Genomic DNA, 57,671 nt, shown 5'->3' with positions numbered 1-57,671 from the left:
CGTTCCCGCTTCTTTGGTCGAATAGAACGGCTCGCCGATCTGCCGCAGCTGCTCCTGCGAAATGCCGCAGCCTTGATCGGCGACGCGGACCAAGGCAAGTCCCTGCTCCGTGGCCTCCATACTTACATCAATCGTCCCTCCTCGTGGCATCGCCTCGAATGCATTTTTCAAAAAGTTGACGAACACCTGCTTGATTTGATTCGGATCGCAGCGGATCGGCAGCGGATCGCCCGTTGGGAAAAAGCGGATCTCAATGTTAAGCAGCACTGCCTGCGCGCCGGTCAGTGTCACGACCTCTTGAACGAGCACGGCGAGGTCGGCGATTTTCATTTGAATGGCTTGCGGCTTGGCCAGCATCAGCAGTTCGCTGATGATCACCTCGATCCGCTCCAGCTCTTCCTTCATAATCGGCAAATAGTGCGAATAGCTATGCTCCGATCGGCCCATCAGCTGAACGAAGCCCTTGAGCGCCGTCAGCGGATTGCGGATTTCGTGAGCGACCCCTGCGGCAAGCTGCCCGGCAATAGTCAGCTTTTCAGACTTGAGCAGCAGCTCGTCCTTTCGCTTCTGCTCTGTAATATCCTTGGCGATCATGTAGCAGCCGACCTGCTTGCGGTTGACGTAGATCGGGGCCGGCGTCGCGAGCAGACAGGCCAGATGTCCCGACTTGCGGACGATCTTCATTTCCATACCGGACAAAGCGCCTTCGTGCATGATGTTATGAAGCTGCGTCTGCGTCCCTTCTTCTTCGGGCGCCAGCAAATCGGCAAAAGGCATACCGATCAGCTCCAGCGCGGAATAACCGGTAATGGATTCGGCCGCAGGGTTGGCCGACGTGATGATCCCGCTCTTATTAAGCGAGACGATCGCGTCCAAATTATATTTTTTGAGCGACGTATACCGGTCTACGCTTTCTTCAAGCATTTGCAGCATCAGCTTCTGGTCCGTAATATCCTGAATCGTCCCGTTGATCCGAGACGGTCTTCCTTTCGAGGTCAATGTCGTAATACTTTGAATCCGGATGAACTTGACCGTCCCGTCGCCCAGAACAATCCTGCATTCCACTTGAATTTCGCGTCCGGCCAGCGCATCCCGCATGGATTGCCGCGCCGCCTCGCGGTCATTCGGGTGAATGCGGGTCATCAGTTCCTCGCACGTCACATCTGGATGCAGATCGGTTTTAAGAATGCGGCACAGTTCGTCCGACCACACCATCTTGCCGGTTAGCGCGTCCCATTCAAAGCTGCCCAAACGGGCGATGCGCTGCGATTGCGCCAGATTCTGTTCGCTATGGCGAAGCGCAGTCTGCGCCCGCTCCCGTTCCGTGACGTCACGGCCGATATAGATCTCCTTGAGCTGGGCTCCTTCGGAATCGACGACCCGCTTCACGGACACTTCAAACCAGACATAATACCCCTGCTTGTGGCGAATCCGGCAGATGAAAGAGTCGGATTCCCGAAAGGTTTGTTCCCCCAAGGACGCAAGATCGTCCGGATGGATGAATTCGGAGGCGTGCTTTCCGATCAGCTCCTCCGGCTCGAAGCCAAGCTGATGCTTGAGCGAAGCCGGGGAAACGAACTGCAGCACGCCGTCAATCCCGTAAGAGATGACGTCCCGGGTATGCTCCGAAGCCATCTCGTACAGCTCCGCCGCTTGGGGCAACTTAGGTTCCTCGGCGTCCGGCCATTCCGAGGCGTAAGCGCAAAAGCCGGCGTGCGCCCCATCCTGATCGCGGATGAGGATGACGTCGAGCTTTACCCGGACCGTGCCGCCGTCTTTGTGCAGATACCGCTTGACCACCGGCATCCCCGGTGCGGCGCCGGGTTCAAGCAGCGGGGATGCCGCCTCCCTGACGTCCGGGTCATTCGGATAAGTAAGCTGCTTCTCCTGCCGGTTCGCCAATTCATCTTCGGTATAGCCCAGCAGGCGGCCGAACGCCGGGTTGACCCTGATAAAATATCCTTCCGTCGAAAGGAACGCGATACCGCCGGGGGCATAGGTGAAGCTGTACTTGATCAGGGAATCCTGCTCCATGAAAAGCAGACACCTCCTTCGACATGTCAATCTGACGCGGTCCGGCTCGATTTTATTCCGGGAGAAGCTTTTCCACCAGCCGGTGAGCCGGCAAGGTTCGATCGGCGCGGATCGTACAGCGCGAAGGGTTCGCTATGCATTCCAGGAAATGGTCCACCGCATCGGCAAACCCTCGGCGGTACAAGCTCGAATCCCAGCTTCCGAACGTTTGCTCTTGGGGGAAAGCGCCCGTTTTTCTCCATACGGCGGTATCCATGTTCAGCACTTCGGCGGACCGGCCGCTTCCGTGCAGCTCCAGCTGTTCCAGATCCGCTCCCGCTTGGCGTACCATGCTGAATTGGGCAACTGTCGCATCCTGCAAGGAAGCTGCGGGTGTGCCATGGCCGAACGTCAACGTTCCCGCTCCGAACAAAAGCCGTCCTTCGTGATCGATGCGCTGCCGGTACGACGCCACGTCGAAGGCGTCTCCGCCAAGCCACAGCAATAAATCGAGCATGTGAATCAAATCGTCATACAGCGTGTGCTTGGCACGCTGGCTTTGCAGCTTCGTCCGGTGCTTCGCCGCCGTAACCAGATCGAAGCCGCCCCCTTCCTCCATCCATCGCTTGGCTTGCACATACAGCGGCGCAAAGCGTCGGTTAAACCCGACGGCAAGAAGAAGCCCGCGCTCGGCCGCATAGGCCGCCATCCGCTCCGAAGCTTCGATATCGTATGCCAGAGGTTTATCGACGTAGACGTGAATCCCCTCCTTTAAGCATGTCGTCACGATTGTTTCGTGCGTTTCCGTCGGACTGTGGACGAATACCGCCTCCGGCTTGGCCTGACGCAACAGGTCCGTGAGGGAAGCATACCGCCCGGCGATCCGGTACTGCGCGCCGATTCGGTCTACAGTTGACATCGAACGGCTGGACAGCCCTACGATATCGACTTTTTCGCTTGCGGATAACAGCGGCAAATACACTTTTTGGGCGATATCTCCCAGCCCGATAATGCCAATTTTGCGTTTCATTCGGATGTCCCCCCGATTTAGGATTGGTTCATGTTGACGCAAACCTTACAAAAAATCGACAATACGCAAACAGACTAACCTATTTCAAAGGCTGTGAAGGTTATGATAGAATAGGAGTATTGGCTGTTTTTCAAAATGCCTGACCATCTGGGGGATTTACATTCATGTTCAAAACAAATAAGTGGTTGCTTGTATTATCCATTATTTTATTTATCGGTCTGCTTGGGCTCTCGGTTTACTATGAATCCATCGTCTACTTGCATGCGGCCAGCGCGCTGCCGATCGCGATCGTCGTATTTTTGCCCGACTTGGGTCGGCATCAATATATTCGCTTGAAGCCGAAAGCCGGAGTCCGGTTCGTAAAAACAACCATCGGCGGCGACCCGATGCTGACTATCGCGTTCAAGCCCGGATTTATTCGTTGGGATCAAAACCGCAAGCTGTATTTTCACTTAAACAGTATGGGGAATAGTGAATCTTCCCGAGCGCCGGAAGCCAAAGCCGCGGGCGGCTCCGAAAGCACCGAAGCGGCGCTGTCCGTACTTCCCTTTGACTTGTCCCTCCATCCCCGCAAGCAGGGGTGGATCGGCATCGACCTTCCGCAATTGGCCGAGCGGACCCGCAGCTTGTCTTATACAACCGACGAAGTGTCGCGGCTGCTCATTCGGATGGCCGATTTGGAGGAAGCGGCGATGAAGGTGATGGTTACGCCCGGCGCGGTAACGGCAACCGAGGGCAAACAGCTTCAAGCTTAGTTGCCGGATCGGTCGCATCCCTGCATTTTCGGAACGCAAAAAAGCGGATTTCAAAGCGTACGCAACAGCGACGCTGCGAAATCCGCTTTTTGCGTCTCGCCAGCCTCTACCCGTTCAATACGGAATGGCACAGGTAGCAGCTTAACGTGCGCACCATCGCCCCCGTGCCGCCCAGCGGCTCTGTCCCCCGTTCGCTCCACAGCCATGCCGTGCCGCCCGTATCCAAATGCACCCACGGCGTCTCCCCGGCGAAAAAGCCGATGAACAGCCCGGCCGTAATGCTGCCGGCCCAACGGTCGCGCGAGGTGGCGTTCCGGATATCGGCCACTTGGCTCTTTAGCATGTCGTGATATTCTGGATAGTTCGGCAGAGGCCACACCTTCTCCCCCGCCCGCTTGGCGGCGGACAGCAGCTCCTGCATCATCGGCTCGTCGTTCGCCACGGCCCCGGTCGCCACGTCGCCGAAGCAAACCAGCACCGCGCCGGTCAGCGTCGCGACATCGATCAGACGCGTCGCTCCGAGCGCTTTCGCATACAACACACCGTCTGCCAGCACGATCCGCCCTTCGGCGTCCGTGTTGAGCACTTCGATCGTCTGGCCGTTCATCGCCGTAATGACGTCGCCCGGCTTGAAAGCCGCGCCGGAAGGCATGTTCTCGGCCGCCGGAATGACGATCACCACATGGACCGGCGGCTTGAGCCGGCCGAGCGCATGGATCAGACCGAGCAGCACGGCGGCTCCGCCCATGTCGCTGATCATCTCTTCCATTCCTTCCGGCTTCTTGAGCGAGATGCCGCCGGTATCGAAGGTAATGCCTTTGCCGACAAGGCCGATCACGTCGGCGTTCTCCTCCGCCGTCCCCCGGTAGCGAACGGCAATCATGCGCGGCGGGTTCGCGCTGCCCTTGCCGACGGCCTCCAGGCCGCCCATGCCCTGCTCGCGAATGCCGTGCTCGTCGAGCACCGTGCATTCCAGCCCGTACCGGGCGGCCAAGGCCTGCGCTTCCCGCGCGAGCGTCTCCGGCACCAAATAGTTGCCGGGCAAGTTCGTGAGGTCGCGGGCAACATTCGTCGCCAGCGCCAGCGCCTCCGCGGCGAGGATCGCACGCTCGAGTCCCGCGAGCGTGTCCGGGGCCTCCGCCCTGCCGTGCAGCAGGGCGACTTCCCGCAGCGCGGGCGGCTGCGCCCCGCCGGCGACGGCATAGCTCGGCATGCGGTACGCGCCGAGCCAGAGCCCTTCCGCGAGCGCCTGCGCCAGCTCGCGGGAGGCCGCGCGCCCGGCGCGCGGCAGCGGCGCCGCGAGGCGCACGAGCCCATGCTCGTGCGCGGCGCGGGCCGCGTAGACGCCTGCGCTGCGCCAGGCGTCGGTGTCTTCGGCGCGGGCGGCGTCGCCCAGGCCGCAGAGCAGCAGGGCCTGATAGCCCGGCATCAGGCCGAGCGTGGGCAGCACCTCGGCGTCCCCGAGGCGGCCCTTGAACCGCCCGCGCGCGGCGAGCGAGCGGACCGCTTGGACGAGCGGCTCCGGCACCTCCGTGCCGGCCGCCTCCGTCCACGCGTCCGTCGCCAGCGCCTCCGGCGTGACAAACACCGCGAGCGCGACGGCCCCCGCCGCGTCTCCCTCCGCTTCGCTCCCGGCTTCACCGGCTCCAGCCCCGCCAAAGCGCTCCTCATTCGCCAATACGATGCGCAGCTTCAACTCCTGCGTAATATAACGATCCAACGTCTCCACTTTCGTCACTCCTTATCGGTTTGAGCGGGCGCTGCTCCCCGCGAAGTTCCTCCTTGGCCTCAGCCGAAATACCCGGCGGCCTCCATCACCACCTGCCGCATCGGCAGATGGTACGGACACTGCTGCTGGCAGAGCGGCTTCTCCCGACAGGGCTCGTAGTCGGCACAGGACAATATTTTGTCCTTTTGCTTCTGGTAAAACCCGTCGCCCTTCGGCAGCAAGCCGAATGTCCGGCGCACCTGGCTCGAAATCATAATGTCGGGAATCGTCACGCCGATCGGACAGGAGCAGTAATTGCACCGGCGGCAGTTATGCGCTCCAAGCTCCACCGCCAGCGCCTCCAGCTCGCGCCGTTCGTCGTCTCCGACGTCTTCCCGCATCGCGGCGATATTTTCCTTCACCTCGTCCACGCTAATCATGCCTGAAATCGTTACATGCACATCCTGACTGTAAGGATAGCGGATCGCTTGGGACACCGGCTGGATAAATCCGCCCGAGAGCGGTTTCATCGCTGTCTTCCCCATCTGCTGCCGGGTCGCCTCGGGAATCAGCTCGTCCAAAGCGAACGGCTGCGCCAAGTTCAAGTGAAACAGCACCTGATCGAACTGTCCTTTGCCGATCCATTTGGCCAGCAGCTCCGGCCGGTGCCCGGTAAGGCCGATAAACCGGACATGCCCCTTGCGCTTCATCTCAAGCGCCGCCTGGTATGCGCCGTCCTCTTCCATTGCCGCTTTAAACTCTTGAACTGTGTTGACATAATGAATCTGCAGCAAATCAATGACGTCCGTTTTCATCCGGTCCAGGCTGCGCTCCATTTCTTCTGGCCGACTTATATTCCCGTTTTCCCGTCTTCGTTGCCAGAAAATATTCCGAGCGGCGGTGCGAAATGCATTCGCCGATAATTTCTTCGCTGTTGCGGTAGGCTGCGGCCGTATCGATGTAATTGATCCCTTCGTCAAGCGCGTAATTCAGAGCCGCCCGGGCCTGTTCAAGCGGTACGCCGGGCAGGTTCATTGCCCCGAAGCCGAGCGAAGACACGCGGTATCCCATGCTTCCGAACGTCGTGTAACGCATGTCCAAGTCTCTCCTCATGGAAAAATTACATGTTCTCCTCTGGATCAATTATAGAGCAACCGGCGTCAAAATAACAGTCTGCGGAACACGCCTCACCTCGCAAACTCCCGTCTCTTCTCTGTCTGGAAACGGCAAAAAACGGGCCGCCCCGAAAGGCAAGACCCGCTTTTTGTATCCCATCACTCGCCATGCGCGCCTTAAGGTTTCGGCACGTCGTTTTTGTCGGTCGGCAAGCTTTTGAAGTTTTTGAACACCTTCACCGTTTGGCCTACCAGCGCGTTGCCTTCCGGCATCATATCCGCCGTAATGACCATGTCCACCGGCTCGCCCATTTCTTCCAGATCCGTGAAGCCGTCCCCATCCGTATCTTTACCGGTGAGCGGGTCAGTGCTTGTCCGGATGAGCATGCCGTTTTCCAGCATCATCCCGGCCGTTTTCTCGTAGAAGTCGTCCAAGCCGTCCTTATCTTTATCTTCATGATAGCTGTTCTCCAGCGCCGACTTGAAGTACGCCTCAAGATCCTCGGCTGTCTGCACTTGGAAATACATCCCGCCGGTATACTCGGCAATTTGTTTCAGCAGGCTGATGTCCGCATCTTTGCTCAGTCCCATTGTGATGATCGTGATGCCTTTCTCGAATGCCTCTTTCAGCATGTTCAGATCGTCTGGGGTCGTTGCAAAGTTGTTTTGTCCATCAGTCAGCAGCAGGGCGATTTTACGCTGGCCGTTGTCTCCGTACGTATCGTACAGCCTCACCGCTTCCCGTACCCCTGCAAAAATATTCGTTCCGCCGTCGCTATCGATGTGGTACACCGCACCGGTCACAGTCGAGCTGTGGGCCGAGAACGTCGCGTACGTTCGCGCTTTGGTATCAAAATCGATAATAGCGGCCCGGTCGCTCAAGGAATAGACCTGATTCGTTACGGTCGGATATTCGAAGTAGTATCCTTTTTCTTCCTCGTATACCGATTTGGCCACCGTTACGGTTTCCGTCTTAAGCGGGCTCGCCGCATCATACTTCAAGCCATAAACCAAGCTTGTTACCGCCGTTTTACGCAAATTTTTTGGGTCCGTGTCTCTCATGCTGCCGGAGCTGTCGATGATGAAGGCAAAATCGATATACGGCTTGTAGGTGCCGTCGACGACGGTCGAGAGATGCGCCCGGAACGTCTGCTCCCATGATTTTTTATCGATCAGCACGTATTTGCTGTTGTGGGTCGTTGTAAAGCTCAACGTTCCTTGATCCGCATTGTACGCGGCAGGCAAAAATTCGAAGCGCTGCGTCGTTTCGTTGTAATACGCTGCCGCCAAGTTCTGTTTATTGGACAGCCCGGCCACGTTGAACGTCAGCGTCCCGGAAGCGAACGTCTTCCCGTTAGTCGAAAATTCGATCACAGGCCCCGTCAGGCCGGGAACGGACAGCTGGCCGAATACTTATTCGGTTTCACCAGATCGACCAAAATGTCGCTGAGGCTGCCGCTAAAAGAAGTCAGACCCAGACCGACTAAAGCGATCTTGTTGTTCAACTCGTCGGTCCCCTCAACCGGCTGCCCTTTGCCGATCGTATGTTTAATATCCTCCGGGCCGAGCGAGATGATCTTCTGCTTATCGTCCGGACCCGGACCCGGATTCGGACCCGGATTCGGATTAGGGTTCGGATTAGGGTTCGGATTCGGATTCGGATTAGGGCTCGGCGTGGAATCCGAGTCGGACCCCGAACTCGAATCGGAGCCGGAGCTTCCTCCGCTGGTCGTGCCGGATGTACCTGGAGCCGGTGACGGCAACGGCGCAGGAGCCGGCGTCTCTTTCTTTGGATTTTTGACGCCGGTTTCCATTGTTTTCAAGTACCGGGTCAGCATCGCCATTCCTTCGGCGCGGGTTGCCGCTTTTTCCGGATAATAAAAGCGCTTTCCATTCACCGTATCGCCTTCGACGATTTTATTCGAAGCGACGATGTTCACGTAATGGTTCGCCCAGTGGCCCGCCGTATCCTCGAATACGACCGGATTGCCTTCCTGCATCCTGAGATTATAGCTGCGGACCATCAAGACAGCAATTTCCGCTCGGCTTATTTTGCTATCGGGCTTAAACGTCCCGTCCTCATACCCGTCGGTCCATCCTTTCGCTTTGGCCGCTTCGATATACTGCAACGCCCAATGGGAGGAAGCGACGTCTTGAAACGAGCTCTCCGCCGGTTCGTTCAGCTTCGCCTGCCGTGCGGAGACAAGCAGCTTGATGTACTCCGCTCTTGTGATACTTTGCTCCGGCAGGATCGCAGGCTGTCCGTTTTGGATGACCCCGTCGACGATTCCTTTCTGTACGAGATACTCCACTTCGTTCTTCGACCAGTGATTTTTGAGATCGTCAAAGGCAGGAATTTGATTGTCCGCCGCCGCGATACTGGAAAGCGAAGAGCCGATGCGATGGATACCGCTGTGATGGCTTTCCTTAGCATCTGTACACCTTCCTTGGCTTCTGTGGTAAACTATGCTGCTGACTTGTGTGCGCCCCCTCCCTTATTGCCGAGCGCCTCTCTTCCATTTTATCGGTGGGCCATTTGGTTTTTTTTATGAGAATATGTGAAATCAACTTCAAAAAACCGTTACCCGAGCGGCATGACCGCTTCGGTAACGGTTTTTTTAGGTAGAGAGCGATATATCGGCACCTAATGATTTAATCCTTCTACTGGTCATCCTCCCCTTGATCGTCCTCTTTCTTGCGGGAATCGACCGACTTGTTATCGTCTTTCTTCTTCGCATCTCCGGCCGGCTTTTTATTGTTGGCGTCGTCCGTTTTCCTGCTGTCGGATTCCTTCTTTTTACCCTGTTTCTTCTGTTGGTTTTGCTCTTTCTTTTTAGATTCGTCAACGCGCCGGTCTGCATCGTCGCGCCGGCGCTCATCGTTCGATTTGGTGGACTCTTCCGTCTCCCGGTCGTCCTCCAGGTCTTTCCAATCCGAACCGGAACGGTCGTTCTTTTGACGATCGTCCTCTTTTTTCCGGTCGTCTTCCTTCTTGTCGTCGTTTTTGTTGCCAGGACGCGACGTGCCGGGATTCGTCGCTCCCGGCTTCGTGCCCGCAGGAGGCGTGCTGCCTGACCTTGTATTGACCGGCGTCGTCTTACCTTGGTCTGCGGATTTGTCGTCTCTATCGCTGCCCCGCTTATTGCTGTTTCTATTATCGTTTCTATTATCGTTTCTATCGTCGTATGTATCGTCGTCTTTGTTTTTGTCTTTTCCGCCGTTCCCGGTCGTGCCTCCGGTTTTTTTCGGATCGTTCTTCGAATCGCTTCTCGAGTCGTTCTTGGAGTTGTTATTCTTGGGGTCGTTTTTCGAGTCGTTTTTCGAATCGTTTTTTCCGTTTTTGCCGTTCTTTCCATTCTTGCCGTTGTCTTGCTTGCGGTCTTTCAACTGGTCCTCCAGCTTCTTGTCCAGCTCTCCGTTCTTCTCTTCCTCCACCATCTTCTTGATGTCCGCTTTCGTCGGAAGCTTATCCGGTTGAATGAGCTTGGCCACTTCCGGCTTCTGCTTGGAGATCTGCAGGACCGATTCTCTCTTCAATTCGTCGAGGGTTACGCTCTCTCCGTTGCTTTTGGCATTCAAATATACGGTGTACTTGCCCATGGAGATACCGTTCTGGGAGGCGGCCTCCCGCACCTCCTTCGGCGTGGCGAACGAAGCGATCTGGTAAGCTTCGACTTTAGTCGGGTGCGCCTCTTGGATGTGCTTGGTTACCTGCTTGCGCAGCTTCTCGGCAATGCCAATATCGCTCACCTGGCTCTTAGACCCGACGACGGCGCTGGCAATGACAATCTCCGCCTCTTGCTTGGCAAGCGGGCCCTGCTCGGCCTTGTCCAACAGCTTCGAGGTGACGGCCTCCAGCGATTTCCCCTTGTAGTCGACCGCCTGCGCCAGCTCCGTCCCGTCGTCGTTAAGCCCCCGTAGCTCGAGAACGTTCTCTTTGACGTCGATGCCCATCTCGATGCTCGGGTTAATGTCCATCGAGATGTAAGCTACCACCTCGGGGCTGCCCAACTTCCCGTTGAAGCTGGCAAACAAGACCAAGCCGAAGACGACGGCTGCCGCAATCGCCGAACGGCCGGCGACGGAAGGACTTCTCCAATTGATGCCGCTATCCGCATAAACGATCTCTTCGCCGATTTCGCAAGTCCGCTTCTTGCGGGGCACCCGCTCGAACTTGCCGTCCGGACGCATCACAATGATGCTTTTTTCCGTGATTTCCATCACGACCCCTTTATTCACGGACATCTTCCCCTTTTTCATGGTCCTCTCTAATATGTAGGTAATCTCTGAGATACGGATAAGGTCCTAGATATATCAGAGCAACAGCAATAATAAATTTGCGGTTTCGTTCCAGCGTCTTGCGCGAAACCTTCACTTGAGACAGCAGCTCCTTAATCGGAAGCATCCGCTTGGATAGCATAATCCGCATCAGCTCGCCGTCATTCGAAAGCGTCTTGGCAATACCGAAGAGCGCCTGACGCGAGTCGTCGTGCTTAGGGGAAGCATCGACCAAATCTCCGAAGCGGATACCGAAGTCGGACAGACAGCGGTTCAGATCGATAATCTCGCTGCGCCGTTCCTCCATTCCCTTCTGCTTCTCGTACTGTTCGACAGCCTGATGGATTTCGACCGGATTAACGATGTTGTCCTCCTCGTCCTCCACCTCGAACGTGCTGTACGGAATTTGCTGCGAGAAGCGCTGTTCCTTGCGGACATAATCGATGAGCCGTCGGCGGATGACCTGCTCGGAAAATCCGAGAAACGACCTTCCGGCCTGCGGCGAAAACTGATTGATCGCTTCGTTGAAGGCGCCGAGTGCGATGCTGAACTCATCGTCCCGGGCCGGGTCCACATATCTTTTGCAAAATCTGCTCGTTACCTTCGCAACATAAGGTTGGTAATCCGTGATGAATTGATTGCGAAGGCGTAGATCACCTTCTTGAATCAAAATGACGATTTGTTCCGGCGTTTGCGCATCCGCGGAATCCGAGTGGTGTGCCTGGCGTTTTCCGAGAAATTTCTTAAATAAAACCAGCAGCAATCGTTCCACCTCTCTGCTTAAAAATTTCGCTCTCGCTTATACGATTACGGGGGTCATTTCGAGGGCTGGACGCCTATATTTTCTAAGGAATTTTTATGTGGGTCAGGGCAGGTTTTCCAACCTGTCCAGCCGCAAAAAACGTCCCTATCCAAGCCGCAGCCGCGGCAGGCTTGCCCTGGCGCCGGACCGCACCGCCATGCGGCATCGGCACCATACTCACATGGGCATACGGCGCCGCTGCCGGCGCTGTCTTTGCCTGCAAAGAAGCTTGGCGAAGAAGGGACGTTTTTGCAAAAGGTTGGTTCTGTTAAGACAGGCCACGCATGGTCTTTTTATTTTTCAGCTTGTGACGGCGCTGGCTGAGCACGTTGAGCCTTTTTTTGAGCTGCTGCTCCCATTCGGCGTCGCCGATTTCTTTGGCCACCATCAACAGATCGAGCGCCATATCAATCTGGCTTCGTACGACCTCCAGCGGCTCTTCGTTCTCGTGATTCACACAGTTCTCGAACATCTCCTGAACGTCCCGATGCTCGACATACTCTTGGAAGTCCACTTCCGGCGCGCCGTCTCCATGCGCATACTCGGCAAGGATCTCGTACTCGCTTTCCACCAGATGGTGCACTTCCACACGGTGGCATACCGGGCAGAACAATAACGGCACGTTATGAATTTGCGTCCGGATATGTCTTAGCGTCCCTTTGGTCCCCAACATGCTGGCGCCGCAGCAAAAACTCATCGTCCTCGTCCCCCTGTTTCCACTATGAATCTATGACGGCTATGACTGCAAACTAGATCGAAAAGCGTTTCGCTCAGGAAAAACCGTTAGTCGAATCGGCTCAAGAGGTCTCCCGGAACGATTCCAACTATATCGACGTTATTTTCCTGTAAAAGGTTTCTCGATGCTTGCGCGTCCCAAGCCGTATGGTCTCCTTGCTTTATATTGACGTTAGCGAATTGTCGATCGTTCATGCGTAGCTGTAGGCTGCAAAAAGCTTATCCATTCTTATCAACGAAAAAAAGACCCATGCCGCTATCCCTGAACTATTCGACCAAGAGCGCCAAAAATCCTCTTTTTTCGCCCCGTGGATGCTTAGTTAAATGTTTCCTTCCTGGAAACGGCAGATTGTCCCCCCGCTTCTTGCGTGCATAAATCGGCTGTGATTTGCAAATTATGTTAAAGATAAAGTTCGTTTCCAAGGAGGACTTTGCCGTGCGGTCTATTCCGACGTCCGGCTTCAAGCTGCCGGATCGCTACGAGAAGGATCTTCTGCATCTGATGGTCAGAGATGCCCACACGCTGTTTGTTTATTGGGAAGTCGGCAACCGCAAGCGTTGGCTGTGCTCGCAGCATTTTGAGTGCGACTGGGGCGTGCTGCCGAAGGTGGTGCGGATATACGACGTCACCGGCGTGTACTTTAACGGAAACAACGCGCACCGCCATTTCGATATCGAGACGACGCCGGAGGCCGACCGTTGGCACATTCACGGGGTTTCGGCCGATACCGTGTGGACCGTCGATTTCGGCGTTTATACGATCCGGCGGCAGTTCGTGCCGCTGCTGCGGTCCGGCGCCGCCCGGACGCCACGGGACAGTACGGCCCCGTGGGGCGCTCCGCTGCAACCGACCGTACCGGAGGCACAGGAGCCCGGCAAGAATCCCGCGCGTATACGACCGTACGATTTTGAGAATTTCAGCGCTTACCATAGCTGAATGAAATGAGGTTCTTCGTTTATGCTGCTCAACCGAGGCCAGCCGAAGCCGGACCCGAAGGGCTACCTGGCTTTGGTTCTTCACGCCCATTTGCCCTATGTCCGGCATTACGACCGCGACGACTATATGGAGGAGCGCTGGTTTTACGAGGCGATGACGGAAACGTACCTGCCCTTCGTCGACCTGTTCGACCGCTTGGCAGCGGAAGGGATCGAGTTCAGGCTCACCTTCTCGATGACACCCACGCTACTGGCGCTGTGTACGGACCCGTTGATGCAGGAGCGCTACGCGGTCCATCTGGCCAAGCTGATTCGGCTGGCGGATCAGGAAATCGTCCGGCTTCGGGGCGACGAGCGCTTCGAGCCGCTGGCCCGCATGTACGCCAAACGGTTCCGGGAGCTGAGCCGGCTTTATGAGGCTTGCGGCCGCGATATCGTGACCCGTTTTAAGCATTACCAAGACCTTGGCATGCTCGAAATCGTCACCTGCGCCGCGACCCACGGCTTCCTGCCGCTGATGCGAACCGAAGAGGCGATCCGCGCCCAGATTGTTACGGCCGTCCGCGATTACGAACGGCATTTCGGGCACCCGCCGCGCGGCATTTGGCTGCCCGAATGCGGCTTTACCCCCGGGGTGGACCGGGTGCTGAAATCGTGCGGCATCGATTATTTTATTGCCGACGCTACGGCGGTCGCCTATGCCACGCCGCGCCCGAACCGACAGCTGTACGCCCCGCTCATGACGCCCTACGGGGTCACGGCGTTCCCGCGCGATCCCGAATCGTCGCAGCAGGTATGGAGCGCCGAGAACGGATATCCGGGCGACTACGACTACCGGGAATATTACCGGGATATCGGCTGGGACCTCGGCTGGCACGATTTGGCGGAGTGGGAGCATATCCGTCCGTACGTATTGCCGACGCACGAACGGGTAAACACGGGCATCAAATATTACCGCATCACCGGCAAAGACGGCCACCGCGAGCCGTATAACCCGGAATCGGCAAGAAGCAAGGCCGCCGAGCACGCGGGCAATTTTCTGTTTAACCGGCAAAAGCAGGCGGAGCACTGGCGCCACCATTTGGACCGCAAGCCGATCATCGTCTCGCCCTACGATGCCGAGCTGTTCGGCCATTGGTGGTACGAAGGGCCGCTGTGGATCGAGATGCTGTGCCGCAAGCTGTTTTACGATCCGTTCGAGCTGCGAATGGTGACGCCTTCGGAATATTTGCGGGAGTACCCCGTCGCCGATACGGGCAAAGTGAACGAATCCAGTTGGGGCCGAGGGGCTTCGGCGGAGGTATGGCTGCAGGGGAACAACGATTGGATTTACCGCCACCTGCACGAAGCGGAGCTGCGGATGATCCGGCTTGCCACGAAGCACGAGCATTTGGAGGAAGGTGAAAGACTCCTGAAGCGCGCGCTGAATCAGGCGGCCCGCGAGCTGATGCTGGCGCAAAGCAGCGACTGGGCGTTCATTATGGATTCGCAGACGGTCGTCGATTACGCTTGCCGCCGGACGAAGGACCACCTTGGCTGCTTCCGGCTGCTGTGCGAACAAATCGAGGCGCAGGCGGTCAACGAATGGTTCGTTGCGGAGCTGGAAGCGAAAGACAACTGCTTTCCCGGGATCGATTACCGGGATTATGTTTCCATTCACCGGGCGTCGCCGGTTCCGCTGCTGTCGGATGCGGAGCATTTCCAGAAAATCCTGGAGGAAACGAAGCATGGCCCGAACGTGTTCATGCTCGCTTGGGAGTACCCGCCCAAAACGGTCGGCGGGCTGTCCCGCGCCGTGGCCGATTTGTCCGAGGCGCTGGCCGCGCAAGGAGAGATCGTTCATGTGGTGACGAGCGCGCATGACGGCGCGCCGTACTTCGAGAAGCGCGGCGGCGTGTACGTGCACCGCGTTCCGGTGCTGCATTCGGGCGATACGGACTTTTACGATTGGACCTTCGAGATGAATCTGGCCTTTACGGATCATCTTGTCCGTTATAAAGAAAACGGCGGGCGCATCGATCTGCTGCATGCCCATGATTGGATGGTGTACCATACGGCGCGCGAGCTGAAGATGAGCTACGGCCTTCCGCTCGTCTGCACGATTCACGCCACCGAATGGGGGCGGAATCACGGACGGCTCAATAGCGACCTGTCGAACCGGATTCACCGGCTCGAATGGCGGCTCACCTACGATTCGGAACGCGTATTCGTGTGCAGTCATGCGATGAAGCGGGAAGTGCAGGATTTGTTCCAGCAAGCGGACGACAAAATGCTCGTCTTCCCGAACGGCGTGAAGCTGGAGAAGCCGGCCCGCGGCCCGGCCGATTCACAGGAAGACGCCAAGCGCCGGTTCGGCGTTCAAGGGCGGCGGGTGCTTGTTTTCGTCGGCAGGCTCGTCTTCGAGAAGGGCGTGCAGACGCTGCTCCACGCGATGCCAAGCATTCTGTCTGGCGCGCCGGACACGGTGCTGTTCATCGGCGGCTCCGGGCCGATGGAGGACGAACTGAAGCAACAGGCCGCCCACCTCGGCGACCGCGTGCGCTTCACGGGGTTCATTGACGACGGAACGAAGGCGGCGCTGTACCGTGCGGCCGACGCGTGCGTCATCCCAAGCCTGTACGAGCCGTTCGGCATCGTCGCCCTGGAGGCGATGAAGCACGGATGCCCTGTCGTCTTGTCCGATACCGGCGGACTCGCCGAGCTGGTGGAGCACGGCGTCGACGGGTACAAAGCGCTGCCCGGCCATGTCGAGTCGCTCGCCTGGCATATCGGTGACCTGCTGCAGCAGCCGGAGCTCGGGCAAAGCATGGCGGAGCGGGCGAGGCTCAAGCTGGAGCGGCAGTATGCTCTGGAACGCATTGCAGGCGCCGTAGCGGAGCAGTATCAGGAGCGGATTCGTTCCCGCAAGCCTCCGGCATCCGGCGTCGGCTCTTGACAAAGGCCCTCAGAGATTCGCAGCACGACAGATTGTCGCAAGGAGGGATGTGTATGAAAGCCGTCATTATGGCCGGAGGCAAGGGAACGAGGCTCCGCCCGTTAACCTGCCATCTTCCGAAGCCGATGGTTCCGCTCGCCGGCCGCCCCTGCATGGAATACATCATCGAGCTGCTGGCGGCGCATGGGATAACGGACATTGCCGTCACGATCCAATATTTGCCGGACGTTATACGCGATTATTTTGGGGACGGAAGCCGGCACGGCGTCCGCTTGCATTATTTTGAAGAAACGGTGCCGCTCGGCACCGCCGGCAGCGTCAAGCATGCCGCCCCGTTTCTGGACGAGCCGTTCATCGTCATCAGCGGCGATGCGCTGACCGATTTTGATCTGACCGAGGCGATCCGCTTTCATCAAGAGAAGCGTTCGCTCGCCACGCTTGTGCTCACCCGGGCCAAGCATCCGCTTGAATACGGCGTCGTGATGACCGACGACGGCGGGCGCATCGTCCGCTTTCTCGAAAAGCCGAGCTGGAGCGAGGTGTTCAGCGACACGGTTAATACGGGCATCTATATTCTCGAGCCCGAGGTGTTGGACCGCTTCGAGCCGGGCATCATGTACGATTTCAGCCAGCAGTTGTTTCCGGGCCTTCTCTCTGACGGAAAACCGCTGTACGGCTATGTCGCGGACGGCTACTGGTCAGATATCGGCACGCTGGAGCAGTACCGGCAGACGCAGTTCGACATGCTCGACCGCAAGGCGAACGTGCGCATCCGCGGCACCGAGCTGCGGCCCGGCATTTACGTCGGTGAGAACGTCACTGCCGCTTCGGACGTCAAATGGATCGGACCGGCGTTTATCGGCGACGGCTGCCGGATCGGGGAAGGCGTGGAGATCGGCGAGTACAGCATCGTCGGACAGGGCAACGTGCTGTCCGCAGGCAGCGTGCTGGGCCGGACGATCCTATGGGATCATAACCATATCGCCGAACGGAACGAACTGCTCGGCTCGACGATGGGAAGCCGGATCTTCTGCAAGGAAAGCGCGCGCTTCGCCGACGGTTGCGTCGTCGGAAGCCACTGCGTCATCGGCCCGAAAGCCGTTGTCGAGCCTCACGTGAAGATATGGCCGAAGAAGCAAATCCGCGAAAATACGCGGCTGACCTCCTCGTTCATTTGGGGCGAGCACTTGGGCAGACCGCTGTACAGCGCCTACGGTGTCACCGGCGCGCCCAACCTCGACCTGACGCCGGAGTTCGCCGCCCGCTTCGCCACCGCCTACGGCTCCGCGCTCGCTGCCGGCAAGCGTCTCGCCGTTAGCTCCGTGCCCCACGAATTCGCGCGGCTGATCAAGCGCACCGTGGCCGCCGGTCTGCAATCGGTCGGCGTCGACGTGATCGATCTCGGCGACGTGCTGCCGCCGGTGGCCCGGTTCGCCGTCCGCGAGCTGCAAAGCGCCGGGGGCATTCACGTGCAGCTCGCCACCGACGGGCTCGGCTGCCTCGAATGCTACGACGGGCAGGGCCTGCCGATCGACAAAGCGGCGGAGCGCAAGGTCGAGAATAGCTTCCGGCAGGAGGATTACGGCCGGGCCCCGGCGGAATCGCCCGGAAGCTACCGAACGGACGAGACGATGACGGCGTCGTATCTCGGGGCCCTGCTCGCCTTCACGGCGATGGAAGGCGAAAGCGCCCTGCCGCTGCGCGCCGTCGTCTGCACGCACCCGGCCGTTTTCGCGCTGCTTCGCCCGCTGCTTGATGCGCTCGGCTGCGAGGCCGTGCATTTGCCCGCCGAAGCGCAGCGCGGACGTCTCGCGGACCATGTCTGCGCGCTGTCGGCCGACCTGGGCCTATGGCTCGACGACGACGCCCGCGGCATGTCGCTCGTCACATCCGGGGGCGATACGGTGACAGGCGACCGTCTGATGCTGCTGCAATACGTGTCGTTTTTTCACAGCTTCAAATCCGCCGTCATCGGCGCACCTGTAAGCGCGCCTCACCTGCTCGAAAGCTTGGCGGAAGGGCTCGGTGCCCGGATCGTGCGCACGAAGCAGCAGATTCGCAGCATCATGGAGGTTTCGGCAAACCTTGCGCTGCATCCGCTGTTTGACGGACTGTTCGCAACCGGGCTCGTCGTGCGCAATATGCACCGCAGCGGCTTGCCGCTTGACGAGCTGCTGCGGCTCCTGCCGAGCGTGTACGTCCGGCGCGAGCGGATCGATTGCCCGTGGGACCGCAAAGGCGAGATCATGCGCCGGATGCTGCAAGAAACCAAGGGACGGCCGGTCGAGCTCATCGACGGCATCAAGGTGCACCACGACGGCGGATGGGTGCTGCTGCTTCCCGATTCGGACGATCCGGCCTTCAGCGTCGTCGCCCAAGGGCTGCACGACGAGCATGCGCTGTCGCTCGTTCACGAATACCGGGAGCAGATTCTAAACCTGATGCAGTGAGCATAACCATAAAGTAATGCCCCATTGAAAAGTCCGTTTCACCGGACTTCCCAAAGGAAGGAGGGTCGTATGAAGCTCATTCCGATCGGCTCGAAGCAGATTGCTTTTGTCCGGTATGACGACCAAGCTTCGCAGATGCACATTCAATACCATACTGGTCATACCCACACGTGCTGCGATGTCCTGCCCGAGCATTACCAGCGGCTGCTCCAGTCTCCCAATCCATACGATTTGCTCATGCAAATGACATCCGACAAAGCCTGGTGCCCTCCGCAAGCCTGAGGCCGCCGGGCTTTGCCTCTTCCCCGCCCTGAAGCCGGCATTTTGAAGAAAAAATGGCCGCGGGCAGCCGCTTTCATTCCTTTTCACGGATTGACCGGCATGGCACAAAAAGGTATCTTAAGAGAAAGCAAACATACTGGAACGAGAAGGGTGTGGGTGGATTGCCTAGGCACTTAGTCATCGGAAACGGCAAGTTTTTGATCAACCTGGACCGTAATACGTATATGCGCGATTTGTATTATCCGTATGTCGGGCAGCTCAACCATGTCGGCGGCTACCCATGCCGCATCGGCCTTTGGGTGGACGGCGCTTTTACTTGGCTGGCCGACCCGGAATGGAAGTTCGAGCTTTCGTATATCGAAGACTCTCTGGTAACCGAAGTTCGCGCCTCCCATTACCATCTCGGGATTACTTTGCTTATGAACGACGGCGTGCATCAGCGCGAGGACGTGTATCTGAAACGCGTGCGCGTCCACAATCATTGGGATACCGTGCGCGATGTGCGCATGTTCTTCAATCAGGACCTCGTCATCAACGAGACCGAGGTGGGCGATACCGCCGCTTATTACCCCCAAAACAATACCGTCTTTCATTATAAAAAAGACCGCTACTTCATGTTCAACGGGCTTGCTGGCACCGACGGCATATATCAGTACACAACGGGCGTCAAACGGTTTTACAACGCCGAGGGCACGTGGCGCGATGCGGAAGACGGCCATCTGATGGGCAACGCGATCGCGCAGGGCTCGGTTGACAGCACCGTCAGCTTCCGGCTCCATGTGCCGCCGAACAGCGACGAGACGCTCTATTACTGGATGAGCGCGGGCAAAAATCTCGAAGAAGTGAAGAAGCTCGACAACTACGTCAAAGAAAGCCATCCGGGCAAGCTGCTGGACCGGGTGGAAATCTATTGGCAGCGCTGGGTCAACAAACCGGAGGAACGCGATTACGGCAATCTGAGCGAGGCCTGCGTACGGCTGTACAAGCACAGCCTGCTGATCGTCCGGACGCAGACCGACGTGAACGGCGCGATCATCGCGGCGAACGACTCCGACATCATGCAGTCCAACCGCGACCATTACAGCTATATGTGGCCCCGGGACGGCGCGATCATCGCTTATGCGATGACCATGGCCGGCTATCAGGGCATGATTACGCCGTTCTTCAACTTTTGCGCGGAGGCGCTCTCGCCGGACGGCTACCTGCATCACAAATACAATCCCGACGGAACGGTCGGCTCCAGTTGGCATCCGTACCTCAACGGCGGCAACATGCAGCTGCCGATTCAAGAGGACGAGACCGGGCTCGTCCTGTTCGCGCTGTGGCAGGACTACGTCCGCCACGGCATCATTGAGCTGCCGCAATCGCTGTACCGGACGCTGATCCGCCGCGCGGCGCGCTTTATGGCCGGCTATATCGAGCAGGAGCTGAGCTTGCCGAAGCCGAGCTACGACCTGTGGGAGGAGCGGTACGGCATCTTCACGTTCACCGCGTCGGCCGTCTACGGCGGGCTCATTGCAGCCGCCAACTTCTGCAGCCTGTTCGGGGACGAAGAGCGGTCCAGCCGCTACCGGCATACGGCGGAGAAAATCAAATCCGGCATCCTCAAGCATCTGTGGGACGAGGAGGAGCAACGTTTCGTGCGCGGACTCGTGCTGGACGGCGAAGTCTGGGTGAAGGACAAGACGCTGGAGAGCAGCGTTTACGGCATTTTCGAATTCGGCGTTCTCCCGGCCGACGACCCGCGCGTCGTCAGCACGATGAAGGCCAACCGGGCCGGACTCACGATCAAAACGGACATCGGCGGCGTGGCCCGTTACCATCACGACTATTACTTCCAACGCTCGCCCGACATCGATAACGTTCCGGGCAATCCATGGATCATCTGCACGCTGTGGATTGCGGAATGGGAAATCGAGTGCGCCAAGACGCTGGAAGACCTCGTATCGCCGCGGCGTACGCTCGAATGGGTCGTCAGCCACGCGATGGAAAGCGGCATTTTGCCGGAGCAGCTCGACCCGTTCGACGGCGGACCGGTATCGGTCGCCCCTCTCACCTGGTCGCACGCCACTTATGTACTGACTGTCGTCAAGTACACGGAGAAATATAAAAAGCTGCTGGCCGCCAGCAAAACGTAAACCCGGCCGTTCTCGTAATAGCAAAAAAACATGTCGGCAAGACGGATCGTCCGTCCTTCCGGCATATTTTTTTGATTCTGCGCCGCTCCTCCTGCATTCCCCCCGAACGCCTGCTACTGCTTGCGGGAATGCTGAGATTTTTATCGGGCGATAAATCGTACAAGCGGGAGACGTAAAAAAAGCCTGACCGAGGCCAGGCTGCCGTACCTATTCATGCACGTAGGTTTGTTCGTATTTATCCGCTTCCCACAGCCGCTCAAGCTCGGCAGGATCGCTCATTTCGACGACGATCATCCAGCCTTGCCCGTACGGAGACAGGTTGATGACGCCCGGGTTTTCCGTCAGCTTCGGATTGACGCTAACGACCTTGCCGGATACCGGAGCATATAACTCCGTCACCGTCTTGACCGATTCCATGCTGCCGAACGGCTCGCCGGCCTGAAAGACGTCTCCCTCTTCGGGGAGCTCCACAAAGACGATGATCCCGAATTCCTCTTGGGCAAAATCGGTGAGGCCGACCACGGCTCTCCCGTTCTCCACTCGCACCCATTCATGATTTTCGCTGTATTTGAGCCCTTTGATTACTTCCATAACGTCGGTTCCGAGCTCCTTTACTCCAAGTAGTGAAAAACCCCCAAGCCAGCCGCAAGACCGGCCGAGGGGGATATGCGAAGCGTACGAAGACGATTATTTCGTCGCCAGATGCTTGTCGCCTTTTTTCCAGCCGATCGGGCACAGACCGCCGGACTGCAAAGCTTCGAGAACGCGGAGCGTTTCTTCGACGCTGCGGCCGACATTGTTGTGATGAACGACTTGGTATTGCAGCTCGCCTTCCGGGCTGATGATGAACAAGCCGCGCAGCGCAATGCCTTCTTCTTCAATCAGTACGCCGTAGTCGCGCGATACTTGTTTCGTAATATCGGCGGCCAGCGGGAAATTCAATTGGCCAAGGCCGTTTTGATCTACTGGCGTGTTGATCCAAGCGCGGTGGGAATGAATGCTATCAATCGAAACGCCGAGGATTTCGGTATTGATTGCTTTAAATTGCGAAGCGGCCTCGCTGATTGCCGAAATTTCCGTCGGGCACACGAAAGTGAAGTCCAGCGGATAGAAGAACAATACGAGCCACTTGCCTTTATAATCAGACAAGGAAACTTTGCCGAACTCTTGTCCGTTCCCAAGGGCGGTGTCCATTGTAAAATCGGGTGCTTGTTTACCTACCAAACGTTCTGCCATGTCAAAAATCCTCCCTTAAATTTGGTAATTGGTCACGGTTTTCACGATATAAATCGTATCATTTGGGGTCCGCCCAAGTCAAGATTAAACTAATTATTTTTTTAGAATAATTCTAATCTGTGAAAATCCAGACACAAAACGGTAAAAAACAGAAAAAACTCTTAAGAAATCGGAATTCCTCAAGAGTTTTTTCTGCTATACCGGTCTTGCTATTCGGTTCGATCCTTATTTGCGGATGGCGCCAACGATCAGCTCGCCCATCGCGGTCGTGCCGAGCGCCTTGCTCTTGTCGACGGCAATGTCTCCGGTGCGGTGACCCGCGTCCAGCACTTCCTTCACAGCGCGCTCGATCGCTTCGGCAGCATCATGGTAGCCAAACGTCAGGCGGTACATCAGCGCTACGGACAAGATCGTCGCGATCGGATTCGCAATGCCTTGGCCCGCAATATCCGGCGCGGATCCGTGTACCGGCTCGTACAAGCCGAACGCCCCTTCGCCCAGGGAGGCGGAGGACAGCATGCCGATCGACCCCGTCAGCATCGCCGCTTCGTCGCTCAGAATGTCGCCGAACATGTTCTCCGTCACGATGACGTCGAAGCTGGACGGACGGCGCAGAAGCTGCATCGCGCAGTTATCTACGAGCACGTGCTCCAGCTCAACATCCGGATAATCCGGCGCGATCCGGTTGACCGTTTCTCTCCACAGGCGGGACGTTTCCAGCACGTTCGCTTTATCGACGGACGCCAGCTTCTTGCGGCGGGTACGGGCGATCTCAAACGCTTGGCGCACGATGCGCTCCACTTCCGTGACGTTGTATACGCACGTATCGACCGCTTCTTCTCCGTTCGCACCCTCACGGCGGAATTTCTCTCCGAAATAAATCCCCCCGGTCAACTCGCGGACGACGATCAGGTCCGTGCCTTCAAGCACTTCCGGCTTCAGCGTGGAAGCTTCCTTCAAGCAATCGAATACGTTAGCCGGACGAATGTTGGAGAACAAACCGAGCGCCTTACGGATGCCAAGCAGCCCCGTTTCCGGACGCAGCTCCTTCGGATTGTTGTCCCATTTCGGGCCGCCAACGGCTCCGAGCAGCACGGCGTCGGCTTTCTTACAAATTGCCAGCGTATCCTCCGGCAGCGGGGTTCCTTTTTCGTCAATCGCAATTCCGCCGAACAAGCCGTGCTCGAACTCAAAACGGTACCCGAACACGTCCTCGGTTTTTTTCATGACTTTAATCGCTTCCGCCACAACCTCGGGACCGATGCCGTCCCCGGCGATAACGGCAATTTTCTTCACGTCTGCCATTGGTTTCACTCCTAAATTAAGTTCATTATCTCTTTTGTAGCACATTTACCCGTCTTTACGCCAAGACATAAATCGAATAAATTTGATAGACAAAACCTATAACTAACGCAGTATCGCCAATCGCCCTTCCAGAGCGTCCCAAGCCGGTAAACGGAACAAGCGCCAACTCCGGTACGTCAGCGCGCTTCTATTCCACTTTGATCTCCTTGCGGCGTCCCATATACCACTTGACGAACGACTCAGCCAGCTCGATCGGCGCATCGTCGATCCCGGCGTGACGCACCGGCTTGGCCCGGTTTATTGTCCCGACGGAGGCGAGCCCCAGCCATTTTTGAACTACGCTGCGGGTGACTTTCACTTCAATGACCTTCTCCCGCTTCGAAACGAATAGAGCCGTTGTCAGACTTCCCGTTTTGAATTGAATAAAGTTGTCCTTCAAAACGTACCGCGTATTGGTGTAATCAAGCCATCTGGATACGATGATCCACATCAGCAAAGCGCCGGATAAAACCCACCAGGTCTGTTCGAATCCCAGAAACCGCGGCTTGAAATAAAATAGAGCCGCCGTCGATAAGATCCAAAGCCAGCTTGGCCTGAACATGCGGAGCCATAACGATTTCGCGGGAAGCCGTTTCATCTCGCGGGTCACTTCATAAGCCGGCAGTATTTCCGAGATCATCTCATAGGCGCGCTGAACAGGCAAAAAAGGATACAGCGTGCTGATTTCCAGCTTGTCTTCTCCATCGCCAAGGCCTCCTGCGCTGATCAGCTTCACTTCGGCGAGTCCGAGCAAGCGTTTCAGCACGGACTGCGTAATTTCAACCGCCTGCACCCTTTGCTTGAGAATGGAAAATACCGATTCGTCGATCAGCCCTTTTGTAATGTAGATGCGGTCGGAATCGGAAGATATTTCGTATTTTCCATACTTCACAAAGGTTCTGACGATTCCGAAAGCGACGGAAACCACAACCAGCACAACGAGCAGGATCGCGGCAATCCACCAGGACTCCTTAAGGGTGGAGAACAAACCTTTCGCCTCTTGCTTCACATGAAAGATTTCATCGATTTTGGAATAAAAAGAGGCCAGCAAAGGAATCAGGACCAGAAAGCTTAAGGATGTAAAGGAAGCACGCATAACATCCTTTTTTGTCGGCTTAAAATGAACGGTCCGCCGCGGATTTACCGCTTCTGCGTACGACTCCGCAACAGCTTCGCCGTCATGTGCCGTCGCTGGCTCGCCCGGCACCGGGCTTGCCACATGCTTTTCCATATTGCCTGCTTCCGCTAAAGAAATGACCTCAAATTCGACGGCGGCCTCTTCGCCGGTGAGCCCTGTTTCGAACCGGATGGAAGTCACGTTAAACAGCCGATGGAATAAGGTCGTGTGACGGTTGACGTTTTGAATTTTGGCGAAAGGAATCGTCCGTCCGGACTTGGTGAACACCCCTTCGTAGAGATGAAACGAAGCATCGTCGAGCTTGTATTTATGCGTCAGCCACTTTAATAGAATGACAAGAACGGATACCCCGATCCATACAAAAAAAGTGATCCTCCCATACTTAAGGAAAGTCGAATCCGAACCGAAATTGATCACGAATAAGTACATGGCGATGACAAACGAGACCTTAACCAGCTTCCATAATTTCAAAACCATCGTCAGCGGATGATACCGTTTTGCTTCGGTCATGACTCCACTTCCTTTATTTTTGCGAAATGGGCGATCTGATCCCTTAACTCGATCGCGACCTCTTTGGGCAGAGCAGGTATGGCATGCGTCGATCCCATCGTTTTAATCGAGACCGAGCAGAGGCCGTACTTTCGCAGAAGCGGTCCTTGCTTCGTGGCGACCGACTGGATTTTGGTCATCGGGACGAGCTGATGCTCTTCGTTTAACGCGCCCGATTTCAGCTGCAAAAACTCTTCATTCATGTCGTAGCGCCAGTTTTTATAGAGCAAAAACGGCCTGATGAAAGACCAGACCGCGAACGGCACGGAAATAACGACAATGCCGATAAGAATCCAGCCGATCCACTCTTTCCACGCGTACCGATGGTCCAAATAGAGCAAAACCCCAAGCAGAGCAAAGCCGATCACATTCGAAATCGTTTCACTGATCATCCATACTTTGACCGCATCCTTGGACAATCGTCTTTGAGGCGCGCCAATTGGAGAAAACATAGATTCACCCCTGCAGCTTCAAGCTGCCATGTTCATAAGACAGGCTCGTTTATTGACCTTGTTCATGTTCCTTATTTTACCTTAACAGCTTTCATCATCTTAATCAATGAAACAGTATGGTAGATTAATACACTAAAGCGGCCTTCGTTCGAAATCGTCCGGATAGCGATCCGCCTTTTATTCAATTCCAATTTAACTGCGAAGTAGTCGATAAGATGATAAGAATCAAACTGGATGTCGTGATGGCGGAGCGCAAAATGTCCTTAAACCGGCTCTCCGAACTGGTCGGCATCACCCCGGCGAATTTGTCGAGCTTAAATAAATATAGGCGATAGCATCCCCCGGTACTCCGGGCTGCTATCGCCTATTTCACTTCCTAACCTTGCAACAAGCGCTAAATCAACGTCACATTATCGCGGCTGCGAGCCGGGCTTTTGCGCTTCTCGATCAAGCGGTTGATCGCGTCCACGTACGCGCGAGCGCTCGCTTCGAGGATGTCCGTGCTAACGCCGCGGCCGAGCACGGCATAATCGCCCTGCTTCAGCGCCACATGCACTTCGCCAAGCGCATCCTTGCCGTGCGTGACCGATTGGATCGAATAGTCGTCGAGCTCGACTTCTTCCTTGGTCGCCTTGTCGATCGCATTGTAGATCGCATCGACGGAGCCGTTGCCGACCGCCGCTTCGTCCAGGTGCCCGCCGTCCAGCAGCTTGATCCGCACAGTTGCGGTCGGGGTCGATTGATTGCCGTACGATACTTGAATCGTCTCAAGCGAGAACACTTCGGGCGTCTCGATCAGCTTCTCTTCGAGCAGCGCGACGATGTCTTCATCCGTAACGTTCTTCTTCTTGTCGGCCAAGTCTTTGAACTTGGCGAACGCGGCATTCATCTGCTCGTCGTCGAGGTTGTAGCCGAGGTCGACCAGCTTCTCGCGGAACGCATGGCGTCCGGAGTGCTTGCCGAGCACCAGCTTGCTCTCCTTGAGCCCGATCGTCTCCGGCGACATAATCTCGTACGTCGTCTTTTCCTTCAGCATGCCGTCCTGATGGATGCCGGATTCGTGCGCGAACGCATTGGCTCCGACAATGGCCTTGTTGCCCGGCACGACCATACCGGTCAGCTTGCTGACCAAGCGGCTCGTACGGGCAATCTCGGACAGCGTAAGCGACGTCTTCGCTTGGAAAAACTCCTGACGCGTCTCAAGCGCCATCGCCACTTCCTCGATCGACGTATTGCCGGCGCGTTCGCCGATGCCGTTGATCGTCCCTTCGATCTGATCCGCTCCGTTCAGAATCGCCGCCAGCGCATTCGCCGTCGCCATGCCCAAGTCGTCGTGACAGTGCGCGCTGAGCTGAATTTTCTCGATGCCCGGCACGTTCTCTTTCAACGTCTTGAAAATGTTACCGTATTCATAAGGCGTCATATAGCCCACCGTATCCGGGATGTTCACGACCGTCGCCCCGGCGCGGATCGCCATCTCCGTCACTTCGCACAGAAAATCAAGCTCGGTGCGGCCGGCATCCTCCGGCGAAAACTCGACTTTGCTGAAATATTTCTTCGCGTAACGGATCGCCGCCTCCGCCGCTTCGAGCACCTGATGCTTTTCCATCCGCAGCTTGTGCTGGCGGTGAATCGGCGAGGTAGCGAGGAACAAATGCAGACACGGGTCCTGCGCATCCTTCAGCGCTTCGCGAGCCGCCTCGATATCCTGCTCGCGGGAACGTGACAGGGCGATAACCGAGGCATTCTTTACGGCGCGGGCCACGGCGCTGACGCCCGCCAAGTCTCCGGGAGAGGCCGCCGGGAAGCCGGCTTCCATCCGGTCGACGCCGAGCTTCTCAAGCTGCAACGCAATCTCGACTTTTTCCTGCATGTTCAGGTTGACGCCCGGCGACTGCTCGCCGTCACGAAGCGTCGTATCGAAAATATAAATTTTTCTCATGGCTCTTGGCTGCGCCTCCTTTGGAATTTTGACTTGCATTAAAGCAGAAAAAGGTGCGACCCGAAACGGGCAGGCAACGGACCTGCCTACCGTCCATTCCCTGCGCCGCTTTCAAGCCGACCTTATGCCGCTTGTCCGTTATACGTTGCTATCGTCTGCCGAATTACTTCTTGATCCAGTGCATCAATTCGCGCAGCTGGGAACCGACTTGCTCGAGCGGATGCTCGGCTTCCAAACGGCGGGTAGCAGTCAGGAACGCACGGCCCGATTGGTTCTCCAAAATAAAGTCGCGGGCGAATTTGCCTTGTTGGATGTCGGACAGGACGCGTTTCATTTCTTTCTTCGTTTCTTCCGTAATGATGCGAGGACCTGTAACATAGTCGCCATACTCCGCCGTGTTGGAGATGGAATGTCTCATCGACGCGAGACCGCCTTCGTACATCAGGTCAACGATCAGCTTCAGCTCATGCAAGCACTCGAAGTAAGCCATTTCCGGCGCGTAGCCTGCTTCCACCAACGTTTCGAAGCCTGCTTTGACAAGCTCGGAAGCGCCGCCGCACAGAACGGCTTGCTCGCCGAACAGGTCGGTTTCGGTTTCTTCGCGGAACGATGTTTCGATAACGCCCGCGCGGGTGCAGCCGATCCCTTTAGCATACGCCAAGCCGATGGCTTTCGCTTGACCGCTTGCATCTTGCTCAACCGCAATCAGGCCGGGAACCCCGAAGCCTTCGACATAAACGCGGCGAACCATGTGGCCCGGCGATTTCGGAGCGACGAGGAATACGTCTTTATCCGCAGACGGTTGAATTTGGCCGAAATGAACGTTGAAGCCGTGGGAGAACATGATCGCTGCGCCATGCTTCAGGTTCGGTTCGATTTCGCTTTTGTATACGCTCGCTTGGGTTTCGTCCGGCATCAAAAGCTGTACCACGTCGGCAAGCTTGGTCGCTTCCGCTACGGAGTAAACTTCGAAGCCGTCGTTTTTCGCTTGCTCGAAGGAACGGCCTTGACGAAGTCCGATGATGACTTTCAAGCCGCTGTCGCGCAGGTTTTGCGCTTGGGCATGGCCTTGGCTGCCGTAACCGATAATAGCGATCGTTTTCCCTTTCAATACGTTCAAATCAGCGTCTTTTTCATAGTACATCGTAACTGCCATGGATAATAGTTCCTCCTTTGAATTAAAACCCTGTGAACGGGTGCTCGAACGGACGACGGGGACAGGAAGCTCGGACCGCTGGCCGGGTTGGCCTGTCATCCGCATGAGCCCCCGCTCACAGGATCATCATGGTTTTAGTCATAGAACGAAAAACGAATTATTTGTTCATACCGCGGATCATGGCCGTTACGCCGGTACGGGACAGCTCCTTGATGCCGTAAGGCTTGAGCAGCTCGGTCATGGCTTCGATTTTCTCGGAATCCCCGACCACCTGCACGATCAGCGAGCTCGGACCGATATCGACGATGGCTGCGCGGAACGTCTCGACGATGCCGAGAATTTCCGGCCGCATGCTTGGTTCGGCGTTAACTTTAATTAGCGCCAGCTCGCGCGCCACCATCGGATGGGCGCTCAGGTCGACGACCTTGATCACGTCGATCAGCTTATAGAGCTGCTTGGAAATCTGCTCCAGCGTCTTGTCGTCTCCCGTCGTGACGATAACCATGCGGGAGAGCCCTTTTTCCTCGGACTCGCCCACCGTAATGCTCTCGATATTGAAGCCCCGGCGGCCGAACAGGCCGGATACGCGCTGCAGCACACCGGGCTGGTTGTTCACTAGAACGGATATGGTGTGTTTGCGTGTCATTCCGAATCCCCCATTAACATTTGGTCTATCGTCGAGCCCTGCGTTACCATCGGGAACACGTTCTCGTGCTTCCGGACGACGAATTCGACGAGCACGGGACCCGGGGTATCGAGCGCTTCCTGCCAAGCGCGGCGGGCTTCGTCTTTGTTCGTTGCGCGCAGCCCCTTCACGCCGTAAGCTTCCGCCAGCTTCACGAAATCCGGGCTGCCGGCCAGATCGATATGGCTGTACCGGTTATCGTAAATGATCTCCTGCCACTGACGCACCATGCCGAGCACCTGGTTGTTGATGACGACGATTTTGACCGGAATTTGGTGAATCGCGCAAACCGCAAGCTCCTGGGAACACATCTGCATGCCGCCGTCGCCGTTGATCGAGACGACCAGCCGGTCCGGGTGCGCCTTCTGCGCGCCGATCGCCGATGGGAATCCGAAGCCCATCGTGCCCAAGCCGCCCGAGGTGATCCAGGAACGCGGATGATTGAATTTGTAATACTGCGCCGCCCACATCTGATGCTGGCCGACGTCCGTCGTTACGATCGCTTCGCCCTTGGTCGTCTCGTGGATCATCTCGATGACGTACTGCGGCTTCAGCTCCGTATCGGAATCCTTGTAGCGCAGCGGGAAATTCCGTTTCGTCTCCTGCACCCATTCGATCCATTTCTCGGATCGGGACGGCTTCGCCTTCAGGTTGGCAAGCTGCAGCACGGCCTTCACATCGCCAACGACCGGGATGGCCGTTTCGACGATTTTGCCGATTTCCGCAGGGTCCACGTCGATGTGGACGATTTTTTTCGCCTGCGGCGCAAAGCCGTCCACCTTCATCGTGACGCGGTCGTCGAACCGGGCGCCGATACCGATCAGCAGATCGCAGTTTTGCAGCGCGTGGTTGGCGGTGTACGTTCCGTGCATCCCCGGCATGCCGAGCCACAGCTCGTGCGCGCTTGGGAACCCGCCCAAGCCAAGCAGCGTCGTGGTGACCGGAATCCGCGTTTTGTTGACGAACTCAAGCAGCTGCTCCGCCGCGTCGGCGTAGACAACGCCGCCGCCTGCGATGATCATCGGACGCTCGCTCTCGGCGATCGCCTCCAGCATCTTGTCGACTTGGAGCTTGTTCGGCTGCACCGTCGGATTGTAGCCGCGGATGTCCACCTTCTCCGGATAGTAGAACGGCGCCGTATCGTTCGAGACGTCCTTCGGAATATCGATCAGAACCGGGCCTCTGCGGCCGGTCGAAGCGATATGGAACGCTTCTTTGATAATGCGCGGCAAGTCTTGCACGTCGCGCACCAAATAGCTGTGCTTCGTAATCGGCATCGTGATGCCGGTAATGTCCGCCTCTTGGAAAGCGTCCGTACCGATGACCGATGTCGCAACGTTGCCCGTGATGACCACGAGCGGCACCGAGTCCATATAAGCCGTCGCAATTCCGGTAACGAGGTTCGTTGCTCCCGGACCCGAGGTGGCGATACAGACGCCTACCTTGCCGGTCGAACGGGCGTACCCGTCGGCTGCGTGAATTGCGCCTTGCTCATGCCGCGTCAGCAAATGGTTGAAATCCGGATTGCCGTGCATGGCATCGTAAATATATAAGACCGCTCCGCCGGGATAACCGAAGACGCAATCCACGTCCTCCAGCAGCAGGCTGCGAAGCAGCATTTCCGAACCGGTAATGACGTCCGGCTTCAGCAGCTCTTCGCGAAGCTGTTCCTTTGACTTTTGTGTGGTTTGGACGATCATGAATATTGGCCTCCTCTCAGATAATCCGACAAACGACTAAAAAACCCCTCTCATCCCCAAACGCAGCATGTGCGTCTGACGGGACGAAAGGGGTTAATCTTCCGTGGTACCACCCAGAATTTGTTAGATGCCTCGCGGCAAATAACCTTAGCAGGTAATGCGCGCCGCAGCAATCCTCATCGGCTAGCACGATGACGACCCGTGAATTCGCGAATCTTACCTTCGGCACGGTAACGTGTGCCAAATCCGATTTTCCCTAGTAACATTATCGCTTTCAAGTGGTAAAGCCTGATGATATGCGATAAAGCTTTCAGGAAAACAGCTCCGAGGTGAGCTCGTACATAAGGGGTTAAGGCATTGGTTTCAGCATCTCCACTGCTCTCTGAACATAAGAGCCCTTATAACTTCGTCCTCTTCATAGCCGATATATCTGATGTGTTTTTTTGTATTATATGCCGAATCGATTTTTTAGTCAAGCATCATTCCCGAGGAAAAAAAGGAAGCGAAAACGCCTCTGGTCCGGCCCCCCGCGACAAAGGAACGGAAAACGGCGACCGAAAATTGGATACATTGCAACTTTTACCAGCGGGAACGCGTCTTCAATCTTGCGGCTTTGGGTCAATAATAGCCATGATGGAGAAAAGTTTGCCGTATTGGGTCAAAATGGAGAAGCCGTATGCCGAAGTATACTAAGACCGAAAAAGTAAAAAAAGCGCGCAACTTAAGAAAAGGAGTGATTTCATGCGAGACATGCTGCAATCCGCCGTCCTGTCCATCACCTTGTTCTCCGGCGCCCTTGCAACCGCCGCGACCGCTCCTTTTGCCATAGGTTCCGAGTTGAGGGCAACCGGCATGGGACAAGCCACCTTAAGCCAAGCTTCCGCCGCATCCGGCCCGCTCCTGAGCAGCGAAGTCGTTTTGCCGGCCCTGCCGACGCTCCTCTCCGGCTCCGCTCCGCAAACGAAGCCGCCGCAAGACGGGGCCGCCGGAAACGCTCTGCCCCAAACCGAAGGGAGTCCGGTGCTGACCTTTCCCGTCATCAGCGATATCCACGTTCAATCATGGGAGAAAGCGTCGCACGAGAAGCTCGTTCGCGTATTGAACGACCTGAACGAAATCAATCCGTCGGCCGACACGCTCGTGATCAACGGGGATTTAACCGAAGGCATGCCCGAGGACTACGCCAAGCTCAAGGAGCTCATGCAAAGCGCGCCGCATCCGGAGAGCGTCTTGTACAATATCGGCAACCACGAGTTTTACAAAGCCTGGTACAGCAGCCGCAGCCGTTGGAACCCGGACGGCTTTCCGAACGGGGAAACGGACCAGGAGTCGATTTCCCGGTTCCTCGCGTTCTCCGGAGAGAATAAGGTCTACTACGAGAAGACCATCAAGGGCTACCACTTTATCTTCCTTGGCTCGGAGCAATACCGACAGTCCGACCCGGCTCATGCCGAGGACGCTTATTTGTCCCCCGAGCAGTTGGAATGGCTGAAGCAGACGCTAAAAAAAGACGCCCTCTCGAACAAGCCGGTCTTCGTCTTCCTGCACCAGCCGCTGCCTGCCACGGTAGCGGGAACGCATTTTTGCTGTACGAATAGCCGGGCCGTCATTCAGCACAAAGAACTGAAAGCGATCTTGTCGCAGTATCCGCAGGTCATCTACTTCAGCAGCCATTCGCACTGGGAGCTGAATCAGCCGGATACGTTGGTGCGCGACGGCTTCACGATGGTCAACACCGCCTCGGTGTCCGAAACGTTGACGAGCGACGGCAAAGGCGCGGAAAAGCTGAAGAGCAAAAAAGAAAGCGAAGGGCTGTACGTCGAGGTGTATCCGGACCGGGTCCTGATCAAGGGCAGGGATTTTTACCGGAAGCAGTGGATTCCGGAAGCGCAGTTTACCGTGCCGGTAGCTCAGAAGAAGTAAGAGGCAGTCGGCAGGCTATATTTCTAAGGTCCGGTGAATAAGAGAAGGCCACTCGGCAGCTTCTTATTCACCGGACCTATTTTTCGCGAAATGTCCGTATATTTAGCAAGCGGCTTCCAGAGACAATCCGCTCCCGGTTAACCGGAAGTGAAAATTCGATAAAAAGCGGCCAAGTTGTTAGCCTGACGCAGCGTGAAACAAACACCCCTTGCAAGGATACGGTTATACGTATCGTTACAAGGGGTGTTTGGGCCAGGCCCGGTTGAAACCGTGCCTTATGCATTCACCTTTTGCTTGGCAGTTTCTGCCAAAGAGTTGAACGCATTGATATCGTTAACGGCGAGATCCGCCAACATTTTGCGGTTTACTTCTACGCCAGCCTGTTTCAGGCCGTGCATCAGCTTGCTGTAGGACAAGCCGTTTTGACGCGCTGCCGCATTGATCCGCACGATCCACAGCTTGCGGAAATCGCGTTTTTTCTGACGGCGGTCGCGGTATGCATAAAACAAGGATTTCATGACTTGCTCTTTTGCCGTTTTAAACAGTCTATGTTTCGAGCCAAAGTAACCTTTAGCAAGTTTCAATATTTTTTTACGACGACGTGTACGGATAAATCCGCCTTTCACTCTTGCCATGACAATCTACCTCCAGAAATGTTGTAAGTATGCGAATTCGAGACGAACGGGATTACTTAATGTTAGCGAGCTGCTGCTTCAGGCGTCTTACATCGCCCGGATGCATAACCGGATTCGTGCCCAAAACACGTTTTTGGCGAGCCGATTTGCCGGACAACAGGTGGTTTTTATATGCTTTGTAGCGTTTTACTTTGCCGGTACCTGTAATTTTGAAGCGGTCTTTCAAGCTGCTGTGAGTTTTCATTTTTGGCATGGGGTGTTCCTCCTTAAAGAATGAGTTTACTATTGCTGCTTCGACGCCAGGATCATGATCATGCTCCGGCCTTCCAGCTTCGGCTTGCGCTCAACGATGCACAGCTCTTCCACTTCGGCTGCCATGCGCTCCAGAACGCGTTGACCGATGCCCGCATGAGCGATCTCACGGCCGCGAAAACGGACAGACAGCTTCACTTTATCGCCATCGTTCAGGAATTTCACAACATTGCGCAGTTTTGTTTGGAAATCGTGCTCGTCAATCGTCGCGCTCAAACGAATTTCTTTCAGCTCGACGATCTTCTGATTCTTGCGGGCTTCTTTCTCTTTCTTCTGCGTTTCGTAGCGGAATTTGCCGTAGTCCATGATCCGGCAAACCGGCGGTTTCGCCGTAGGCGCCACGTTCACCAAGTCCAGATTCTGATCGTGCGCAATTTGCAGCGCTTCGCGAATCGGCTTGATGCCGAGCTGTTCTCCGTTCGCATCAATCAAACGAACTTCTCTCGCCCGAATTTCATCGTTAATTATGTGCTCTGTACTGATAACCTGCCACCTCCAAAAGATTTTGCAAAAAAAATACGCGGGCGATAAACGCCCACGTTTGGTTTTAGGTCCAATGGATTGACTGACCTGTTCAAGAACGGATCAATCAAACAAAGTCACTCTCAGTCATAACCAGCCAACCGAGGTCGGACAGGTGAGAAGCGGGCGCTTCTTCTTTCGCACTAAACTAATATACCATTCCCATTGACTACAGTCAACAGCGAAATCCGATTTTTACGCGGCTTGTGCTAGCTGGCCTGCTTGCTCTTCATATCCTCGAGCCGGATAACCCGGGTATGCTCGGTATGGCTCCACTGCTTGTTGTTTTGCGTGAAGAACGCGTAGAGCGTAATCGGCCACCAGGACAACAGGAAGAGCGGGAACGTAATCAAGTACTTATACGATTTCAAAGGCGCTTTCTCCATAACCAGCGCGATCATAAACATGGCGTAGGTTACCACCGTGAAGGCTGCAAAGAAGCTTGGCGCAATCTTGAACAAGGAATTAAACATCGGGACGCCCGGAAGCGTCATATCGATAAACAGCACCACGGTAACGATCGAAGCGATGAGCACGTTATAAACGTTGGCCGCGTAAATGGCGTTATCGATCTTCGTCCAGTTGCCTTCCTTGATCCCTTTCCAGAGCAGCGGAAAGAAGTAGCGTCTGGCCACGTTGAAATGGCCCTGCATCCAGCGGAGCCGCTGGCGCGCCGAAGCTTTGAACGTGATCGGCTTTTCGTCGTACACTCTCGCGTAATAGTTGAACGACGGTTTGATGCCGCGACTCACGCAGCGCATCGTAAACTCCAGATCCTCGACGAGACTTGTCGCCCCCCAGCCGATTTCCTTCAGCAGGTTCGATTCGAAGCACATTCCCGTGCCGCCCAAGTAGTTGGCCATACCAAGGTTGGACCGCGGCAGCTGCCACAGCCGGTTAATGTACCAATAGGTCACCGCGTAGGAGGCAGTAACCCAGGAATCGTGCGGATTCTTCGTATCCAGATAAGCCTGAATAACCTTGGAGCCGTTGCACAAGTCGTTGTTCATATGCGTCAGGTAATCCTTGCTGACGAGGTTGTCGGCGTCGAACATAACGACGGCATCGTACTGGCGCGGCATTTTCCACAGCTCTTTGAGCATCCACTCGATCGCGTAGCCTTTGCCTCTCAGCTTCGGATTGCTGCGCACGCATGCGAACACGCCCATGTCTTGGGTGATTTGAGCCGTATTGTCGGTGCAGTTATCGCAAATCACGAATATATCATATAGTTCTTTCGGATAGTCCAAATTTTTCAAGTTCTCGATAAGCGCCCCGACAACCTGCTCCTCATTGTGGGCCGCTACGAGAACGGCAAACGTTTTTTGAGGCGCATGCTCAATTTGATTTTTGCGACGGTACCAACCGAAAAACGTCAGAACCAACTGGTAGGCTCCAATCAAAGCCAAAGCAATCTGGAGACCTAACAGAAAACTGTCCAACATGAAACATCCCCCTTTTTTTGTATGTACCCCTTTGTCTGTTTCTGTTTCTCTTAGCGCCTTCAAAAATTTTTTCGATGATGTGGATTAGATTACGAGGGTCGCCGAATATGATTTTCCTCTCTTTGATCCGATTTGTCAAAACCGCCAAGTCGCTTTCTGCGGTCGGATCTTTGTTTTTCCGGGGAAAACGTCTGGAATTCCGGCAAGACTCTTTGCTATCCAGCTTTTTATGTCTTATTTTCATCGATTTTCAAACTTTTTATAAGCGCCAGTTGGAAAAAACTTTCTGAAACCGCAAACGGAAAAGCGGTCATGGGAAAAGACAGCCTCCTGCTTTCGCAGTGTCTTTTCTCCGATGCCAGCCTTCCGACATATAGTATAACGAATGTGAACGGAGAAAGGTTGCAAGTCCGCACTACCAATTTCCGGATATCGAGATGGGTATGGTATGAGGCAACGACCCAGGTTGACCGGATTAGGGATAGCCATACGGCACTCCGGATACAATAAGGTGGGGACGCTGCCAAGTCTTTCTATCCTCCATGGATCGGATTCAGCTGCCGATTGATTATGCGGAAGATTAAATTTCACCTTTTTATATTCTTTTTATATTCCTATAACATTTGCCCCCTACACTTATATATGAGCTGGCCAGACAGCTTATCCCACACTGCAAGGAGGCGTGTTCCCTTGAGCCGTGTCGTTTCGTGGCTGCAAAAGCATGAGCACCGGATGTTTTTCTTCGTGAATCGACGTATTCAGCACGCTGCGCTGGATTACTTTTTTAATGCGATCACTCATTTGGGAGGCGCTACGGCTATGATTATCATTGCGCTCTGCGTCGCTCTGTTTACGGAGGGGGTATGGAGAATAGCCGGCATTCAGAGCTGTATCGCCCTGGCGGTCAGCCATGTGCCCGTCGCTATCATGAAGAAGAAATATCCGCGGCTTCGGCCCTATCTCGTGCTGAAAGGCACGCACACATGCAAAAAACCGTTAACGGACCATTCCTTCCCGTCCGGCCATACGACGGCCGTATTCTCCGTAACTGTGCCGCTCATGCTCGTTCATTCGACGATCGCTATTATGTTGCTTCCTATTGCTTTTCTCGTCGGCTTGTCGCGTATCTATTTAGGACTCCACTACCCGTCCGACTGTTTGGCCGGGCTGCTGATCGGAACCTTAACGGCCCTGTCGGCCGCTACAATTTGGGGCTGAAAGCATTAATGTTACCTTTGTGTAAATTCCATTTGCTACAAGGTTGGGGGAAGCGCCTATGTGTAAAAAGAGAGTCTTACTATTATCCGAAGGCTTCGGCGCCGGGCACACGCAAGCGGCTCACGCTCTGTCGGACAGTCTTCGCCTGCTCTCGCCCGAAGTCCGAACTCGCGTACTTGAGCTCGGCACATTTCTGCATCCGACGCTGGCTCCATGGATTTTCACCGCTTACCGCAAAACTTTGTCGACTCAACCCAAGCTTTACGGGCTGATGTATCGTTCCCAATATAAAAAATCGTTAAACCGTTTTACCCGGCTTGCGCTTCATCGTATCTTTTACGCGCAGGCTGCCGAGGTGATCCGTCAGCTGCGTCCGGATACGATCGTATGCACGCATCCGTTCCCGAGTGCGGTGATCTCCCGCTTGAAGCGTTCCGGCTTGAACGTGCCCCTGTGCACGGTGATCACCGATTATGACGCCCACGGCACCTGGGTTAGCCCCGAAGTGAACATGTACCTGGTGTCGACCCCGAACGTCAAAGAAAAGCTGCTCAGCCGCGGGGTTCCGTCCGAAACGGTAAAGGTGACGGGCATTCCGATTCACCCGAACTTCTGGGAGCAGCACAACCGGGAAGAGCTTCGCAGCCGCTTCGGCTTATTGCCCCTGCCTACGGTGCTCGTTATGGGCGGGGGCTGGGGACTGGTGAAGGACGAAGGGTTCTTGCAGCACTTGGCCGGTTGGCGCGACCGGGTCCAGCTTGTCGTCTGTCTCGGAAACAACGAGAAAGCGCTGGCGGAGCTGGCCGAGGACGAGCGTTTCCGGCATCCGAACGTCCGTCTGCTCGGGTTCACCAAAGAAATCGACAAATGGATGGATGTCTCCGACCTGCTCATTACGAAACCGGGAGGCATGACCTGCTCGGAGGGGCTTGCCAAAGGAATTCCGATGCTGTTCTACAAGCCGATCCCGGGACAGGAAGAAAAAAACCTGCAGTACTTCACGCAGCACGGCTTAGGAGAGCCGATCAAATCGGCGGAGACGGTGGATCATTGGTTCCGGCTTCTAACCGACAAGGTGTTCGAGATGCGCAAGGCCCGCGCCGGACTGGCGCGAAAAGAGGGCGCATACAATCCCGCCCTGTGCTCGCAAGCGATCATGGAAGTACTGGCCCGCTAAAAGGCAAAAGCCTTATGGCTCTGCATGAGCGCACAAGGCTTTTTTGACGATTCTATTCTTCCGCCGAAGCTTCTGTGCCCGCTTCGGGCTCCTGTCGTTCGGACAGTTGCTTCTGATGCGCCGCCAGCGCTTCTTGGCCGATCACGGCCTCCAATCGGTAGATCGGCATCCCCTGCTTGTAGAACTTCGTTTCGTATTCCGTCATGATCAAATCGGTCCGCGCTTCTTCCGCATGAAGATCAAGCGAAATATTGCGCATGCGAAGACCTAAATCGGCAAACGAGTTTAGCGAAAATTCAAACAGCGAACGGGAATCCGTTTTGAAATGAATTTCTCCCCGCTCATTCAAGATCGACTGATATTTATGAACAAAGCTCGCATGGGTCAGTCTGCGGCGCGCATGTTTTTTTTTCGGCCAAGGATCGCTGAAGTTCAAATAAACGCGCTCCAGCTCGCCCGCGGCGAAAATATGTTCGATCAGCTCGATGTTGAAACGCGCGAGCCGCAGATTGGACAAGTCGCCGCCATGCTCCTCACGGGAAGCATGCGCCTTCTCGCCGGCCCGGCGGACAAGCTCGTCGTACATGTCGACACCTATGTAATTGATGTGCGGATTGAGGGCGCTAAGCTCGCTAATAAACCGCCCCTTGCCCATCCCGAGCTCCACATGGATGGGACGGTCGTTGCCGAACAGCTCGGCCCACCGGCCCTTATACGGTTCCGGCTCCAGCACGACCAGCTCCGGCTGCGCCTCCAGCGCTTCTCTGATTCCTTTACGTCCTCTTAACCGCATAGATCAATCTTCCTCCAACCGCTTGCGCATCGTACCGCGCGTTTTCGTCTGGATCGATTATACTCCAGAAGACCGGGAATGAAAAGACCGGCCCCCTGCCGTAAGGGCGGATGGACCGGTCAAGCATGTGGCAAGTGAAAAACTTATTCCGCCGTTATTTGCGGAATTCGCCCTCATCGCGGTTCCGGCTGCGCAGACCGGCCAACCCAAGCAAGCCTAGCAAACCAAGCCAACCCCAGTTCGCGCCATTGTTGTTGGCAGCAGCATTCGTGCGGTACGTATTGGTGTTGTAATTGCCGCCGTATCCGTAACCTGTACGGTCATTGGTACCGGTGTACGTATTCATGCGGTCCAGCATGTTGTTGTTATAATTAGTTCCTGTTGTCGTACCCGTTGCAGCGCCAGTAGTCGTTCCTGTCGTGGTGCCTGCTGTCGTTCCTGTCGGCGCAGCTGTCGTCGTACCGGTGGTTGTGCCTGTCGTTCCAGTTCCCGCAGCCGTCGTTTCCGCATAGACTTGTCCCCCCGTACCAATAGCAGCCGTCAGAGCAAGTGCAAGCACCGTTTTCCCGAACTTGTTCATGGTATGAAAGATTCTCCCTTCTCAAGCTGGATTGGTTTTTAACGCCTTGCAACCTTAGCATAGGCCACGCGCTGTTTTCTTATCCCGTTCCCCGGCAGGAGGGTTTTGTCAAGGACAAAGTTCGCTTTTGAGGCCGATTTTCGGTACAATATATATTGCAATGCTCGGCGAAAGAGCCGATTCGAGTCTAATTCGAGCCTTATTGATCTTTACAAAAGGAGTTTCGCCTTATGAAGCAAGCTGAAATGATCCGACCGCCATTATGGGGCGATAAACGTTTTCATACATGGAATTACGAAATGCGGCAGCAGTTCGGAGGCAAGGTATTCAAGGTCATGCTCGACGCCGGATTCACTTGTCCGAACCGCGACGGAACGATAGCCGCCGGAGGCTGCACGTTTTGCAGCGCGCGGGGCTCGGGCGATTTTGCCGGAAGCCGCCGGGACGATCTGGTGACGCAGTTCAATAAAATCCGCGATTTGCAGCATCAAAAATGGCCGGAAGCGCAGTATATCGGCTATTTCCAGGCCTATACCAATACGTACGCCCCGGTGGAGGAGCTGCGCGAATATTATGAAGCGATTTTGCAGCAGCCCGGGGTGGTCGGCTTGTCGATCGCCACAAGGCCGGATTGTCTGCCGGACGATGTCATCGATTATTTGTCCGAGCTGAACGAACGCACGTACTTGTGGATCGAAATGGGCCTCCAGACGATCCACGAAAGGACGTCGGAGCTGATTAACCGGGCTCACGATACGCAGTGTTACTTGGATGCGGTCGCAAAGCTCCGCGCCAGAGGCATCCGGGTGTGCGCGCATATCATTTACGGCCTGCCTCAGGAAACGCACGAGATGATGCTGGACACCGGCCGCGCCGTTGCACAGATGGACGTGCAGGGAATCAAGGTTCATCTGCTTCACTTGATGCGCAAAACGCCGATGGTCAAGCAGTATGAGGCCGGTCTGCTGCGGTTTCTGGAAAAGGACGAGTACGTGTCGCTCGTCGTCGATACGCTGGAATTTCTTCCGCCGGAGATGATCGTTCACCGGCTGACCGGGGACGCGCCCCGGGATTTGCTGATCGGACCGATGTGGAGCTTGAAAAAGTGGGAAGTGCTTAACGCCTTCGACGATGAGCTGCGCAGACGCGATACGTGGCAAGGAAAAAAGTGGCCGCACGACGCACCAGGTTCCGGTTCGGGATTGGCCTGAACCGGGGAGCGTCAGGCTCGGGGACCGGTAAGATCGCCCGGCACCCGGCGGCCCGCAGGAGGAGTGAGGAACGATGAACGGCAAACGGAGAGTCGTTTGCTTCATGCTCGGGGCCGCGGCTTGTCTCGCGGCCGGCTGCACGGACGATCCGGCGACGCCGACGCCGACGGTCAATGTGACCCCCGCCCCGGCGGAGGACGGGGCGACGGTACCGCCGCCGAAGGCGCAGGCGAACGCCCCCGGCGGGGCGGTCGGCTCCGCCTTCCCGGGCGGCGCAGGCAGCGGCGAAGCCGGGGGCGGCAGTGAAGCCGCAGGCAGCGAAGCGCCGCCGGAGGCCGGCACGGCGCCGAAGGCGGGCGCGGAGCGCCCTGCGGCGAAGCCGGGGGCGCCGAAGGCGCCGAGCGCGCCCGCGCTGCCGCCGGCGAAGCTGCCGCGCCCCGCGAAGCCGGGGGAGCCGGAAGGCGGCAAGGCGGTGACGGCGCCGACGGGGCCGATCGAGCCGCCGAAGGCGAGCTCGGAGCCGGAGTCGTCAGGCCCGGCGGTGGCGAAGCCGGGGTTTCAGACGCCGCCGAGCCCGGCAGGCGCTGGGGATCTGGCGCCGCCGGGACGGGCAAGCAATTAGGAGCACGGCCAAGCCCGGTTCGGACGTGCTTTAAGAGCTACATAGCTTAGCCTCAAACCTTTGTCCTGAACGAATAAGACATTGCCAGTGCGTTATAGGACTATGTTGGGGCGGCCTAAACCAATAGAGGAACTCAAATGTGTTACTCGTGTCGAATCTGGGTTGCATATCGTATTTTTGTCGTATTAAGGCACCATGGTTCCTTTATTTACCGCTTTTCATTTGAAAATGGCTTATAACGCACGGCTGTTCCTCTATTGAACATTATCCGAAATCATGCATCCTTTTTCGTATCTTCAAACTCGTGAAGAACAACAGGCAGCTTAACCATTTCAATTATCAGTAACAGGAGGCGTCACTCCTTTGGGCTTTATTTCCATACTCAGCTTTGCACATAAGTTAATAGAAGAACGGGTGAAGCCGGGAGAAACCGTTGTCGACGCTACGGCCGGCGGCGGAGTCGATACGGCGTTCCTCGCCCGTCTTGTTGGGCCTGCCGGGGTCGTGCACGCCTTCGACATTCAGCAGCAGGCGCTGGATCGCACGGCGTCGCGTCTTGAACAGGAATGCCCCGGCCGCGGGGACGTCCGGCTTCACCTGCGCAGCCATGAAGGGATGCTGGAGATCATCCCCGAAGAAAACCATGGCCGCATCGGGGCCGTCATGTTTAACCTTGGTTACCTACCCGGAGCCGATCATGAAACGGTGACCGCACCGGCGTCAACGCTGACCGCTTTGGAAGCTTCCGCTCAGCTTATTCGACGCGGCGGCATCATTACGATCGTGCTGTACACCGGCCATCGGGGAGGCCAGGAGGAAGCGGCCGAGGTCGAGCGCTGGGCTGCCGCCTTACCGCAAAAGCATTTTCAGACGCTGCATTACCGTTTTATGAATCAGATCAACCACCCGCCTTATCTTATCGCCATCGAAAAAAGATAAAGCCGCGGAATAATTCCAAACGGATGCCCTCCCCGCTTTCAGTGCTTTTAGCTATAGCAAAACGCGGGGTGGATTGATATAATGCAGAAAGAAAAAAAGAAAGGCCGGTTTGTTCCGGTAAACCAGGCCGACCAGGATAAGGAAGTGGAGAGTAATGAAGCCGTATCCGTTGCAATGCAAGCCTGAATTTAAAGAAAGAGTATGGGGCGGACGTGCGCTCGAACAGTTCGGACTCGAACTGCCGGAGGGCAAGATTGGCGAAGGCTGGATGATCGGCGATCATCCGAATGGAACGACAACCGTCGCAAACGGCGAGTTGGCCGGCATGGGACTCGATCAAATCCGCGAGCAATACGGGAGCGAGTTTTTCGGCAGCAAGGGCTTTTCGGAGAAAAACGGCCGGTTCCCGCTGCTCATCAAGCTGCTGGATTGCCAGGACGACCTGTCCGTGCAGGTGCACCCCAACGATCATTACGAGCGCCTGCCGCAAGGCGAGCTGGGCAAAACGGAAATGTGGTACATTCTGGACGCCAAGCCGGGCGCCAAAATCATTTACGGGCTGAAAGAAGGCGTTACCCGCGAGCAGTTGGCTGAAGCTATCGAGCAGAACCGCATCTTGGACTGCTTGAACGAAGTTACCGCGGAAGCGGGCGATTCCTTCTATATCCCTGCAGGCACCGTGCATGCGCTCGGAGCCGGCGTGCTGGTTGCCGAAATTCAACAAAATTCGGACAGCACTTATCGGCTGTACGATTACGACCGTCTCGGTCTGGACGGCAAGCCGCGTGAGCTGCATATTGAAGATTCCTTGAACGTCATCGCCTACGAAAACTCGGGCGCTACGTATATGAAAACGAACCTGAACGCCTCCGGCGAATGGCTGACTCTGGCCCGCTCCCCGTTCTTCGTGACGGAAAAAGGCCGCGTCGAAGGCCAATGGCCGCTGCAAACGTCGCCGGAAAGCTTCGTGATCCACATCATCTGCGAAGGCACGGGCTCAATCCGTTGGGCCGACGGCGAGCTGAACGTGAAACCGGGCGAATGTTATCTGCTGCCGGCCAGCCTTGGCAGCTATTCGCTTGAGGGCAGCATGACGGTTCTGCGCAGCTACCTGCCGTAGACCTTAGACCTTAGCGGACATAAAAGCAAAGAACACCTCGTCTTGTTCGTCAAGACGGGGTGTTCTTTCATTATGGCCTGCCTGCGCATTCAGATTCAGGCGCTCGTCGGCTCCAGCGGCAGCGTAAACGGCTGCGGCTTGGCCGAAGCGTCCGGCGGGAAGTACACGATGAGCAGCTGCTCACTCGTCCGGTCCAGCTCTCCGCTTTGCAAATAGCGGTCCAGCCGGAACGGCAGCTTTTCGATCATGACATGCTTATGCAGCTCCTTCTCTCCGATGCCCAGCGCGGCGAACGAACCGGAAACCGTTTCAGGCTGCTCGGCAAGCAGCCGCAAATAATCGGACTGGCGGGGCTTGTCCAAGGTGAAGTCCCACCAAATTTTGCGCGGCTTGTACTTGTGGTTCAGGAAATAATCAAGCTTCATCAAGCCTTCGATGACGTCGAGCTTGGCCGTGCCGCGATGCTTCAGGAATGCATGAAGCCGGGTGAATAGATCCTCAAGCTGGTGCCCGATTTTTTGCCAGCCCCGCTTCTCCCAATAATCGCCGAACTCTTGGAAGAAGTCGAAGGCCGACGTAAATTCGCGCTCGATCAAATACCGGACCGTATGGTCCATCCGGTGGGCGTTCCAGTATTTTTCCAGCACGTCCTCCACCCGCTTGATCCGCACCAAGTCCGAGAACGGCAAAATGTTGTTGCCGAGAATTTCATACGGCGCATGGTCCATGTAGAGGTAACCGTATTTATCCGCGTCGTGGCGCATTCCGGTGCCGCGGAGCATTTTCAGGAAGCCAAGCTGCAATTCTTCGGGACCGAGGGCGAAGACGTCGTTGAACGTTTTACGGAAGCTGTTGTAATCTTCCTCAGGTAGCCCGGCAATCAGATCGAGATGCTGGTCGATTTTGCCGCTTTCCTTCACCTTCGTCACCGTGCGGGTCAGCTTGGCGAAGTTTTGGCGGCGCTTGACGAGGCTGTTGGTCAAATCGTTCGTCGACTGAACCCCGATCTCGAAGCGGAATATGCCGGGCGGCGCGTTCTCTGCCAAATAATCAAGCACTTCCGGCCGCATAATATCCGCCGTAATCTCGAACTGGAACACGCAGCCGCTATGGTTTTGGATCAGAAATTCGAACATTTCCATGGCGTATTCGCGCTTAATGTTGAACGTCCGGTCCACGAACTTGATCAGCTTCGCTCCGGATCGGATTAGATAAAGCAGGTCGCTCTTGGTCCGTTCTATATCGAAATAACGCACACCTACTTCGATGGAAGACAGACAAAATTGGCAGCTGAACGGACAGCCGCGGCTCGTCTCGAAATAAACGACCCGATTCGCGAGGCTCGGGACATCTTCCGCAAAATGATGCGGCGTCGGAATGTCGTCCATGGCCAGCTTCGGCCGCGGCGGGTTGATGACGACCCGTCCCTCTTTGTTGCGGTAGGCGAGGCCGAAGACGCTGTACAAGGCGCGGTCTCCTTCCAGCTCGGTCAGCAGGTGATGGAGTGTCTCCTCCCCTTCTCCGACGACGATGAAGTTGACTTCCGGCAGCCGGTTCATCCAATACTCTGTATCGTAAGAAACTTCCGGACCGCCCAAAACAACGATCAGCTCGGGCATGATCTTCTTGAGCATGCTGACCACGACGATCGTTTCTTCGATGTTCCAGATATAGCAGGAGAAGCCGACGACCTCGGGCTTGCGCTGGTAAATGTCGGACACGATGTTCATCGCCGGGTCCTTGATCGTGTATTCGGCAATCTGGATGCCGGGAAAATCGTGCTGGCTGAACGCCTTCAAATACCGGAGCGCGAGCGAAGTGTGAATATATTTGGCGTTTAACGTCGATAAGACAATATTTTTCATGGGAATTCTGTACCTCTTTACTTATCCTTTTTCGTATTGAACAGCATTCCTATTCTACCGCGAAACGGAACCGAACACAAAAAAAGAAAATGGAACGTGACGTCCCATTTTCCCAAAACTAATACAAAGATTCGTTGACTGGCACGCTGTCCGGCTCGGGGGCCAGCGCAGCAAGCATAAATTCGTCCTGCCCCTCTTCCTTCCACATGTTGGCCTGGGTCAACAGCTGCTCCTCCACCTGCTCCTTTTGCGTCACCAATGCTTCGATATTGCCCTCGGAACGCTCGATGTTGTGCTGCAGTCGATTGCGCTCCGCCAGTCTCTTCGCCAGTTGGTACAGTATCATGATCTAGAAATCGTCCCTTCGCATCGAATATTATTGTCTTCATGTTACCGGGTAAACATTAAGACAACATTAGGAGAATATAAACAAAACGTTAAAATTCTCCTTTTCTCTATATATGCAGCATGATGAGCATAGTATTTCCCATTTTTAAGAAAAAAATGTGGAATTTTCGAGCGGAAGGGCCGGCGCCGTCTGTTCATGTTGTAAACTGGACCGAAGCCCCGTCTTACTCCCAGCGAAACGTAAAGCTTGCCACGATAAACGCGACGAGGAGCCAACCGCCGAGCAGCGCCGCTTCCGTCCAGACGACGGAAAATCCTGCTCCCACGTTCATCACCTGGCGCAGCGCCGTCGTCAAATGGGAGATCGGCAGCAGCTTGACGATGGGCTGAAGGAACTCCGGCATGTTCTTGATCGGGAAGAAGACGCCGCCCAGGAACAGCATCGGGAACGAGATGAAGCCGGCGATCGGCCCGGCGCTCTCCGGCGTTTTGGCCAGACCGGCAATGATAAAACCGATCGACATGAATGCCAGTGTCCCGAGCACGATGAAGCTGAGCAGCAGCAGCCAGGAGCCGTTCACCTGCGTACCGAAAAAGAGCGAGCCGACGACCAGCACGATGACGGCCTGCAAGCCGTTTAACAACAGCCGCGCCGTAATCTGCGAGGCGATAAACGTCGATGCCTTCAGCGTCGTGCTCTGCATCCGCCGCAGGATGCCCCGTTCCCGCCACGAAGCGATTTGTCCCGCCACCCCGTTCAGGTTGTTGGACATAATCATCATGGCGACGATGCCCGGCACCAGAAAGTCGATATAGCTGAGCTTCAGCGACTGGACGCCTTCCGGCCGGATCGTAATTTTCGGCGTATAGCCCGACAACTTCTTGTCGATCCCGTCGATGACCGGAGCCAGCACCTGCAGCCCGATTTGCGAGGTTGCGGCATTCGTTTCGTCGTAATACACTTTGATCGCCGCGGCCGTTCCTGTGCTGCCCGGCTTCGTTTGTTCCTCGTAGCCTTTCGGAATGGCGAGCACAAGCTGGTAATCGCCGCGTTTCAGCGTCTCCAGCTCGGGATTTAATTCGGATGCCCCGCTCAGCCGAAGGATCGGGTTATCCTGCAGCGCCTTCACCAGCGCTGCGGAAGCGACCGTCCGGTCCTCATCGACGATGGCGCCGGTGACGGAGACCGGATTGCCTTTGCCGAGGAACGAGCCCAGCATGACCATGAAGAAGATCGGAAAAAGCAGCGTCCAGAACAGCACCTGCCGGTTGCGGGCGAACAGCCGCAGCTGGGCAAGCGTCAGATGAATGTAAGCGTTCATGCTTCTCTCAAGCTCCTTCCCGTCATGTGGATGAATACGTCCTCCAGCGTGGCCGTCCGGGTCTGCAGCTCCTGCACGCGCCATCCCTGCGCTTCCGCCCGGCCGATCAGATCGACGAGCGAGGTTTGCAAATGGTCGGTATACAGCACGAAAATGTCTTTGCGCTGATCCACCTGCTTCACCTCGCTCACTTCCCGCAGCGCTTCCGTTACAACCGTTTGCCGCTCCTCGCTCCAAGCGTCGGCGCCTTCCAGCCGGAATTCGATGGCGCTGTCGGATTGCAGGTTGCGGACCAGATTCCGGGGCGTATCGAGCGCGATCACCTGTCCGCTGTCCATCAAGCAAATGCGGTCGCATAGAGCATGCGCTTCTTCCATGTAATGTGTACTGAGCACGATCGTTTTGCCGCGTTCCTTGAGCCTTAGCACGATGTCCCAAAGCGTCCGCCTGGCCTGTGGGTCCAGACCTGTCGTCGGTTCGTCCAAAAAGACCACCTGCGGATCGTTTACAAGCGCCAGCGCAATCGCCAGACGCTGTTTTTGCCCGCCGGAGAGGTTTTTGACGCGGTCGTTGCGTTTTTCCTGCAAAATCATATCTTCCAGCAGCGGCTCGACCGGGACGGAGCTCGGGTAAAAGCTCGCGTACATGCGGACGATCTCGTGCACTTTCAACAGATCGAACAGCGAGGTGGATTGCAGTTGGACGCCGATCACCTGCTTGACCTGATTCAGCTGCGTCCGGGTATTAAAGCCGGCCACAACCGCATGCCCTTCATCCGGCTTCCGGAGCCCTTCGATCATTTCCATCGTAGTCGTCTTGCCCGCGCCATTCGGTCCGAGCAATCCGAACACCTCGCCTTGATATACTTCGAAATGGACGCCCTTGACGGCCGTAAAATCCCCGTACCGTTTGACTAAGCCGTCCGCCTTAATCATCGTTTCCGCCATCGGCAATATCTTCAGCTCCTTTGGGGGCGTTTTTGGAAAAAGCTACAGCTAGAGTATACCATCCGGCCGACGGGGATGCCTAATTTTAAGCATGAAGCCCGTTTCGCCAATCCGGCCCGGTCATGGTATAGTAAGAACATCGATTTGACAAGAAACGGAGAGAACGACATGAGCACGGAATGGAAAAAGAACCGCGATTCTTCGCGTCCGCAGGGAAAAAGATCGGAAGCCGCGCGCAAGCCTGGTGGGAAGAGGCCTGTGGCAAGTCGGCCCGCGACGGCAGAGGATCTGAGAGCCGGCGATCGGATCGTAGTTACGATCAAGCGGATCGGCATTAACGGCGAAGGCGTCGGCTACTATAAGCGCAAGGCGGTGTTCATCGACGGGACGCTGCCGGAGGAAGTCGTGAAAGCGACGGTGACGAAGGTCGAGCCGAGCTATATCACGGCCAAGCTGGACGAGGTGGAAAAGGCTTCGCCGCACCGTCAAAAGCCGCCCTGTCCCGTCTACGACAGCTGTGGCGGCTGTCAGCTTCAGCATATGACGTACGAGGCTCAGTTGCGTGCCAAGGAGGAACTGGTACGGGAAGCGTTCCGGCGGTACGCGGGAATGGAGTCGGCCCCGATCCGGCCGATTCTCGGCATGGACAACCCTTGGAGCTACCGGAACAAGGCGCAACTGCAGCTCGGCCGCGCAGGCGCAGGTGCAGGCGGGCAGGTCGTCGCGGGCTTGTACTCCCCCGGTACGCATAAGCTCGTCGACATTACCGGGTGCGCGATACACGATCCGACGATCAACCGGGTCACGGAGACGGTCGCCAAGCTGCTTTGGGAGCTGGACATCCCCGTCTACAATGAACGGACTCGCCAAGGCGTCGTCCGCACCATCGTAGCCCGGGTAGGCCGACAAACCGGCGAGGTTCAACTTACGCTCATCACCGCGGCGGACCGTATTCCGGACCGCGAACGGCTCGTCCGCCGCATCCGTGACGAACTGCCGCAGGTGACGACCATCGCGCAAAATTTGAATCGAGAAGCTTCACCGCTCATATTCGGCGCGAAAACGACGGTGCTGTGGGGCAAGGAGCGGCTGGACGAAACGCTCGGCGATGTCCGCTTCTCCCTCTCCCCCCGCGCCTTCTTCCAGCTGAACCCGGATCAAACGGTCAAGCTGTATGACGTGGTCCGCGAAGCCGCCGCGCTAACCGGCGAAGAGCTTGTCGTCGACGCCTACTGCGGCACCGGCACGATCGGGCTTTGGCTCGCTCCGCACGCCCATGAGGTGCGCGGCATCGAGCTCATCCCCGAGGCGGTCGACGACGCCCGGGACAATGCCCGGGCGAGCGGCGCGGCGAACGCCCGCTTCTTCGTCGGGCGAGCTGAGCAGCTGCTGACCGAATGGGTGCAGCGCGGCATCCGCCCCGACGTCGTCGTGGTCGACCCGCCGCGCACCGGCTGCGAGCGCCCGCTGCTGCTCGCGCTAGCCGAAGCGAAGCCGGCACGACTCGTCTACGTGTCGTGCAATCCGTCCACCCTGGCGAAGGACTGCCAGGTGCTGCTTGAGCAAGGCTACCGGCTGGACTGGATTCAGCCGGTGGACATGTTCCCGCAGACGGCGCACGTGGAGTGCGTGGTAAGGATATATCGGGATGGGGAGCATTGACACAGATCGGATGGAGATCAATGACAGTATGTTCCCGCATACAATAAATTAAGCAGGGGTCGAGTGCGGGAATATATATTCCTTTCATGCACAAGGCACGTGGAGTGCGTGGTAAGGATATATCGGGATGATTTAAAAAAATAAAGCATGCTATTTTCGCTCAGCCCTCCTGATCACAAAGAGGGTTACTTTTGTAACAAGAAAAAGAGTACCGATGCGAAGAATAGCTAAGGTTTTTTTGTTTTTAAATGCATTTTCATGCTAACATATGTAAAATTTCTTAGAAAAGGATATTGATAAGGTTTGTAGAATAAGTAAGAATAATGTAATAAATTCTCAATTTTGAGGTGGCTTATGGAAGCTAATCAAAGTCATTATGAATATGCGGGTTCAAAATTTAATGAATATACAAAGCTCAAAATTTTCAAGTCTTCAGTTGAAGAGAAGATCAAGTATTTTGGTGAAGAAGACAACTTTGTAGACTATTATGAAAATCTCATTACAAAATACAGGGGAGATAAAGCAACAATAAAAAAAATTAATGAGGTTTTCTTTGAGCATATTGTCTACGGCAGATTAACAAATATTTACCTATATAACACTAAAACCTCAAAGGTTTCAAAGGAGATTTTTTATAAAAGAGTAGAAACTCTTATTGATGAATTTAAAGTGAATCTCACGAATTCAATTCACCATCTCTTAAATAAAAAGGGATTTTATCTAATGGATTCGATAAATGTTAGTAAACCAGGAGCTAACTTTATTGCAGCCTATGATTGTCAAGAACATGGAGAAGAAATCTCTGGTGCAAGATTCCTTTTTGGTAGAAATGTATTTAGAAAAAAATCTGATCAAGTAAAAACTGAATATTTACTTGGAGCCGTAGAAATAAATTTTATAAATAAAACTTTCATTATTTATACAAAAAATCCAGTCGGATTATCGAACGATTTAGAAAACGACGAAGACGATTTGGATGAAAACAACAAATATTCAGTTTTTAATTTTCATAATTATTTGAAGGAAAAAGTATCGTTGTTACTTGGAATTACTCTTGAGGAAACTTCTTCGGCAAATGATCAAAAAGGGATGTACAAATTTTGTAAAAACTTATTTGACATATTAATGGATGATTCAAAAAAATTAGTATTTGAAAATACAAATGATTTAATAAAAAGGAATGTAAAACAACTGACCAGAAAATTAGGGGAGATAGGGACAGCACCGACACATAATGAGATTAGTAATTTAGAAAAAAAACTTGAGGCACTTTTGCTTGGCGTATATGTAAGTACAAATATGGATGAAAAAACATTAAGATTGAAAGCTAGAGAGTTATCCCTTATAGGTTATCCAACAAAAATAAATTATAAGAATTCAAGAACAAATAGGAGTTCTACTGGCACTTCTACCGCAAAAAGACCCATTGCAAGCTCAGATACTTTATATAGCTTACTAACTGATTTTGAGAATACTAAGAAGTTAGATAAGTGGTCAATGTCTTGGTTTTTTGACCTTGATGATGACGAAGATGATGACGTAATTCAAACAACCATAGAGGCTAAAAAACATTATTTGAAGGTAACACTACTTGCAACAAGACATCATAATAAGGAGATTATTCATCATGTCATTAGAAATATTAATAACTACCGTGGAAACTGAAACTAAAGAACCCAAGGAAGTGATTTTAGATTGTTTGACCCGCATTGTGGAAAAATTCGGAACGAATCCTTTTGATGATGATGATATATTAGATACAATCTCTACAATAGGAATATTGTTGTGTGAAAAGCTACATAGCAAAAATTATTTAAATATAGTATTTAAATATGCATGTAACATTAATCGTGGCGAAGAGGAGACCAATAATTTATCCAATAATTGTATGTTTTGTAATCAAACTCTTCATGAGAAGATTGACGACCATGAAATAAATCGAGTTTATAATTTCACTAGAAAAAACTATGAGATAATCATATCCTATCTTGCAAGTGAGAATGAAAAAAAATATTTCATGAATGAGCTAATTAAGAACTTTGAAAACCTAGGAAAGGAAAAAATGCTATAATTCCTTTTTTAGGTGCTGGAGTTTCAACACCATTTAGCTTGCCTAGCTGGGAAAAATTGCTTAGGGAGTTAGAGGAATTTCTTTCTAAGGAATTTCAAAAAGAAGCCTATAGTGAGTTCATTGATGAAGGAGATTTTTTTGGTGGACTTGATTATTTATTGGATAAGTCTCTATATATTTCCAATGAGGATCAATTAAAAGATGAAATTATTAAGATAATTATAAAAGCAAACTTGGGAATAGATGAAAGTGAACATAATTTTTATGATTTTGTAGAGCTTAAAGCTGATTTCTACATCACAACCAATTATGATTTACTTATGGAGCACTTTTTGACCGATGCAGGGGATTACAATACTCCCATTTGTATGGATGAAATAGGGAATTTGAGAAATATGTCGACATCTGGAAATAGCATAATCCATCTGCATGGTCACATTAATCGGAAATCTTCAATGATTGTTACAAAAAAGGATTATACTAAGCTTTATTCAAAAAAAGGTACATTAGTTCAGTTATCTGTGATCGTTGGTAGTAGACCATTGTTATTTATTGGATACTCATTTAAAGATAAATTTTTCGTTCAAATGTACGAAAAGTTGATTGAAATTCTACAAACTGATCATTATTTAGTATTGTTTAATCCAGATACAAAAGAGATTAAAGAATTAAACAAAAAAAACATTAAAGTAATAGGATTGAGCGTTACTGATGGAAATTACGCAAAAGCCATAAAAGTTTTAATTAATTATATCAAAAGAAAAGGATTATAATGAGCAAGCAACTTCTAGATGTTGGTTACTCTGTTTGTCTTTCCAATTCAAACATCATACTAAGAAGAAGTGGTTTGACTTGGTATAACAAAGTATCTTTTTAAAAATTGATTATCATTTACTATTGATAGGTTCAATTGGCTTTGTATTATATTCTGATGATTATGATATCTTTCCGTAGGCAAAACATGATGAATGTCTAAATTTTTTTCATCTTATGCTTACGATTCCATTTCCGTTAATTGGTACTTGGTTGTTAAATCCATGATTGTTTAATTGGGGCATGCTGAATAATTAAAAATCCAACTGAATCTCTTCCTAAAATGTTCCCTTTCCGACTTCTTAATTAATTTAACAGGCCTGTTGATTAGCCACTAAATGGTAGAAAAAAGATCGCCTTTGCTGTAGAATCGTTTGTACCACCAACCGATTCGAGAAAGAGGCGATCTCATGAAAAATTGTATCACGATTCCATCCGTTCTTCAATCCATTCTGAGTCTTGAAGAAGTCAAATCAATTGTGCAAATGATAGGTTATGAAGACAAAGCCCGTAAGTTTACGGTATATGACTTGCTACAATATTGGTGCACGGCTGCTCATCAACAATGGGATGGTTACCGAGCAGGGGCTGACTGCGCTCATTCCTGCGGCTTAATTCAGGTTCACTATTCTAGCTTTTCGAGCAAAGCAGCAGAGGTACCCTTCGCTGTTTTCAAGGAGCTCTTTCATCTGCTTATCCAAAAATGTAATCGTAAGACACGTCGAAAATTGGGGGCAGATTCTGCTCCAGCTCTCGGTCTTCTTTCCCGACCGGATCGGCCAATTTTTACGCTGAAATTTTTTTTTCTCCCTTGGGGAGAAAGCTTTTTAAATGAGTTTACACAAAAATCTTGACAGACCCTATAAAAACGATTTTTTATCGCCCATACAGTAATAAATATTCTAAATTATTAATTTCTTGACTTATTTTAAATTGTCTTGTGATTTCATCAGCATGATCCAGTATTTGAGCAATCATTAGTTCGTTTTTATACTTTTTCAAAACATTTATTAACTCTTTAATCATATTATATTCGGCTCTTTCTTTAAATTCTCTCAGTTTAGCATACGATGGATACCTATTTATCATTTTTTGGATAAATTCTTCTGCCACTTCTTCCCCAAGTACTTTTTTAGAAATCTCCCATCCAAAAAGTTCAGCATCTACTTCATGAGGTAAATCCATGTATGTAAAATTGGAATCAATAAAACCCATTGTATGATAAAGAAAATAACCACAACGCGATATTATACTTGAAATACTGTCCTGATAATAATGTCTCAACTCATGTGATAAGCTCCAAACAAGAGTTGGGATATCTTTGGAGGTTCTGCCGGAAAGCCATACAATATTCGAATATTTTCTCGAAACCATTAGGTCATAAAGATAAGGAGGGCTAATATCTTCAATCCCGTTACTCAGATTCATGTGTAGCCCAAGATCACCCCAAGATGGATAAATATTGGAATCATAGTCCTCGGAATCAACAATAATAATTAGACCTGATTCAGGTAAAACAACCTCATTAATCACTTTTTGAATTAAGTGCTTTTTATGTTCTTCTAATTCGTAAAGATATTTGATAGCTGTTAGTGCATATTGGCTCATCCATATCCTACTTCCATAATGAAATCGTCATTTCATGCTCTTTACATAAGATGCTCCTCGATCACTAAGTCCCACAGAGTTAATTGATTTCTCTCCTGTTGTTTCATAGGTGGAGATATAACCCATTTTCTTCAGACGATTTATGATTCGAACGAATTCATCATAATCCAGACTAAAATGATTACAAATATCTTCCGCCCCAAACAGATACCCAATCTTATCATGATTTAAGTGTTTTAAAATTTCAATTTCAATCTTACCAAGCATTTGATCTCCCCATTTCCCAAATTCGTTTAAAATCAAGTCAATTACATTTCTCAACGAGTATAAAACCGTTATTTTATGTGAAATATCCACTGAACCATTAGTCTTAATACATATCCGAAGATGTCTGCTGCAGTGATTAAATCTTAAAAATAACATAGCAATGATTTCAAAATAAAGAGGTAAACTTGTGTCTTAGACATTTTTGTTTTTTAGTACTTCGAAATTAAATAAACTCAAAATCCTCATCATCTTGTTCAATCCTCTCGAATCTATACCAACTCATTTCTTCGATACTTATTAATCTTTTAAAATCATTGACAATATCCCGTTCATCTTCACAGTCCAGATATGTATCAACAGACAGTAACTCAACAAGCAGCTCTATTTCTTCTTCCTTGAAGCCAAATAACGTAAAGTCTTGAGCTTTAACAGAATTAAAATGCTTCTTGAGTGCCTTTTCAAAAATAACAGGATCACTTAATTCTTTCTCAATCTCTTTATAAATTCTTTGACCCTCGTCATTCTCAAATAAAAAAGAAGCAATATATTCTTGCTCTGGATATCTTTCCTGTGCAATACTTAACAACAACTCCGAATCGAATTCATACGAAAAATGTAAATATGATGAGAGTCTGCCTTCGTCCCAAATCTGATAACCCCAACAATGATCAGACAAATTATAAAAATACAATACAGGGCTTTCAAGCGAAATCCTTTCCAAAAAAGGTGATGAGGTTGTTTCCCCGTCTTCATTTGTAAAAAATGCAATCCAATTGTTATTTAATGAACAAATTGCGGTTCCCATTGGACAGTACTTTTTAATAATAGGTTTATTATAGTTAACGATCAAATTCCCATATGTAAACTCGCTCATATCTCACCTCTTAAATCTTTCTCCTATGTAAGTTTTTCAAAAAATATCATCAAACTCTTGATTTGCATATCAAAATCTAAGTGGCGCATCAGATTTCACTATCTTGATGTTTGTAAGATTATTAATCTTTTTGTAATATTCAAGGCCTTTTTCAGCAGTATCAATGCTAATTCTCGGACCAATCGTAATTTGATCAATAATTAACTTATTATCATCTGTCACAATGGGAAAAGTAATATAAGGAATAAAAGAACCTCTAGCTACTCTAAATTTTACAGCAAGTTTTTCAATAGCTTCTGTTGTAAATATCACCATCCTAAATTCTTCTTCCAGTTTAAACACTGGGTCTTTGATAAAACAAGCTGCGGCGAGAAAAATCGAACTTATTGTTCTATGTGAATTAATAATATCTACCTTATCCGTTTGAACTAAATTATGAATACACTGCACTATATATTTACATATTTGCATCTGAATTGCTGGATCATAAATAACCTTTCCGGTCCATTGTCCTAATCCAGATGAAACCCTTGACATGAGAAGTTCCGATAATGTGTCTGTATTTATTCCGATATTACAGCCTTCATTTGTGGCATAATTATACCAGAGCGCCAAAGAATCAGGATTTTGACTTAAAGATAACACAAACAACGAATTATCATTTGCCATTCTTTCATTCACAAAGAATTCATTCAATATTGCCAATACAAAATCTTTTATTTCTTGAGAGGCTTTTATTCTTCCTTCATCAATCAGTTTTTTCATTAAAGTTCCAAAGTATTGGAGTTCGGTGAAGTCGTTCATATAATCAGCTTTGGAAAGCCAAAGTTCTTTATTATGTAAAATACTCTGCAATGTAGTCATAGTTGTATAATGATAAATCAATTGATTGGGATTAAACGGAACACGAAAAAACTTATTAAACATTTCATGCAAGACCATGATTGCATCAGCATTTCCTTTGTTATTACTCACTTATAATTCCCCCTCAAATCAATTATTCAATGACATTGAAACTAGTATTTTATTCGGATTCCGTCGTTACAGTCGCATCTTTAATTGAAATGATTTTTATTTTCTCAATATCAACTTCATCAGTTTTACATATTCGTTCTTTGATAATTTTTCTAAGATTTAATTCATCATTTTCTTCGATCCATATTCTCATAGTAAAACTCTTAGTCACTATTTTATACTTAACTTCATATAATCTCTCCATTGATTCTCCCCCCAATGAAATCAGTTTTTCATTTGGTTTATTCAGAAAGCCTGTTATTAAAGGTGATTGACTCGACAAATATACTCTTGTTTATCATCAAAGACCGATTGAATCTCATATGAAGAAAAACCTACAAAAATTACATCTCCTGCGTTGTACAGATGTTGAATTTCGCCAATCTTCTTTCCATTTCTAAATACTGAGTACATCATTAAAATCTCTCCTTCTTCTACTGAAATCCTTATTATTCCGTTTCAAGGTGAGCGTCAAATACTCCCCACCTTTCAAGAACCTCAAGCTCATGAGAAAATGAAGGCATCTTGAACGGGAGGTTGCCTCATGAGTAAAAGAGATCAACGACAAAACGAGTGGGCGGAACGGATTGCTGCCTATCAGGCCAGCGGATTAACGATGGCAGCATGGTGCAGCGACAATCACGTCACGTTGGAACAAATGAAATATTGGACTCGGAAACTCAAAAAAATCGCCGTGTCAGACACCGTTTCTTCGGCGCGCTTTATTCCGGTTACCGTTACGGAGCCTGCCACTCCCCCTGCATCCTCTTCGCTTGTCATTCATGTCGGGCCTGCCAGCATCACACTCCAAAAAGGCTTCGATCCGCAGTTGCTTCGTGAAGCGGTCGAAGCGTTACGCCCATCATGCTGACGGTTTCAAGCGCGCATCCTGTCTATCTGGCTGTTGGCGCCACGGATTTGCGCAAGTCCATCGATGGACTCGCTGCTCTCGTCCAGGAAAGCTATGGCCTGAATCCATTCTCTCCGAGCTTGTTCGTGTTTTG

The 57,671-nt window shown here is 53.3% G+C and carries 55 protein-coding genes (1 of these 55 running past the window's edge); 21 read left to right on the top strand and 34 right to left on the bottom strand.

The genetic code is table 11. The features are described from left to right. Together NLX71_RS13865 and NLX71_RS13860 are read right to left on the bottom strand one after the other, a co-directional pair. Positions 1-2,034 carry the 5' portion of a PAS domain S-box protein gene (locus NLX71_RS13865; RefSeq protein ID WP_254364271.1) on the bottom strand. 117 nt of this gene lie to the left of the window's left edge, so the window shows 2,034 of its 2,151 coding nt (coding positions 1-2,034); the start codon lies at positions 2,032-2,034; the stop codon falls past the left edge of the window. Between the two features lie 52 nt (positions 2,035-2,086). Continuing rightward, the gene (locus tag NLX71_RS13860; protein WP_254364270.1) at positions 2,087-3,043 is read right to left on the bottom strand and encodes a Gfo/Idh/MocA family protein; all 957 of its coding nucleotides are present in this window, start codon (positions 3,041-3,043) and stop codon (positions 2,087-2,089) included. 164 nt (positions 3,044-3,207) lie between these two features. Between NLX71_RS13860 and NLX71_RS13855 the strand changes: the two genes are divergently transcribed. After that, a complete protein-coding gene (locus tag NLX71_RS13855) occupies positions 3,208-3,798 on the top strand; it encodes a hypothetical protein (RefSeq protein WP_254364269.1) in 591 nt (196 codons plus the stop codon). A 106-nt stretch (positions 3,799-3,904) separates the two neighbouring features. On the opposite strand, the gene NLX71_RS13850 is transcribed toward NLX71_RS13855, so the two are convergent. From NLX71_RS13850 to NLX71_RS13815, 8 genes are all read right to left on the bottom strand, one after another. Further along, entirely contained in the window at positions 3,905-5,527 is a 1,623-nt protein-coding gene (locus tag NLX71_RS13850) for a leucyl aminopeptidase (protein WP_254364268.1), read from the bottom strand. Positions 5,528-5,586: 59 nt separating this feature from the next. Beyond that, positions 5,587-6,321 carry an aldo/keto reductase gene (locus NLX71_RS13845; RefSeq protein ID WP_254364267.1) on the bottom strand — a complete coding sequence of 245 codons (735 nt, stop codon included), beginning with the start codon at positions 6,319-6,321 and terminating at the stop codon, positions 5,587-5,589. Beyond that, positions 6,302-6,601, bottom strand: a complete 300-nt coding sequence (locus NLX71_RS13840) for an aldo/keto reductase (RefSeq protein WP_254364266.1) — start codon at positions 6,599-6,601, stop codon at positions 6,302-6,304. The genes NLX71_RS13845 and NLX71_RS13840 overlap by 20 nt, the downstream gene beginning before the upstream one ends. 197 nt (positions 6,602-6,798) lie before the next feature. Next, positions 6,799-7,995 carry a vWA domain-containing protein gene (locus NLX71_RS13835; protein ID WP_254364265.1) on the bottom strand — a complete coding sequence of 399 codons (1,197 nt, stop codon included), beginning with the start codon at positions 7,993-7,995 and terminating at the stop codon, positions 6,799-6,801. An 8-nt stretch (positions 7,996-8,003) separates the two neighbouring features. Then, positions 8,004-8,978, bottom strand: a complete 975-nt coding sequence (locus tag NLX71_RS26815; RefSeq protein ID WP_309248952.1) for an S-layer homology domain-containing protein — start codon at positions 8,976-8,978, stop codon at positions 8,004-8,006. Between the two features lie 304 nt (positions 8,979-9,282). Continuing rightward, positions 9,283-10,860 carry an anti-sigma factor domain-containing protein gene (locus tag NLX71_RS13825; protein WP_254364263.1) on the bottom strand — a complete coding sequence of 526 codons (1,578 nt, stop codon included), beginning with the start codon at positions 10,858-10,860 and terminating at the stop codon, positions 9,283-9,285. Beyond that, a complete protein-coding gene (gene sigI / locus NLX71_RS13820) occupies positions 10,853-11,662 on the bottom strand; it encodes an RNA polymerase sigma factor SigI (RefSeq protein WP_254364262.1) in 810 nt (269 codons plus the stop codon). The genes NLX71_RS13825 and sigI overlap by 8 nt, the downstream gene beginning before the upstream one ends. A gap of 307 nt (positions 11,663-11,969) precedes the next feature. Then, positions 11,970-12,398 carry a hypothetical protein gene (locus NLX71_RS13815; RefSeq protein ID WP_254364261.1) on the bottom strand — a complete coding sequence of 143 codons (429 nt, stop codon included), beginning with the start codon at positions 12,396-12,398 and terminating at the stop codon, positions 11,970-11,972. A 474-nt stretch (positions 12,399-12,872) separates the two neighbouring features. On the opposite strand from NLX71_RS13815, the gene NLX71_RS13810 reads away from it, so the two are divergent. The 5 genes from NLX71_RS13810 (at position 12,873) to NLX71_RS13790 (ending at position 21,177) form a co-directional block, all read left to right on the top strand. Further along, on the top strand, positions 12,873-13,373 hold the full coding sequence (locus NLX71_RS13810) for a DUF4912 domain-containing protein (protein ID WP_254364260.1): 501 nt from the start codon (positions 12,873-12,875) through the stop codon (positions 13,371-13,373). A gap of 21 nt (positions 13,374-13,394) precedes the next feature. Further along, positions 13,395-16,307: a 1,4-alpha-glucan branching protein domain-containing protein gene (locus NLX71_RS13805; protein WP_254364259.1), complete on the top strand. Its 2,913-nt coding sequence runs from the start codon at positions 13,395-13,397 to the stop codon at positions 16,305-16,307. A gap of 53 nt (positions 16,308-16,360) precedes the next feature. Continuing rightward, a complete protein-coding gene (locus tag NLX71_RS13800) occupies positions 16,361-18,757 on the top strand; it encodes a sugar phosphate nucleotidyltransferase (RefSeq protein WP_254364258.1) in 2,397 nt (798 codons plus the stop codon). A 69-nt stretch (positions 18,758-18,826) separates the two neighbouring features. Next, positions 18,827-19,039: a KTSC domain-containing protein gene (locus NLX71_RS13795; RefSeq protein WP_063185748.1), complete on the top strand. Its 213-nt coding sequence runs from the start codon at positions 18,827-18,829 to the stop codon at positions 19,037-19,039. 161 nt (positions 19,040-19,200) lie between these two features. Next, positions 19,201-21,177 (top strand): glycoside hydrolase family 15 protein, encoded by a 1,977-nt coding sequence (locus NLX71_RS13790; protein WP_254364257.1) that lies wholly within the window; start codon positions 19,201-19,203, stop codon positions 21,175-21,177. Between the two features lie 207 nt (positions 21,178-21,384). Here NLX71_RS13790 and gcvH read toward each other — a convergent pair whose 3' ends face one another. From gcvH to NLX71_RS13765, 5 genes are all read right to left on the bottom strand, one after another. Then, entirely contained in the window at positions 21,385-21,768 is a 384-nt protein-coding gene (gene gcvH / locus NLX71_RS13785; protein ID WP_254364256.1) for a glycine cleavage system protein GcvH, read from the bottom strand. Positions 21,769-21,864: 96 nt separating this feature from the next. Then, positions 21,865-22,413 (bottom strand): peroxiredoxin, encoded by a 549-nt coding sequence (locus NLX71_RS13780; RefSeq protein WP_254364255.1) that lies wholly within the window; start codon positions 22,411-22,413, stop codon positions 21,865-21,867. Positions 22,414-22,638: 225 nt separating this feature from the next. Next, positions 22,639-23,718, bottom strand: a complete 1,080-nt coding sequence (leuB, locus tag NLX71_RS13775) for a 3-isopropylmalate dehydrogenase (RefSeq protein WP_090675891.1) — start codon at positions 23,716-23,718, stop codon at positions 22,639-22,641. A gap of 187 nt (positions 23,719-23,905) precedes the next feature. After that, entirely contained in the window at positions 23,906-25,405 is a 1,500-nt protein-coding gene (locus tag NLX71_RS13770; RefSeq protein ID WP_254364254.1) for a PH domain-containing protein, read from the bottom strand. Then, positions 25,402-25,896 (bottom strand): PH domain-containing protein, encoded by a 495-nt coding sequence (locus NLX71_RS13765; RefSeq protein ID WP_254364253.1) that lies wholly within the window; start codon positions 25,894-25,896, stop codon positions 25,402-25,404. Before NLX71_RS13765 ends, NLX71_RS13770 begins: the two co-directional genes overlap by 4 nt. Before the next feature lie 215 nt (positions 25,897-26,111). Here NLX71_RS13765 and NLX71_RS13760 point away from each other — a divergent pair, with 215 nt between their 5' ends. After that, positions 26,112-26,231, top strand: a complete 120-nt coding sequence (locus NLX71_RS13760) for a helix-turn-helix domain-containing protein (protein WP_254364252.1) — start codon at positions 26,112-26,114, stop codon at positions 26,229-26,231. Between the two features lie 59 nt (positions 26,232-26,290). Here the strand turns inward: NLX71_RS13760 and NLX71_RS13755 are convergent, their stop codons facing one another. From NLX71_RS13755 to ilvB, 4 genes are all read right to left on the bottom strand, one after another. Beyond that, on the bottom strand, positions 26,291-27,838 hold the full coding sequence (locus NLX71_RS13755; protein ID WP_254364251.1) for a 2-isopropylmalate synthase: 1,548 nt from the start codon (positions 27,836-27,838) through the stop codon (positions 26,291-26,293). Between the two features lie 163 nt (positions 27,839-28,001). Then, positions 28,002-28,994: a ketol-acid reductoisomerase gene (gene ilvC / locus NLX71_RS13750; RefSeq protein WP_090675880.1), complete on the bottom strand. Its 993-nt coding sequence runs from the start codon at positions 28,992-28,994 to the stop codon at positions 28,002-28,004. Positions 28,995-29,151: 157 nt separating this feature from the next. Then, positions 29,152-29,640, bottom strand: a complete 489-nt coding sequence (gene ilvN, locus NLX71_RS13745; RefSeq protein WP_254364250.1) for an acetolactate synthase small subunit — start codon at positions 29,638-29,640, stop codon at positions 29,152-29,154. Further along, complete coding sequence (gene ilvB, locus NLX71_RS13740; protein WP_254364249.1) at positions 29,637-31,379, bottom strand: biosynthetic-type acetolactate synthase large subunit; 1,743 nt, start codon at positions 31,377-31,379, stop codon at positions 29,637-29,639. Before ilvB ends, ilvN begins: the two co-directional genes overlap by 4 nt. Positions 31,380-32,120: 741 nt before the next feature. Between ilvB and NLX71_RS13735 the strand changes: the two genes are divergently transcribed. Then, positions 32,121-33,302, top strand: coding sequence for a metallophosphoesterase family protein (locus NLX71_RS13735; protein ID WP_254364248.1), 1,182 nt, complete (start codon positions 32,121-32,123; stop codon positions 33,300-33,302). A gap of 275 nt (positions 33,303-33,577) precedes the next feature. Here the strand turns inward: NLX71_RS13735 and rplT are convergent, their stop codons facing one another. The 4 genes from rplT to NLX71_RS13715 all read right to left on the bottom strand — a co-directional run bounded on the left by rplT (position 33,578) and on the right by NLX71_RS13715 (position 36,216). Beyond that, a complete protein-coding gene (gene rplT, locus NLX71_RS13730; RefSeq protein WP_254364247.1) occupies positions 33,578-33,937 on the bottom strand; it encodes a 50S ribosomal protein L20 in 360 nt (119 codons plus the stop codon). A gap of 52 nt (positions 33,938-33,989) precedes the next feature. Next, on the bottom strand, positions 33,990-34,190 hold the full coding sequence (gene rpmI, locus NLX71_RS13725; RefSeq protein ID WP_025849277.1) for a 50S ribosomal protein L35: 201 nt from the start codon (positions 34,188-34,190) through the stop codon (positions 33,990-33,992). Between the two features lie 29 nt (positions 34,191-34,219). Further along, positions 34,220-34,717, bottom strand: coding sequence for a translation initiation factor IF-3 (gene infC / locus NLX71_RS13720; RefSeq protein WP_254364302.1), 498 nt, complete (start codon positions 34,715-34,717; stop codon positions 34,220-34,222). Positions 34,718-34,980: 263 nt separating this feature from the next. Further along, complete coding sequence (locus NLX71_RS13715) at positions 34,981-36,216, bottom strand: glycosyltransferase family 2 protein (RefSeq protein WP_254364246.1); 1,236 nt, start codon at positions 36,214-36,216, stop codon at positions 34,981-34,983. Positions 36,217-36,906: 690 nt separating this feature from the next. On the opposite strand from NLX71_RS13715, the gene NLX71_RS13710 reads away from it, so the two are divergent. Then, positions 36,907-37,434, top strand: coding sequence for a phosphatase PAP2 family protein (locus NLX71_RS13710; protein WP_254364245.1), 528 nt, complete (start codon positions 36,907-36,909; stop codon positions 37,432-37,434). A 58-nt stretch (positions 37,435-37,492) separates the two neighbouring features. After that, positions 37,493-38,611 carry an MGDG synthase family glycosyltransferase gene (locus NLX71_RS13705; RefSeq protein ID WP_254364244.1) on the top strand — a complete coding sequence of 373 codons (1,119 nt, stop codon included), beginning with the start codon at positions 37,493-37,495 and terminating at the stop codon, positions 38,609-38,611. A gap of 52 nt (positions 38,612-38,663) precedes the next feature. Here NLX71_RS13705 and trmB read toward each other — a convergent pair whose 3' ends face one another. After that, complete coding sequence (gene trmB / locus NLX71_RS13700) at positions 38,664-39,404, bottom strand: tRNA (guanosine(46)-N7)-methyltransferase TrmB (protein WP_254364243.1); 741 nt, start codon at positions 39,402-39,404, stop codon at positions 38,664-38,666. A gap of 154 nt (positions 39,405-39,558) precedes the next feature. Continuing rightward, positions 39,559-39,984, bottom strand: a complete 426-nt coding sequence (locus tag NLX71_RS13695) for a WGxxGxxG family protein (RefSeq protein WP_254364242.1) — start codon at positions 39,982-39,984, stop codon at positions 39,559-39,561. Positions 39,985-40,214: 230 nt separating this feature from the next. Here NLX71_RS13695 and mnmL point away from each other — a divergent pair, with 230 nt between their 5' ends. From mnmL to NLX71_RS13675, 4 genes are all read left to right on the top strand, one after another. Continuing rightward, positions 40,215-41,195, top strand: a complete 981-nt coding sequence (gene mnmL / locus NLX71_RS13690; RefSeq protein WP_254364241.1) for a tRNA modification radical SAM protein MnmL/YtqA — start codon at positions 40,215-40,217, stop codon at positions 41,193-41,195. A 73-nt stretch (positions 41,196-41,268) separates the two neighbouring features. Continuing rightward, complete coding sequence (locus NLX71_RS13685) at positions 41,269-41,817, top strand: hypothetical protein (protein WP_254364240.1); 549 nt, start codon at positions 41,269-41,271, stop codon at positions 41,815-41,817. 363 nt (positions 41,818-42,180) lie between these two features. Then, positions 42,181-42,756 carry a tRNA 5-(aminomethyl)-2-thiouridylate-methyltransferase MnmM gene (gene mnmM / locus NLX71_RS13680; RefSeq protein ID WP_254364239.1) on the top strand — a complete coding sequence of 192 codons (576 nt, stop codon included), beginning with the start codon at positions 42,181-42,183 and terminating at the stop codon, positions 42,754-42,756. 154 nt (positions 42,757-42,910) lie between these two features. Beyond that, on the top strand, positions 42,911-43,876 hold the full coding sequence (locus NLX71_RS13675; protein ID WP_254364238.1) for a type I phosphomannose isomerase catalytic subunit: 966 nt from the start codon (positions 42,911-42,913) through the stop codon (positions 43,874-43,876). 95 nt (positions 43,877-43,971) lie between these two features. Here the strand turns inward: NLX71_RS13675 and NLX71_RS13670 are convergent, their stop codons facing one another. The 4 genes from NLX71_RS13670 to NLX71_RS13655 form a co-directional block, all read right to left on the bottom strand. Then, positions 43,972-45,741: a B12-binding domain-containing radical SAM protein gene (locus NLX71_RS13670; RefSeq protein WP_254364237.1), complete on the bottom strand. Its 1,770-nt coding sequence runs from the start codon at positions 45,739-45,741 to the stop codon at positions 43,972-43,974. Positions 45,742-45,859: 118 nt separating this feature from the next. Then, on the bottom strand, positions 45,860-46,087 hold the full coding sequence (locus NLX71_RS13665) for a hypothetical protein (RefSeq protein ID WP_090675843.1): 228 nt from the start codon (positions 46,085-46,087) through the stop codon (positions 45,860-45,862). Between the two features lie 226 nt (positions 46,088-46,313). Continuing rightward, on the bottom strand, positions 46,314-47,411 hold the full coding sequence (locus NLX71_RS13660) for an ABC transporter permease (protein WP_254364236.1): 1,098 nt from the start codon (positions 47,409-47,411) through the stop codon (positions 46,314-46,316). Next, a complete protein-coding gene (locus tag NLX71_RS13655) occupies positions 47,408-48,358 on the bottom strand; it encodes an ABC transporter ATP-binding protein (protein ID WP_254364235.1) in 951 nt (316 codons plus the stop codon). Before NLX71_RS13655 ends, NLX71_RS13660 begins: the two co-directional genes overlap by 4 nt. Before the next feature lie 168 nt (positions 48,359-48,526). Here NLX71_RS13655 and rlmD point away from each other — a divergent pair, with 168 nt between their 5' ends. The 5 genes from rlmD to NLX71_RS13630 all read left to right on the top strand — a co-directional run bounded on the left by rlmD (position 48,527) and on the right by NLX71_RS13630 (position 53,758). Then, positions 48,527-50,020 carry a 23S rRNA (uracil(1939)-C(5))-methyltransferase RlmD gene (gene rlmD / locus NLX71_RS13650; RefSeq protein ID WP_254364234.1) on the top strand — a complete coding sequence of 498 codons (1,494 nt, stop codon included), beginning with the start codon at positions 48,527-48,529 and terminating at the stop codon, positions 50,018-50,020. Positions 50,021-50,374: 354 nt separating this feature from the next. Further along, the gene (locus NLX71_RS13645; protein ID WP_254364233.1) at positions 50,375-51,685 is read left to right on the top strand and encodes a hypothetical protein; all 1,311 of its coding nucleotides are present in this window, start codon (positions 50,375-50,377) and stop codon (positions 51,683-51,685) included. Then, positions 51,648-52,091, top strand: coding sequence for a hypothetical protein (locus NLX71_RS13640; RefSeq protein WP_254364232.1), 444 nt, complete (start codon positions 51,648-51,650; stop codon positions 52,089-52,091). Before NLX71_RS13645 ends, NLX71_RS13640 begins: the two co-directional genes overlap by 38 nt. A gap of 56 nt (positions 52,092-52,147) precedes the next feature. Then, positions 52,148-52,864, top strand: coding sequence for an SIR2 family NAD-dependent protein deacylase (locus NLX71_RS13635; protein WP_254364231.1), 717 nt, complete (start codon positions 52,148-52,150; stop codon positions 52,862-52,864). Positions 52,865-53,314: 450 nt separating this feature from the next. Then, positions 53,315-53,758, top strand: a complete 444-nt coding sequence (locus NLX71_RS13630) for a hypothetical protein (protein ID WP_254364230.1) — start codon at positions 53,315-53,317, stop codon at positions 53,756-53,758. A gap of 22 nt (positions 53,759-53,780) precedes the next feature. On the opposite strand, the gene NLX71_RS13625 is transcribed toward NLX71_RS13630, so the two are convergent. The 5 genes from NLX71_RS13625 to NLX71_RS13605 all read right to left on the bottom strand — a co-directional run bounded on the left by NLX71_RS13625 (position 53,781) and on the right by NLX71_RS13605 (position 56,872). Further along, the gene (locus tag NLX71_RS13625; protein WP_254364229.1) at positions 53,781-54,512 is read right to left on the bottom strand and encodes a hypothetical protein; all 732 of its coding nucleotides are present in this window, start codon (positions 54,510-54,512) and stop codon (positions 53,781-53,783) included. A gap of 27 nt (positions 54,513-54,539) precedes the next feature. After that, positions 54,540-54,833, bottom strand: coding sequence for a sugar phosphate isomerase/epimerase (locus NLX71_RS13620; protein WP_254364228.1), 294 nt, complete (start codon positions 54,831-54,833; stop codon positions 54,540-54,542). 169 nt (positions 54,834-55,002) lie between these two features. After that, on the bottom strand, positions 55,003-55,653 hold the full coding sequence (locus NLX71_RS13615) for a hypothetical protein (RefSeq protein WP_254364227.1): 651 nt from the start codon (positions 55,651-55,653) through the stop codon (positions 55,003-55,005). A gap of 69 nt (positions 55,654-55,722) precedes the next feature. Then, on the bottom strand, positions 55,723-56,628 hold the full coding sequence (locus tag NLX71_RS13610) for a hypothetical protein (protein ID WP_254364226.1): 906 nt from the start codon (positions 56,626-56,628) through the stop codon (positions 55,723-55,725). Positions 56,629-56,677: 49 nt separating this feature from the next. After that, positions 56,678-56,872 carry a hypothetical protein gene (locus NLX71_RS13605; RefSeq protein WP_254364225.1) on the bottom strand — a complete coding sequence of 65 codons (195 nt, stop codon included), beginning with the start codon at positions 56,870-56,872 and terminating at the stop codon, positions 56,678-56,680. A 339-nt stretch (positions 56,873-57,211) separates the two neighbouring features. On the opposite strand from NLX71_RS13605, the gene tnpA reads away from it, so the two are divergent. Together tnpA and tnpB are read left to right on the top strand one after the other, a co-directional pair. Continuing rightward, on the top strand, positions 57,212-57,538 hold the full coding sequence (gene tnpA, locus NLX71_RS13600; RefSeq protein ID WP_254364224.1) for an IS66 family insertion sequence element accessory protein TnpA: 327 nt from the start codon (positions 57,212-57,214) through the stop codon (positions 57,536-57,538). Then, a partial coding sequence (tnpB, locus tag NLX71_RS27075) for an IS66 family insertion sequence element accessory protein TnpB (RefSeq protein ID WP_375377925.1) occupies positions 57,532-57,671 on the top strand: 140 nt, incomplete at its 3' end. The genes tnpA and tnpB, both read left to right, overlap by 7 nt.

The organism is Paenibacillus sp. MZ04-78.2, from assembly GCF_024213375.1.
GTDB lineage: Bacteria > Bacillota > Bacilli > Paenibacillales > NBRC-103111 > Paenibacillus_G.
This window is presented reverse-complemented; position numbering and strand designations above follow the sequence as displayed.

Excerpts from the sequence above, each read along its gene's own strand:
- NLX71_RS13770 (WP_254364254.1), bottom strand. The coding sequence starts at position 25,405 with ATGACCGAAGCAAAACGGTATCATCCGCTGACGATGGTTTTGAAATTA.
- ilvC (WP_090675880.1), bottom strand. The coding sequence starts at position 28,994 with ATGGCAGTTACGATGTACTATGAAAAAGACGCTGATTTGAACGTATTG.
- NLX71_RS13605 (WP_254364225.1), bottom strand. The coding sequence starts at position 56,872 with ATGGAGAGATTATATGAAGTTAAGTATAAAATAGTGACTAAGAGTTTT.
- NLX71_RS13845 (WP_254364267.1), bottom strand. The coding sequence starts at position 6,321 with ATGAAAACGGACGTCATTGATTTGCTGCAGATTCATTATGTCAACACA.
- ilvB (WP_254364249.1), bottom strand. The coding sequence starts at position 31,379 with ATGATCGTCCAAACCACACAAAAGTCAAAGGAACAGCTTCGCGAAGAG.
- NLX71_RS13630 (WP_254364230.1), top strand. The coding sequence starts at position 53,315 with ATGAAAAATTGTATCACGATTCCATCCGTTCTTCAATCCATTCTGAGT.
- NLX71_RS13640 (WP_254364232.1), top strand. The coding sequence starts at position 51,648 with ATGTCATTAGAAATATTAATAACTACCGTGGAAACTGAAACTAAAGAA.
- NLX71_RS13615 (WP_254364227.1), bottom strand. The coding sequence starts at position 55,653 with ATGAGCGAGTTTACATATGGGAATTTGATCGTTAACTATAATAAACCT.
- NLX71_RS13735 (WP_254364248.1), top strand. The coding sequence starts at position 32,121 with ATGCGAGACATGCTGCAATCCGCCGTCCTGTCCATCACCTTGTTCTCC.
- NLX71_RS13795 (WP_063185748.1), top strand. The coding sequence starts at position 18,827 with ATGAAGCTCATTCCGATCGGCTCGAAGCAGATTGCTTTTGTCCGGTAT.
- NLX71_RS13625 (WP_254364229.1), bottom strand. The coding sequence starts at position 54,512 with ATGAGCCAATATGCACTAACAGCTATCAAATATCTTTACGAATTAGAA.
- trmB (WP_254364243.1), bottom strand. The coding sequence starts at position 39,404 with ATGCGGTTAAGAGGACGTAAAGGAATCAGAGAAGCGCTGGAGGCGCAG.
- NLX71_RS13840 (WP_254364266.1), bottom strand. The coding sequence starts at position 6,601 with ATGCGTTACACGACGTTCGGAAGCATGGGATACCGCGTGTCTTCGCTC.
- NLX71_RS13685 (WP_254364240.1), top strand. The coding sequence starts at position 41,269 with ATGAACGGCAAACGGAGAGTCGTTTGCTTCATGCTCGGGGCCGCGGCT.
- NLX71_RS13755 (WP_254364251.1), bottom strand. The coding sequence starts at position 27,838 with ATGAGAAAAATTTATATTTTCGATACGACGCTTCGTGACGGCGAGCAG.
- ilvN (WP_254364250.1), bottom strand. The coding sequence starts at position 29,640 with ATGACACGCAAACACACCATATCCGTTCTAGTGAACAACCAGCCCGGT.
- NLX71_RS13765 (WP_254364253.1), bottom strand. The coding sequence starts at position 25,896 with ATGTTTTCTCCAATTGGCGCGCCTCAAAGACGATTGTCCAAGGATGCG.
- NLX71_RS13695 (WP_254364242.1), bottom strand. The coding sequence starts at position 39,984 with ATGAACAAGTTCGGGAAAACGGTGCTTGCACTTGCTCTGACGGCTGCT.
- gcvH (WP_254364256.1), bottom strand. The coding sequence starts at position 21,768 with ATGGAAGTAATCAAAGGGCTCAAATACAGCGAAAATCATGAATGGGTG.
- NLX71_RS13705 (WP_254364244.1), top strand. The coding sequence starts at position 37,493 with ATGTGTAAAAAGAGAGTCTTACTATTATCCGAAGGCTTCGGCGCCGGG.
- NLX71_RS13860 (WP_254364270.1), bottom strand. The coding sequence starts at position 3,043 with ATGAAACGCAAAATTGGCATTATCGGGCTGGGAGATATCGCCCAAAAA.
- leuB (WP_090675891.1), bottom strand. The coding sequence starts at position 23,718 with ATGGCAGACGTGAAGAAAATTGCCGTTATCGCCGGGGACGGCATCGGT.
- NLX71_RS13655 (WP_254364235.1), bottom strand. The coding sequence starts at position 48,358 with ATGGCGGAAACGATGATTAAGGCGGACGGCTTAGTCAAACGGTACGGG.
- NLX71_RS13645 (WP_254364233.1), top strand. The coding sequence starts at position 50,375 with ATGGAAGCTAATCAAAGTCATTATGAATATGCGGGTTCAAAATTTAAT.
- NLX71_RS13675 (WP_254364238.1), top strand. The coding sequence starts at position 42,911 with ATGAAGCCGTATCCGTTGCAATGCAAGCCTGAATTTAAAGAAAGAGTA.
- NLX71_RS13805 (WP_254364259.1), top strand. The coding sequence starts at position 13,395 with ATGCTGCTCAACCGAGGCCAGCCGAAGCCGGACCCGAAGGGCTACCTG.
- rlmD (WP_254364234.1), top strand. The coding sequence starts at position 48,527 with ATGAGCACGGAATGGAAAAAGAACCGCGATTCTTCGCGTCCGCAGGGA.
- NLX71_RS13815 (WP_254364261.1), bottom strand. The coding sequence starts at position 12,398 with ATGAGTTTTTGCTGCGGCGCCAGCATGTTGGGGACCAAAGGGACGCTA.
- rplT (WP_254364247.1), bottom strand. The coding sequence starts at position 33,937 with ATGGCAAGAGTGAAAGGCGGATTTATCCGTACACGTCGTCGTAAAAAA.
- NLX71_RS13780 (WP_254364255.1), bottom strand. The coding sequence starts at position 22,413 with ATGGCAGAACGTTTGGTAGGTAAACAAGCACCCGATTTTACAATGGAC.
- NLX71_RS13660 (WP_254364236.1), bottom strand. The coding sequence starts at position 47,411 with ATGAACGCTTACATTCATCTGACGCTTGCCCAGCTGCGGCTGTTCGCC.
- NLX71_RS13760 (WP_254364252.1), top strand. The coding sequence starts at position 26,112 with ATGATAAGAATCAAACTGGATGTCGTGATGGCGGAGCGCAAAATGTCC.
- NLX71_RS13715 (WP_254364246.1), bottom strand. The coding sequence starts at position 36,216 with ATGTTGGACAGTTTTCTGTTAGGTCTCCAGATTGCTTTGGCTTTGATT.
- mnmL (WP_254364241.1), top strand. The coding sequence starts at position 40,215 with ATGAAGCAAGCTGAAATGATCCGACCGCCATTATGGGGCGATAAACGT.
- tnpA (WP_254364224.1), top strand. The coding sequence starts at position 57,212 with ATGAGTAAAAGAGATCAACGACAAAACGAGTGGGCGGAACGGATTGCT.
- NLX71_RS13665 (WP_090675843.1), bottom strand. The coding sequence starts at position 46,087 with ATGATACTGTACCAACTGGCGAAGAGACTGGCGGAGCGCAATCGACTG.
- rpmI (WP_025849277.1), bottom strand. The coding sequence starts at position 34,190 with ATGCCAAAAATGAAAACTCACAGCAGCTTGAAAGACCGCTTCAAAATT.
- NLX71_RS13670 (WP_254364237.1), bottom strand. The coding sequence starts at position 45,741 with ATGAAAAATATTGTCTTATCGACGTTAAACGCCAAATATATTCACACT.
- NLX71_RS13855 (WP_254364269.1), top strand. The coding sequence starts at position 3,208 with ATGTTCAAAACAAATAAGTGGTTGCTTGTATTATCCATTATTTTATTT.
- NLX71_RS13800 (WP_254364258.1), top strand. The coding sequence starts at position 16,361 with ATGAAAGCCGTCATTATGGCCGGAGGCAAGGGAACGAGGCTCCGCCCG.